Origin of the sequence: Chryseobacterium sp. S0630 (assembly GCF_024158915.1) — a bacterium.
Taxonomy (GTDB): Bacteria; Bacteroidota; Bacteroidia; order Flavobacteriales; family Weeksellaceae; genus Chryseobacterium.
In genome coordinates this window covers 1-42,146 of record NZ_JAMZGF010000050.1, presented here as the reverse complement: position 1 = coordinate 42,146, position 42,146 = coordinate 1, and the positions used below count along the sequence as shown (strand labels likewise).

Genomic DNA, 42,146 nt, shown 5'->3' with positions numbered 1-42,146 from the left:
AAAAAACAAATCAAAATATATAAAAATTATTTACTTTTTAACAAGAAAAACCGCCTCAGTTGTGAGACGGCTTCTTTGTCATCTTACAAAAAACACCTTAATCCTGAAGCCAGATTTCTGGTCGTATACGCACCATTTTTATTGACCGCAGTTTTTATCGGAGTGTCTTCCAGTATTACTTCAGCGGGTATACTGTCTTCATTTTCAAAAAAGAAAAAGTATAGTTAACATAAAGCACTCTGATTGTAAGACTATAGCGAAACTTTGCTTAATGGTCTACTTCAAATAAACCTAACAGGTTTTAAAAACCTGTTAGGTTTGTCATCTTACAAAAAAACACCTTAATCCTAAAGCCAGATTTCTGGTCGTATACGCACCATTTTTATTGACCGCAGTTTTTATCGGAGTGTCTTTCAGCATTACTTCAGCGGGTATACTGTCTCCATTTCAAAAAGGTTACTCCTCTTAATCGTTAAAAAACGGTTAAACTCCCCTTTTTAAAATAGCCGAAAGTATATTTTTAACTAGGTTTGCAAAACATTCTACAGGCATTGTCTTTCCGACAAATACCAACCTTTAATTATTACTGTAAAAAATTATGAAAAAAAGCATTCCGTTTTTTATTATTTCGATGTTGCTAAGCCCATTGGCAAATGCTCAAACCACTCAGGTAAGAGACTTTGTCATTGAACCACAGATTCAACCCAATTTTTATATTTATAAAACTTTCGGAGTATTCGGAGGTAAAGAATATTCCACCAATGCCGTTTATCTGGTGACCAAAAAAGGAGTTGTTTTGTTTGATGTTCCCTGGCAGAAAACACAGTATCAAAGTCTTTTGGATACCATTCAAAAACGTCATAACCTTCCTGTGATAGCTGTATTTGCAACGCATTCACATGAAGACAGAGCCGGAGATTTAAGCTTTTATAATAAGAAAAGTATCAAAACCTACGCTACAGCGAAAACCAATGAACTTTTGAAGAAAGATGGAAAAGCAACTTCTACAGAACTTATTAAAACAGGAAAACCTTACCGCATTGGTGGAGAAGAATTCATAGTAGACTTTCTTGGGGAAGGACATACTGCTGATAATGTAGTGGTTTGGTTTCCAAAATATAAAATACTTGATGGAGGATGTCTTGTAAAAAGCAAAGCAGCCGTTGATCTTGGCTATACTGGAGAAGCCAACGTTGCCCAATGGCCGCAAACCATGACAAAACTGAAAAACAAATATTCACAGGCAACCCTGATTATTCCTGGACACGATGAATGGAAAGGAGGCGGACACGTAGAACATACGCTTGATCTTCTGAACAAAAAATAAAATTTGAAGAGCCCTGGCGAATGCCAGGGCTCTTCAAATTTTAAACCATCATTTTAATGGTGTATATTTTCCAAAAGTTGTGATACTTTTTCAATTTCTTCCATCGTATTGAAGTAATGAGGGGATAAACGGATCGCATGATCTACATTTTTAGAGGTAAAATCTATTAAGGCATCCTGTCTGCGGTTTTCCTTAAAAAATACGTTATGATCACTCAAAGCTTTATGAATCTTTTCAACCTTTCCATCTGCCTGGCAAAAAGTCACAATACTGCTCAACCTGTTTCCTTTATCCAGAACTCTGAAACCATTATTCTGCAGATTAATTCTTAAAGTATCGGTCAATTTCCGGTTGTAATTCTCAATTTGATCCATTCCAATCGCATTGGCATAGCGTAAAGCCTCTGCAAATCCAGCTAAAGCAGCATAAGGTCTTTCAAAAAGTTCAAATCTTTTAGCAGTATCATTGAGCTGAAAATCATCAAATGATGTCCATTGAGCACCAAAACTATCTAAAAACAGAGGATACATTTTCTGGTTTAATACTTTATCTGAAACGTATAAAAATCCAGTTCCTCTAGGTCCACGCATAAATTTCCTTCCGGTTGCCGTCAGAAAATCACAATGGATTTTTTCTACATCCACCACGATCTGTCCTACAGACTGACAAGCATCCACAAGATACAAAACATCATATTGTTTGCATAACTTCCCTACTCCTTCTACATTCTGAATTAACCCGGAATTAGTTGGAATATGAGTAACAGCAATTAATTTGGGATTATGCTTTTTGATCAGATTTTCAAAATCTTCAAGATCCAATTCATGGTCAGGAAGGTTGGCAACCCGGATGATTTCGATCTGATATCTTTTCTGCAAAGAAATAAAAGCAATCTGATTGGATATATAATCATCATTGGTGGTAATGATACAATCTCCTTCTTTAAAATCAATACTGGATAAAGCTTTTGCATATCCATCTGTAGAACTGCTTACAAATGCAATATGGGAAGGTTTTGTATTAATCAATTTTGCAGTCTCTTCATAAAACTGATTGATGATACCTGGGTTTTGAACCGCCGCTGCATATCCTCCCAGTTCCTGTTCTTCATATAAAAACTTAATGGTAGTCTCCACAACAGATTTAGGCATTAATGAAGCCCCTGCACTGTTTAAAAATATCTTATCCGAACATCCCGGAGTATCCTGTCTTATAACCTCTAAATTCATTTTATCAATCCTTACAACAAATTTACTTTTAATTTTTTCTAAATAGGTCTATAAAAAATCCCGAATTTTCATCCGGGACTCTATTTTTAACAAGTGATTTTAATCTAAAACACTCCAACCTCTTTTTGGGTTTGTGTTCGTGGAAACTTCCTGCTCATTAACGATGATATTTTCTTTTCTCTGACCGATATAATCAAGCTCGCTCAGTTTAGAGAAGATAATTTCAAGGCTTCTCAGCATCTGTTGAATATAAAGCAGGGGTTCACCACAATTATGGTGATCGTAATTCGTTTCTGCTACAATAGACAACTGGTTGAGTAAAGTATGAGGGGCAATCTCACTCCATTCCAAACTGTAGTTCAGCATTTCCTCCAATTCTGCAGGAACAAGAAGCTGGGTTGAATTGTATAAATGAAGCGCCAGTCTCGCAAAAGACTCAATTAAAAATACAGGTGGCTGCCAAGGCGTAATATTTCTGAACTGGAAATACATATCTCCAAAAGTATTCACCATAGTAGTACACAAGAACTTAACGTTTTGTGCTAATGCTGTATTCTGATTTTTATGAGATGCTTTCTGAATGATTTTAAAAGCATACTGCTGAAGATTTCCGATAGATTTCGCATAACTGCTGTAATAATCTACCAAAGCCGGATGACTCTGTACGGAAGTACAAGGCGGAATAAAATTGGAATCCACCTGAGCAATATTTCCTTTTAAATCTACCTTACCGATGATAAGATAATTTCCACCTGAATAGCTGCTGTTTAAAGACGTTACAGGAAGAAGTTCAATATGGTGATTCGGCTGTGCACTTGGATGGCGTGGCGGAATTTCCTCAGGATCAATATCTCCAAAAGGTACTTTATCAAAAGGATTTACAGAGATCAAAATATAATATTCCCCATCAGCCTGCTCTTCGTTCATTGATTTTGCCAATGATTTCACGCTGATTCGTCTGTCTGTAAGTTCAATACGGTATCCTGCCATTGTCACAGCGCTGCAACGCTTGATTACAAGCTGTACATCATTGGTTGCTGTGTTGTGAACATCAAAAATGGTACGGTCTGTAAATTCGTTGGAAATAGGTAAAAGCCCGTAGTTATATGTAGTAATTCCAAGGGAATTGGAATCTCTGATGGTATCAATTAAGAAATTATCCTGATCATTAAGGTGCCTCTGGGAAACTTTCATCCCATCCACCCAATTGATTGCAAAATGTTTAATAGGCTGTATCATGTTTAATACTTTTTAATTTTTTGTGTTTATGATTTTCTTGTGACTCCCTCCTCTTCATGCTGAATAACTCTCTTACAAATCACCACTTCATTTTCAGAAATGTTATTTGTCGTAATGTCGTGGTCGAAATCTATATATTTTCTAAAGCTGAAAAACGATTTTTTAGTGTAAAAGATCCAGTAATAAGGTTCATTTCCTTCATCTGAAAGGTGAATAATGGAACCCGGATTTTTGTGGTTGTAATCATCCACTACCCTGTAGAACCAATCTCCGAAAGTAACTCCTGTAGGAAGCGTTTTTGCTTTAATTCTGAAACGGTTGGTATCTTCTAATTTTTTGCTCAGTTCAACATTCAGTACCATTAATCTGTCAAAATCTGCACCTTCAAAATCAGGCAGTTTCTGCTCCGGTGAATATCTCCATGTTTTATAAATATCAAAAGGAATACTGATAAACTGGATATAGCAGTAATAAAATACCATCGGAACCACAAAGATTACCATACTTGTCGCTGCCATCACAGCATATCCGGTACCCTTACTCATCCAGTTAAAGATTAAAGTAAAAAGATATCCGCCCAAAGCCATACATGTTAATGAAAGAATAGACTCAAACAGAATACTCATTGCCAGAGAATCAATATGCTTTTTGAAATATTTATGTAACAGGTTTACATGAATAATCCCAAAAATAAGATAAATAACCTGTGCAATAAGATACCAGTACGGATTAAAAAGGTTTCCCGCAAATCCAAAAACACCCGGGATAGCCAGACATAAGCTGCAAAGCAGTACGTATATAATAATTACTTTAATTTTGATCGCAGGTTTATTTCTCCTGATTACACCGAGTATAACCATCATAATAATTGCGATTAAAGGCATTAAGATATACCTTAAAAAAATACCTTTTACTGAAGAAATTTCCATTTGTTTCTTTTCGAATTTATACTTTGTTGGTAGCTGTAAATATAATAAAATAATTTAGAGGAATGTAGAGTATCCAAGGCGGCTGGCATTTCTTTCATCGTCTTCAAGACTGAATGAATATTCCTCTTTTTCTGTGACAAAATTCTCTTCCACATCTACTGTTACAGGAAGAAAATAATCATACAGTGCCTGAAGCACATTTCTGAAAGGACTTCCAGGAATATACTTCTTCATATCCCCATAAGGAATAGGTCCAATGTTCACCACCCAGTTTCGCTGTCCATCCATATGAGGTCCGCTTGGAATATAGGTGACTCCCAATCTCGAATTTCCCAATAACATGGAATTGTCATTTTTCTCAATTCCGTCAATAATATTAGGGGAAAAAGTAACTTGTACCGGTACCTGCAGAAAAGCAGTCATGCATCTTTCAAACCATCTTTTGTCTCCTCTGATCTGATGGAAAAATGGTAAAATATGCATAAAAATATAGGCACTCTGCTTGTCCAGCATTTTGATCATAGGCCAAAGCTCACTTACTGTGTCCAGTAAAGAATCTGTACTGCTGGTGATATCAAATTCTGATTCTTTAAGCAAAGCACTGATTTCCGTAAAGAATACTTCCAGCTCAAAAGGTCGGAAAAACTTGCGGGCATCATCTTCTACCCTTTTCTGTTTCCGGATTTCCCTTACCACAGTATCTACATTCTTTCTGGAAGCTCCGAGAGATGGCGGATGAAATAATCCTTCCGGAAGATAGTCGTAAATACCTTCTCTGTAGCTCTCTATGGTAAAGACTTCCTCATCAAATCCTAAATAACTGCTTGAAATACTTTTAATATCCTTCAGGTAAGCACGGTCGTTCACGCCGACACGCTCAATGAATATATTGCTTACCGCACGGTGGTATTTCAAGAGGTTTACAGCCACAGCTTCAGCCTTAAAGTCTGTCTGCAGCTTATTGTAATGCATATCTACAATATTATTCTCATACATAGTGTTTCCTCTGATTATGACTTGTAAAGATAATATATCTCATAAGTTTGAAAAAATATTTTTACAACAATTTTATTTTAAAAGTAGTAATTTATTGACATTAATAGGAATAATTTTCTACAAATTCCGTGAAAATACGGTAAATAGCCTATTTATTTGTTTTTTAGAATTTAAAATTAACTATTCAGAACCAATTGTTTAGAGTGTGAGGTTCAAGGTTCAAGGTTCAAGGCTTAAAGTTTAAAGTTCAGGGGTAAGGTTTAAATTTAGGTCTATATAGAATATGAAGAGTTTTATGCCTTTATCTTCAATGCTTTCTATTCTTTTCAAACCTAAGATTATTATGCATTTATTTACATTAAATTTTATTAACACCATCTTATGGAATAAATTCAGGATTATGTATGCTCATTCCGAAAGTGGGCCGTATCTTTGCAGACTGAAAATTGTTATTTAAAATGAAAAGTATTTATTCTAAAATTCTGATTTTAGCATTCATGGCCTCTTCACTTTATTCTTATGCGTGGGGATTAACGGGACACAGAGTGATTGCAGACATTGCACAAAACCACCTTTCCCGCAAAGCAAGAAGAGAGATTAAAAAAATCATGGGAAAAGAGCGTCTGGCTTATTGGGCGAACTGGCCGGATTTTATCAAATCTGACACTACAGGTGCATGGAAGCAGGCTTCAGCATGGCATTATGTAAACATTGATCCGATGACTGATTTTAAAGCTTTTGAACAAAACCTAAAAGCACAGGCAGGACCAAGCCTTTATACTCAGGTAAATATATTGTCCAGCCAGATCAAAGACAAAAACACTTCTGAAAAAGACAGAAAAATTGCTTTAATCTTCCTTATCCACATTATGGGAGACCTTGCACAGCCACTTCACGTAGGAAGAGCTGAAGATTTGGGTGGGAACAAAATAAATGTTACCTATTTCGGGGAAAAAACCAATTTACACTCTGTTTGGGATGGGAAATTAGTAGATTCTCAAAAATACAGCTACACTGAATATTCCAAGCTTTTAGATATCAAATCTAAAGAAGAAGTAGCACAGATCCAATCCGGAACACTGGAAGACTGGTTGTATGATTCTCATAAAATCGCCAACAAGATCTATGCACAGACTCCAAACGATTCTAAGCTATCTTACGACTATCAGTACAAGTTCAACGAAACAATGGAAAGACAGTTGTTGTACGGAGGATTGAGACTGGCAAAAGTATTGAATGAGCTTTTCTAAGTAGACTTTCGAGTTGCGAGTTGCGGGTTGTTAACCCAATACAATTTAAAATATAACTCTTAGAGATAAAAACGGGACTTCGGTTTCGTTTTTTTTTGTTCAAAGTTCAAGGTTTAAGGAATTTACAGGATTTTCGAATGAATGCCAGGGTTTTGATTATTAATTTAAATTTTATTTTTAAAACAAGAAAAAGCATAAAATACTCAATATCAGTAAATTAAACCCTATCCAATATACATTAATGCGTTTTACTTTATATATTGTACAAAAAATATTGAACCTTGTGTAACCTTTTTACCTTTTCATACGTATATATTATAGTAACTCTTTTTTGAGGATAAAATAAATGAGACAATTAAAAATCACTAAGCAGGTTACCAACAGGGAAACTGCTTCATTAGACAAGTATTTGCAGGAAATTGGTAAAGTGGAACTGATCACTGCGGACGAGGAAGTAGAATTGGCACAAAGAATACGTGCAGGTGACAGAGCCGCACTTGAGAAATTAATCAAAGCCAACCTTCGTTTCGTAGTATCTGTATCTAAGCAATACCAAAATCAAGGTCTTTCTTTACCCGATTTGATTAATGAAGGTAACTTAGGATTAATGAAAGCGGCAAAAAGGTACGATGAAACTAGAGGTTTCAAATTTATCTCTTATGCAGTATGGTGGATCCGTCAATCAATCTTACAGGCATTGGCTGAACAGTCAAGAATTGTAAGACTACCATTGAACAAGATTGGTTCTATCAACAAAATCAATAAAGCATACGCTCACCTTGAGCAGGAAAATGAAAGACCACCTTCTCCGGAAGAATTGGCTGAAGTTCTTGACATGAGCGAGGAAGATATCAAAGAATCTATGAAAAACTCCGGAAGACACCTGTCTATGGATGCGCCTTTAGTAGAAGGTGAAGATTCTAATCTTTATGATGTATTACGTTCAGGAGAATCTCCAAGTCCTGATAAAGATCTGATGCTTGAATCTCTACAAATCGAGATTGAAAGAGCATTGAATACTTTGACGCCAAGAGAGGCTGATTTAGTAAGATTGTACTTCGGACTGAACGGAAAACACCCAATGACTTTAGAAGAAATTGGTGAAACTTTTGATCTTACAAGAGAGAGAGTTCGTCAGATCAAAGAAAAAGCAATTAAGAGACTAAAACACAATACCAGAAGCAAGATTCTTAAATCTTACCTGGGTAAATAATTTTAGCGTAAAAATTTTATAGGCGGAGTCTGGTTTCAGGCTCCGTTTTTTTATGGATGTAACATTTTTCAAGGTTTGTTCAACTAATTAAAATCATATCCTTTAATCACTTGTGTTAGAATTGAAATGATTAATTTTAGTTGCTTCGGATATGATGCTGATTTTCAACCAAAACAAAACATACTATGAAAAAAATACTTTTCGCTTCTGCTGTGGTTCTTTCTTTACTTTCCTGCAGTGAAAACAAATCACAAAATGATATTGTAGAAAAAGCAGCTGAGAACACAGAATCCAGTATTCCTATAAAACGGCTAAGCAAAACTCAGGATATATTTAATGGCATCTATGATGAAAAAATCAAAAATGATAAAGAAATTAAGAAAGTAGATGAAAAAATATCTTTAATGCAAGAAGATGCTCATAAAATGCAAGGTATATATAGCAGCGTCATTTCTAATTCAGAAGATTATTATTTGATTGCAAAAAATGAAGCAAAATCTATTAATGATTCGGTTTTAAGAAAGGAAATGATTAAGCTCATCGAAGAAAGTTCAGATAAATATTATCAAAAGATTCAAAAAATAAAAGATCTTAAGCATAAAATTAATCGTAACAAGCAAAGTATTTACAGCTTATACGCTGCCTTCAAGATCAGAAAAACACTTCCTGAAATTGAAAAATATCAAAAGGCTCACCCTCTGAAAACAGATAGTTTCAATCAATTTATCAATAAGCAGAATCAACTTCTGGAAGAATTGAAAAAGTTAAAATAAACACCATTACACCTCATGAAATATACTACCCAATGGCTTACCGATAAAAGCCGAGTGAAAGAACTCGTAGACTTTTTCATTACCCATAAAACAGACGCTTACATTTCTCATGGCGAAATGATGTCAGGAAGGGCCATAGATTCACACCACTGGAATCCTGATCTTGAACTGATCCTGACAGAACAACTAATCACTGATTTTAATTCTGACGGAAACTCCAAACTGAATATTCTGATCGCTGAAAATGAAAATGGAGAAATTGTTGGTATGATGGTTTTCAACCTCATCAACAGTCCTTTTAAAAAATACGCAATTCTGGAGGATATGCTCCTGGACCAGTCTGTGAGAGGTCAATCCCTGGGAAGTACCCTTTTGGAGAAAGCCATTCATGAATCTAAAAACTGGAATATCAGCTTTATTTTGCTGGAAAGCGGAGTCAATAATCATGGTGCTCACAACTTTTTCAGCCGATATGGTTTTAAAAAGGTATCGGAGAGTTATATTTTAACGTTATAAGTTACCATTTGACTGTCATAAAAAGATATACTAACCACTTTACGTTTTAAATAAAACTAAGCCTTATGAACACCATTTCAATCATCGGAGCCGGAATCGGAGGGCTTACCTTGGGAAATGTACTGAAACAGCATCAGTATGATTTTACGATCTATGAATCTGCTCCCGAAATAAAACCTGTAGGAGCCGGAATTATGATGGCCGTCAATGCCATGCAGGTTTTTGACCGTTTAGGTTTAAAAGAAAAGATTGAAAATGCAGGTAATAAAGTTCATAGAATCGTTATCGCCAATGAATCTTTACAGACCATCTCCAAAACAGAGATTCTGGAACTGGAAACGCAGTACAATTCCTGCAATGTTGCGATTCACCGGGCTGAGCTTCAGAAAATCCTGGCAGAAAATTTAAACCCAAATTCTGTACAACTCAACCATTCCTTGCAAAAAATAAGAAAAGAGGAAAACTATATTTTAGATTTTGAAAATGGAAAACAGATTGAAAGTACAATCGTTTTTGGAGCAGACGGTATAAAATCTCCTATCCGTAATCAGATCCTGAAAACCGGTATCATACGGAACTCTGGTCAGAAATGCTGGCGTGGTGTTTTAGATTTCGATCTGCCAGAGAAATATCATCAGGAAGCCTTCGAGATGTGGGGAAAAGGAAAGCGTTTTGGATTTGTAAAAATTTCTGATAGAAAAGTATACTGGTATGCATGTATCAATGAAAAAAGCTTCGGGAGATATCTTGAAATTGCAGAGATTTTTAATGATTTTGATCCTTTGGTCTTACAACTTATTGAAGCTACAGCAAACGAAGATATTATTTGTAATACAATTTCCGACCTCGCTCCTATTCCTCAATGGTATTCTGATAATCTCTGTCTGATTGGTGATGCAGCCCACGCTACAACTCCCAATATGGGACAAGGTGCCTGCCAGGCCATTGAAGATGCTTATATCATTGGGAAATTGCTGGAAAGTCATCAGGATTTCAATGCTATTTTCAAAAAATTTCAAAGTACCAGAAGAAAAAAAGTTGATTATATCGTTAATACAAGCCGTACCATCGGAAAGGTTTCTCAATGGGAAAAAGGAAATTCAATCCGGAATTTTCTGATAGGTTTAATTCCGGAAAGTATGAATCAGAAAATGGCAAAAAAAATTATTGAACTGGAAATGTAGGTCATTATTGTTAGAATCGATAAAAATTTAAAAATCATAAACAATTTATTAATAACAACTAAAACTTAAAAACATGAAAAAAATCTTTTATGTATTGCTCCTGCTCATAGGAGTACATACAGCACGAGCACAGGAAGTCCCGGTACTGGACAGAGGTTTATTCTTTGGTAACCCGGAAATTGCCGGAGGACAATTAAGTCCGGATGGGAAATGGATTTCCTTTACAAAAGAATATGAGGGGATTATGAATATCTGGGTAAAAAAAATTGATGAGCCTTTTGAGAAAGCACGTCCTTTAACAAACAGCAAACGCCCGTTGAATGGATATTTCTGGACAGAAGACGGAAAATACATTCTGTATGTAAAAGATAATAACGGAGATGAAAACATGAATATTTTTGCAGTAGATCCCATGGCAAAAGTAACAAAAGGAGTTCCAGAATCAAGGAATATCACACCGCTTAAAGACGTTACTGCAAGTATTTATCTGGCAAGCAGAAAAGATCCTGACTTGCTGATGATTGGATTGAATAACCGTGATAAAGCATGGCATGATTTATATTCACTGAAAATTTCTACAGGAGAACTGAAAAAGATTTACGAAAATACAGACCGTATTACAAGCTATGAATTTGACTGGGATGAAAAATTGAGGGTTCTTTCCAAAACGGATGATAAAGGAACTACACAGTTTTTTTATAAAGAAGGTGATAAACTGACTCCTATTTACGAAACATTGGTAACGGAAAGTGCTTATATCTCCAACTGGAACGAAGACAATTCTAAGTTTTATCTGGTAACCAATAAAGGAGATCTGGATAAATCTGCACTATTCCTGATGGATCCGAAAACAAAACAGATTACAAAAATAGAAAGTGATCCTAAAGATAAAGTAGATTTTGGAGGACTGTTTTTAGACAGAAATACAAGAAAAATGATCTACACTTCTTACACCGGAGATAAAACAGAATATTACTGGAAAGATAAAGCGTGGGAAGCGAATTATAAATTCCTGCAAAGTAAATTCCCGGGAAGAGAAGTTGGTTTTGCAAGTTCTACCAATGATTACTCTAAGTTTCTGGTTTCTGTAGGAGGAGATAAATATGCTTCAGAAGCCTATTTCTTCGATGCAAAGACCAAACAGCTGATATTCCAGTATACCCCAAGAACAGAGTTGAAAAAAGTAGAAAAATATCTGGCTGCAATGACCCCTATCAGCTATAAAAGCAGTGACGGACTTGAAATTCCGGCTTACCTGACTTTACCTGTAGGTTCTTCCGGCAAGAATGTTCCTGTTGTTGTTTTGGTTCACGGAGGTCCGAAAGGCCCAAGAGATTATTGGGGATATAACTCAACCGTACAATTTTTAGCCAACAGAGGATATGCTGTGCTTCAGCCTAACTTCAGAGCAAGTGGCGGTTATGGTAAAAAGTTCCAGAATGGTGGAGATCTTCAATGGGGAAAACTGATGCAGGATGATATTACCTGGGGCGTAAAATATCTGATCGATCAGGGAATTGCAGATAAAAGCAAAGTGGTTATTATGGGAGGAAGCTATGGTGGCTATGCAACGCTGGCAGGTCTGGCTTTCACTCCGGATGTATATGCTGCGGGAGTAGATATCGTAGGGCCAAGTAACTTATTTACGTTACTGGATTCTGTTCCTGCTTACTGGGAAGCTGCACGTGCTTTCCTTTATGGTATGGTCGGTGATCCTAAAACTGAGGAAGGTAAAAAACGTATGCATGATGCAAGCCCATTATTCAGTGTAGATAAAATCAACAAACCTTTACTGATTGTTCAGGGAGCTAATGATCCAAGAGTAAAGCAGGCTGAAGCAGATCAGATTGTCATCGCTCTTCGTGATAAAGGTAAAAAGGTTAATTATATCCTTGCTGATGATGAAGGCCATGGATTCCGTAAACCTGTAAACAGCATGGCGATGTATGCTGAAACCGAGAAATTCCTTGCAGAAGTAATCGGAGGAAGATATCAGAAAGAAATGCCTGAAAATGTGGCAAAACGTCTGAAAGAAATGACAGTTGATATTTCGAAAGTTACTTATACACCAGCAAAGACTGAAAAAGCTGCAGGAGCTTCTAAATAAAAGCATTTGCATCAATTATATAAAGCCATCTCGTGAAAATGAGGTGGTTTTTTATTTTTAAAACAATAAGCTTACAGCTTAAAAGAATAACATTACTTTTTTCTTTATGTTTAATTGATTTTTTTTCAAAACAAACAATAAAAAAAGCAATAAAACTAGAATTCAACATTTAAGTCTATTATTATTTGATAATAAAATAAATAGTTTATAAAATTGTTTTCAGATTGCAATCAGAAAACTTAATTATTTATAAAAAAATTAAAAATTTAACGATGAAAAAAATTATCTTCATGGCTGCCTTCAGTGTAGCAAGTCTTATGAGTGCAAAAGGTATTACTGAAAAAAAAGTAATCAAAAAAGCAGTAACTATTGAGAAAAAAATAAGTAATAACAAGAAGTTAAAAAATACTAAGGCTTCTCTCTATAACTGGATTCGAGTAACATCTCCTTGTGGAGCTGTTTATTATTTAGAAACTAGTGATTATGATAATGTAGAGGCTTTTACTGATGATGTTATTTACTTTAATGCACAAAAGTGTGGAACATCTTATCCTTTAGCATAAACGAATTATCAATAAGACGGATAATTTATCCGTCTTATATTTTTAATTTTAATACGAATAGAATGAAATTTATAATTTTGCTTTCAATTACTCTTTTTAGCTTTATTAAAGGACAGGATACTAAATTTCCTGATAATTTCACCCTTCAAGCTCCTAAGTACCAGATAAAAATATATGGAAATAGTAATTTAAATATTTATTATCAGCTCAAATTTTCTGATAATATTAATACTCCTGAAAGCAAAAAGGAAACACTTTGTATCTTACAATTAGGGAATAGTTATTCTAAATTTAGTGATCATAAAGGTATTCAACAGGATTCTATAGCAGAGAAATTTAGCCATCAGGAAAGAATTGGAGGGAAAGAGATTAACCAACTACTTAAAGTTCGTGAAATATGGACAAATATTATCTTTAAAAACAAATTAACAGATAGTTTAATCATACAAGACAAAGCTAAAGAGAAGTATCAATACGAAGAAAAAGCTCCTATTTTTAAATGGGTTATGAGTAGAGAGAAGAAAAATATTCTTGGTTATGAGTGCAGAAAGGCAACAACAAACTATAGAGGCAGGAGCTATACAGCATGGTATGCAGATAAAATTCCTGTTAATAATGGTCCTTATGTTTTTGGTGGATTACCAGGTTTAATACTTGAAATTGAAGATGATAAAAAATATTTTCATTTTGAAGCAGTTGCAGTGAATCAGAAACCAAATGATATTTATCTACGTAATGATAAAAGCATATTCAAAGTAACCAGAGAAAAATTTAGAAAAATTCAGCAATCCTACTATGACAATCCTGGTTTTTTCCACGGCAAGGCCTATAATGGAGATGGTAGTCAAATGTCAATTAAATCTAACCCTATTCCTTATAATCCAATAGAATTGGAATAACCCTAAAGAATAAATCGTCTCCTACCATATTTTGAGACGATTTATCATTATTTTAATAGTTTAAAGGTTTTCATGATTGGTCCATTCTACAAATGTATCGGTCCCGTCTATTTTACCATTAAATACTCCCTTTGCCTTCACAGTAGGTTGATTAGCTTTCAAATAATGATCAAAAACAAGGTGATTTTGATAATTCTGCTCAGCTTTTAAACATTCCTCAGTGTCAACATCTGCTTTCATTAAAAAGTCAAAAGAGTGATTTTTTCTTTGCTTTGCATATTCTACCTGATGTGGCACTTTTGTCTGATTATAAGTTCTCAGCCAGTACAACCAATAATTCCAGATTTCAAGACCAAGAGTAAAAATATCTTCTGTCAATGGTGTTAAAAGGTATTCATTAGTCCAGTCATCTTCTGCCTCAGAAAAGATATTTGTATAATAACAAGGTTTGCCATCATAATCAGCTATTCCCGCAAGAACATTCATATCCCAATAATTATCTACACTATATACTTTTTCTTTCATAATATTTCCGAAGTAAAGCTAAAGATATAACTTTTATCCCATAAAAAAAACGCCTCACAAATGAGACGTTTTTTATTTTAATAAGTTAAAGTAACACCTGCACCCCAGCCTATTTCTTTATCATAGTTTCCGGAAAGGGATAACCATTTCTGAACAATGTATCGAAGTCCTGTAGAAAACTCGCCGTCCGAATTGATGCTAAAGTTTCCTCTCAGTCTTCTGGAAAGTGGTATATCTTCACGGCTAAGTTCCAAAAGTACTTTTCCGTTTTGATCAACACTTGCATCAGCAGTAATCAGCATTGGCAACACATACTGCATACCCACCATAAATGCAAATCTATTTTTCGAAGCCTTCTGCTGCCCAAACCAGGTCTTTTTCCCGTGAAATTCCATTCCGAGATCTTCTGCCATCTGTCTCTCCATGATCTCATGATTCTTTTGAACCCTGATTCCTGCATAAGGTAATGCCCATTGAAATTTGCCTAAGAAACGCCCTACTTTTGCACTTCCTTCAAAATGATCAAAATTCCAGTTGGTATGAAACTCATTCAGGTTAGCCCATCTCGGTCCAAACATCGTCATTGTTTCTGCGTGGATCTTATTGCTTGCTAAATCCAGCATTGCCATAGAACTGGTCATTTTATTATCCTGTATAAAGTTTTTCCAGGCCAGTTTTCTGTTCGGAAGCTGTGGATTGGGTTTTGAGTTTTCATAACTGAAAATTCGTCCCATTCCTGCCATCATATGGTAAAGAATATGACAGTGGAAGAACCAATCTCCGTCCTGGTTGGCTGCAAATTCTATCGTTACAGTTTCCATCGGCATGATATCCACTACATTTTTCAATGGAGAATACTCTCCTTTTGAATTGATTAATCTGAAATCATGACCATGAAGGTGCATCGGGTGGCGCATCATGGAATTATTATAGAGTTTAATTCTAAGAACTTCTCCTTTTTTGATCAGAATTTTATCCGTCTCTGTTACCGTTTTATTATCCAGCGTCCACAGATAATGGTTCATATTTCCTTCCAGTGTAAACTTCATCTCACGTATACTGTCTGTAGGAAGTATGGTTTTTTCGGGAGATTTTAAAATATTGTAAGAAAGTCTTTTGATTGTTTTCTCTTCTTTCATATCCATTTCTGAGTGTTGAGAATGATCTTCTTTCTTATCTTCTTTGGTTTTCACTCCCATCATCTCATTGATATGCTTCGCTGTAGTTTTTCTTTGGTTTTCAGACAATTCCGGATACATCACTTCATTCATATCCATCATTTGATTTCCCATTGTCATATTCATCGGCTTCATATTTCCACTCATTTCCATCATACCATTCATCATTTTCATTCCTTCAAAAAGCATCAGTCTAGGAAGATTGGGAGCTTCTATCTTTTCACCGGAGCCCAGCCAAAGGGAAGCATGTCCTATTCTGTCTTCTGAAGTCGCTCTGAACTCAAAGCTTTTATTTTCAGGAATCGTAACTTCAATATCATACGTTTCTGAAACTCCTACAATCAGTCGATCAACTTCTACTGGTACCACATCATTTCCGTCATTTCCCACTACTTTTATCTTTCCTCCACCATAATTCAGCCAGAAATAGGTAGATGAACCTCCATTCGCGACTCTCAATCTTACTTTGTCACCCGCTTTTAAGTTAGAATAATCTGAACTCGGTGTACCATTGATTAAGAATTTATCGTAATACACGTCACTTACATCCATGGCTTCCATTCTTTTCCATTCATTCAGAGCTTTTGTTCCAAAGTTTCCGGATTTAATGGCTTCCCAGTAACTCTGTACAGCATTTTTCTTTACTGCATACCAGTCTGTATTGGCCATATGAAGTCTTCTTGCAATCTGCATAGGATCATCATCACTCCAATCTCCCAATAATACAGGAATATCAGCATTGTATTCTGTTTTGGGTTCTCCTTCTCTTTTTTTGAAAACCAGAATACCGTTCATTCCTATCTGTTCCTGCAGTGCTTCATGAGAATGGTACCAGTACGTTCCGTTTTGAGAGATTCTGAATTTATATAAATGGGTTTCTCCAGGTTTTACAGGTTTGGTGGTAAGGTAAGGAACTCCGTCCTGTTCATTGGGAAGAATCACACCGTGCCAGTGCAGTCCTGTATTTTCCTTAAGCATATTATGCAGATAGATCTCGGCCGTGTCTCCTTCCGTAAAATACAGTGTTGGAGCCTGAAGTTTACCATTGATTGCAATTGCCCTTCTGTTTTTTCCTGTGAAATTAACTATAGTATCTTTTACGTAGAGGTCGTAACGAACCGTTTTCCCTCCAAAAGTAATTCTCCCGTTTTCAGAGTTTCTTTTTAAAACAGGACCTTCTTCTTTGGGTTTATCTGTAGAAGAATGATCTTCTTTTTCCTCAAGTTCCATCCCGCATTTAGGACATTTTCCAGGTTTGTCTGAAACAACTTCCGGATGCATTGGACATGCATAGGTGATTTGAGAATGGGTTGTATTTATTTTTGTTTCTGAGGATTTTACTTTTACCTCTGTTATAGATTTCGTTTCCGGTTTTGCCGCTGCTTTTGACTTTAGGGCAAGAGTTTTCTTCTCCAGAGTCATTCCGCATTTCGGACAGTCTCCAGGTTTAGAAGACACCACTTCAGGGTGCATCGGACAAGTATAAACGTTTTTTGTAGTTTGAGCGAAAGTCAATACAGAGAACAAAAGTACCAGAAACATTATCAGCTTTTTCATAATATTTCGAACTTTTTTAGAAGCAGCATAGCTTAAAGTTAATTATAATTCAAGCTATGCAACTCATTATTTTAAAGAATAGTACGGTAATTATTTAATTTCCGACTTTACACTTCCACATGTAAGCATAGACTTTCCGTAATATGGATTAACGATCTGTTTTTCATCGCTTAGCCAGCTTCCGTCTGCCATTGGGCAATATTGAACGTAGACTGGTTTTTCAGAAAGCTTGAACTGCTTGGTCAGAGCAATCATATTATCCGAAAGGTTTAAAAAAGTTTCTCTTTGTGTGGCAATAGTTCTTGCATCGGAAATGGCAGAAGCGTCTTTTCTTAGAACATTAAGGTTTCCTTCTGAAACTACTTTATAATCAATAACAGAAGCTGTTTTAATGAATTCTGTTGCTGCTTTTGAAGTTTTATCCGCATCATCTGAAGCTAACGCTGATTTGATAGCAATATAATTCTGGTATAGTTTAGAAACCTGAGCATCCTTTTTAGATTGTGCAGATAATGAAACGATTGAGAATAATGATAAAGCTGCTGTGATGATATATTTTTTCATTGTTTTAAATTTTAGAATTAATTTTTAATAAAGAATAATGGATTACGCATCAGTAAATGCGTCAGAACATGTCGCTCATAGCAGTATATGCTTATACCGGAAACGACTGACAAATTCTAGATTCTAAAATTACAATGATTGATATAGATAGGTATCAGACGGCCTTCAGGCGGTGCATTGATCTGAATTTGAGTAAATTTGGTTGCAGAAAAAGATTTATCAATGAAGGCAAACTGATGTTTCACCGGAATCTCTGAAACTGCACTTAAGAAATCAACGTTCAGGTAATCAGATTTCTGTGAATCGTCTACTTTTACGATTTTGATCTCCGTTTTACAGCATCCTTTTTTTTCCTTAACACCACATTTCGCACAGATGTCATCTGCTTTCTGACTTACAGAAACAAATTCTTTCATACAATAATGAATGCTAAAAGCTGCTCCGGAAGAAAATCCGAAGTAGAAAATAGAAAACAATATGGCAAGAATCTTTTTCATTAGTAAGACAAAGGTAAAAATATCTCTGAAACCGTTGTTATAGAATTTGGTAATGTTGTTATAAAATTCGGGTAAACAAAAAAGCTTCCGGATTTTCGGAAGCTTTTATTTTATTTTTTGATCTCAATTCTATAGTTTGAATTCCAGTTTCACATTAAAGAAACGCCCTGTAAGACGTACCGGAACAGGATACATATAATTGCTGTTATAGTCTGTGATCCATTGGTTAGCAACAGTGTTGTTGATGTTAAATGCATTGAAAACCTGAACCCCTAATGTAAGTTCCTCAAAATTACCCCAGAAGCCGGATCTCTTATTTTTTTCTTTCGGATCAATAAATACCTTTGTCAATCCTAAGTCTACTCTTTTATAAGAAGGCAGCGTCTGCTGATAATTATAAGCTGAACCAAAATCTGGTTGTCCGTTGCTGTTAAACATTACAGGAGCTCCCGTAGGCAATCCCATCGCATACACTAAGGTAAGGTTTACACGCATAGACGGAAAGCTTGGCATATAATCCTGATAGAACATCGCAAACCTCAACCTCTGATCTGTAGGTCTCGGAATATCTCCTCTTCCATCAATATTCTCATATACTCTTGCATAACTTGCAGATAGCCAAGAATCTACACCCGGAACAAATTCTCCGAATAATCTCGTATCAATACCATAAGCATATCCTTTAGAATTATTCTGCCCGGAATAACGAATCCTTACATTATCCATGTAATAAGGAATCAGGTTATCCATTTTCTTATAATAAAGTTCCGTAGTCAGCTTAAATGGTCTGTCGTACATCTGGAACTCGTAATCATTGGCAAGAATTACCTGGATAGAGCGCTGAGATTTTATATTGGAGTTAAAATTACCATCAAGATCTTTAATCTCTTTATAGAAAGGAGACTGATAGTAAATACCTCCGGAAATTTTAAACAACATATCGCTTTCCCAATCCGGTTTAATCGCAAACTGAGCTCTTGGAGAAAAAATAGTTTCTTTATTGAAACTCCAGTTGGCTACACGTACTCCGGCATTCACAAATACTTTACTGGCTCCCCAATAGAATTTCTGAGAATACTGTGCATAGGCAGAAAGTCTGGTCGGTTCAATATTATTTTGTCCGGCAATATAGTAAGCAAGCTTAAGATCTCCTGTAGTTCCGGTTCTCGGATCAATGATTTCCGGTCTTGGAATGCTGTATCCTGCAGAATCTACCAATTTCCATTCATTGGTAAGATCTTTCAGATTTTCTTTTTCATATTTAAATCCAACCTCAAAGTCTGTATTGACATTGGGTGAAAATTTTGCTCTGAACTGTGTTCCGTATGTTCTTACAAACAAGTCGTTTCTTGCATGTTCTATCTGCCCTCCAACATCGAAAGACGTTACAGGCTGCTGGGTCACAGGATCAAAAGTCTGTAGTTCGTAAGCTGATTGTATGGTATAATACTCTCTTTCTCTGTTCTGATAAGCAAAAGCATCCAAGGTAAGCTTCCATTTGTCTGCAGGCTTATAGTTCATGGAAAATGTACCCATCATATTTTTATACTGGTCATTTTCCTGCCCTCCATAGCCAATATTTACAGTGATAGGCTGCTGAAGACTTCCGAACGTAACACTTTTCGCTTTAGGAATCATCTGATAATCATTCTTGGAATAATATCCGATAAATGACATCGTGAATTTATCACTCACATGATAATTCAGATAAGACTGAAAATCCCAGTACGTCGGGTTAAAATCCGTATCTTCTTTTAAGGTATTAAGAACAAGATTGGTGTTTCTGTATCTACCGGAAAATAAGGCTGTAAATTTTTTATTTTTGGAAGCCAGACCTGTTGTCAGCCTTCCTCCAATTAAACTTGCCTCTCCTGAAACTTCAAATTTTTCAGGCTCACGGTAATAGATATTTAAAGCGGAAGACATTTTATCACCATATTTGGCTTCAAATCCTCCTGCAGAAAAATTCACTGCGGAAACCATATCCGGGTTAATGATACTCATCCCTTCCTGCTGAGAGTTTCTGATCAGGAAAGATCTGTAGATTTCAATATCATTAATGTAGATAAGGTTTTCATCATAGTTTCCACCACGAACCATATATTGTGAAGACAGCTCGGTGTTGGAGTTTACGGAAGGTAATGTTTTAAGCAATCCTTCAATTCCTCCATTAATAGAAGCTACTGATTTCGCTTCTTTCGCTGAAATTCTTACGTTGGTAAGGTCATTGGTTCTTCCTGTTGCTTTTTTCTGGAAGACAACTTCCTCTATATCGGTTACTTTAGTAGTCGCTGTATCTTTTTTCCTTTGTTGGGAGAAAAACAGTACAGGGACCATAAGGCTTAGCGGTAAAACTAGTTTTTTCAAAAGAAATGTTTTAGAATTTCTAAAATTAATGTTTTTTTAACAATTACAAAATCGATTCTCTAATTCTTGTCAATTTTTGTAACAAATCTTCTAATAAATCTAATCTTAACATGTTAGCACCATCAGATAATGCGGTTTCCGGTGTAGGATGCGTTTCGATGAAAATTCCGTCTGCTCCTACCGCAATTCCTGCTTTGGCAACGGTTTCAATAAGATCCGGTCTTCCTCCTGTAACTCCTGAACTTTGGTTAGGCTGTTGCAGAGAGTGAGTAACATCCAAAATAACAGGAGCATATTCTCTCATGGTAGGAATTCCTCTGTAATCTACGATCAGATCTGTATATCCGAAAGAATTTCCTCTTTCAATAATCGCTACTTTCTCGTTATTGGAATCTGTAATTTTCTGAACGGCAAACTTCATCGCTTCCGGAGAAAGGAACTGTCCTTTTTTCAAAGTCACACATTTTCCTGTTTGTGCTGCAGCCACCAATAGATCGGTCTGACGAACAAGAAATGCAGGAATCTGTAAAACATCTACATATTGTGCTGCCAATGCCGCATGTTCATTCTCATGAATATCTGTTGTGGTAGGAATATTGAAAGTCTCTCCTACTTTTCTAAGGATTTCAAGAGATTTCTCTTCACCTATTGTTGTGAAAGAATCTACACGGCTTCTGTTCGCTTTTTTGAAACTTCCTTTGAAAATATAAGGAATATTATATTTATCGGTGATACTGATTACTTTTTCAGCAATTCTTAATGCCATGTCTTCCCCTTCAATAATACAAGGTCCGGCAATAAGGAAAAAGTTTTTTGAATCTTTGTGCGAAATATTATCTAAATACTGAATCATTTTGTTGTAATTAAAAAGTTCAGTAAAAATACTGAGAAAGTTTCACAAATGGAAATTATTTGATTGCTTTAACAGGCTATGGCTGCAATAGTCTTTGAGTATTTTGTATTCTTGAATTTCCGGTTATTAAATTGATAGATGCTTCGACAGGCTCAGCATGACAGCTCTAATACTATGTGTTTTATTAATGTGAAAACTATGACTATGATAACCAATGTAGTAATCAAAAGACTCTTGAATCTATGATTATTAAAGTGGGAGATGCTTCGACAAGCTCAGCATGACAGCTCTAACTATGTGTTATATTAATGTGAAAAATATAATGGCTGATGATTTATCAAAAAAACATCGGGTTCATAATAAATTAAAAGTTAATGTATAACGGCGTCATGCTGAGCCTGTCGAAGCATCTGCAATAATATATTTAGAATTTCTTCAGAATCTTCTCAAATGTATTCACATTTCTGCTGGTAAATTGATCCTTAAGACTTTTTTGCCCAGTACTTTTCCAAAGGTAAAACCTGTGTAAATCTGAGGAATCCGTGGGAAACTCTACCATAGCTACAAAGATAAGTTTTGGCTGAAGCCAATGGCTTTTACTTTTATTAATAAACGGGCTAAAGCCCGTTTCTATTGAATTTCTAATAAATGTTATGATATAATTGGAGAAGCTATATCACAAGGTAATTCGTATATTTTAATTCAGCTTTTTCAGAATCTTTTCAAATGTATTCACATTCCTGCTGGTAAATTGATCCTTAAGACTTTTTTTGCCCAGCACTTTTCCAAAGGTAGAATCTAAGGTATTTCCTTTCGGAACCTGCCAGTAAAATATATCATTGATGATCTCCGCTTTTTCATTTTCTACCTGATCCGCTTTTTGAAACTCTTCCATTAAAACCTTTTCCACTCCGGGAATTCCGACAAAACCATAAATATGAAGTTCTTCTTTTTTTTCAAAAGGAATACTGTTCCAGAAAATCTCTGTTTCTTCCTGGGATTTTACAAATAAAAAGGCTTCATAAGAAAAATGTTCCGACATTGCTTTTTCGAGAATAGTTTTTAATTCTGTCGTATTTTTATCCGAAGAAAAAACAATATTTCCGGATGCCAGTATTGAACTTACCTCTTTCATTCCTGCATCTTTAAAAACCTGGCATACCTCAGCCATTTTCATATTGGTTCCTTTTACGTTGACGCCACGGAGAAAAGCACAGTATTTCATTTTTCTTAGGTTTTAGGATTAAGATGATAGGTTGCAGTGATTGTTGGGTATGAGGGTTTGAGAGTATTAGAGTAAAAGAGCTATGGTAAAACTCTTTTACTCAATTCTTTCAATCTTTTAATATTTCAATCTTTTAATCAACCCTAATGTACAAATTATAGTCTGTACCGGAAGGTTTCAGATTGTATATTTTTTCTAAAATCTTATTGTCACTTTTCAGATGATCTTTCACACGGAATTCTTTCAGAAGCTTATAATGAGTTTTATAGTACTCTGAATTGGTATTGTTTCCTTCGTATAAATTCTGATAAGAAAGAAGATATTTCGGTTTTCTGGTCTTTACTGTGTTGATCCAGTAATTCACCTTATCTTTTTTAATTTCTTCCTGAATCTGTTTATCAACCAATCCAACCTCATCAATCGTTTTTAACCCTGAGAAATAAGGTACATAACCCGCTGGTTCCAATAAAATCCACTGGTTTTTATCTTTTTCATATTGATTTAAAAAGGTACCAATCGTTCTGCGGTAGTTCCATTCTCCGTTTCCGGTGGCAATACAGTGAACCGTCTGGAAGACAAGCATTGGGAAGATATAGAATATCACAAGCAATGACAACCATAAGTTTCTCTTCTCTTTCTGTTCCAGTACAAAAATAAGAACAGGAACGAAAAGTAAAAGTTGCGGCACCCAGTAATACCAGTCGAACAAGCTTTTCTGAGAAATAAAAATGATTTGTTTTGACCATCCGAAAAGAAAAATCATCCATAAAAAATAGTTTCTCTTTTCTCTTTGTCTGATCAGATAAATAAAACAAAGCAATTCAAAAATCAATACTACAATCGTCATAGGATTGAAATCTCCCGGAACTTTCAACATTCCCCAGAAGTTTCCAAAACTTTTAAAGAAATATCCGATATGCTGCTGAATGGTAAAGTTTTCACTGTACAACAGTTTTTTTGCAGTAATGGTATTATTCACCAATTCGCCAAAGTAGAACCAGTTGAAAGCAACCGTAGATAGAACTCCCAAAGCTCCGCCAAAAATATAATTCCATCTGATTTTTTTGTTCCAGAATAGATCTACAAGAAATACAATTCCCAGGAAGATTACTGTATCAATCCTTGTAAACATAATTAAAACAGGAAGAAGTGTCACTACCCATTTTTTCCCTTTATGGAAACCGTAATACAATAATGCCATCTCCAGAAAAAACAGAATTCCGTATTCCATTCCAAGAATTGAAATTTTAATGGATGGCGGCAAAATCCCGATCAGAAATATAAAAATTGCTTTATGCCATGGATTTTTTAAAACTAAATGAGACAGCAATAAAGTTCCTATGGTAAACAGCAGAGAATTAAAGATCAAAAGAGGTTCAATAAAGTTTTCTTTTCCAAAAACAAGATTGAAAATATAGGATACAAATACATACAGATGTGTGGTAGATGCAGAAATTTTAGTATCTCCATTGAAGCCAATCACTCCATAATCCAACAGATTCTGGGCAACCCTCCAGGTGATAAATGCATCTTCCTGAATGTAGTGCGTTAATAAAAAAAGAAGCTTAAAAAGGACCGTAGCAATGACGGCATAGATGGGGAATTTGCTATTTTGTGTTTCGGACATTATGTATTTTTACTTTCACAAATATAACCTTAATATTCAGGATTCCCAATAATAAAAAAACGGAACCGAAGTTCCGTTTTAAAGTATTTTTATTTTGTCGCTTTGATAATTGCGTTGGTAATCTGACTTTCCTTTTCTTTTGAATACGTAGAATCATAGGGTTCCATGACATCAAATAAGTACTGATAGAATGGCGTGATCTGCTGAACATTTTCAGACTCTTTCATCGCCTTATCTCTGCCCATTTCCTGAAGATCTTTGATAAATACATTGAACTTCTTATCAATCGGCTCTATGGATTTTACCAGATAAGCATATGCTTTTTCCTTCTGTCCGATCTTGGTGTAAGCGTCTGTTACTGCAGAAACAACAAGAGAATATTCCATTGGTTTTGTTCTCATTTGTCTTCTCAGATAGCTTTGATCTGCTTTAGAAAGGCTTAAATAATAATCATATTCTTCAAAGATTCCTTTCTTAAGTACCTCAGCAAGCTGAAGACCTTTCTGCTCCTGACCTGCAATGATGTATCCTGAAACAATTGAACTTAAAGAACGAGGATCATTATATTTCTCTGCTGGAATTTCTTTCGCTGCAAGATCAAGAATCTCTAATGCTTTAGCTTTCTGTCCGCTTAATGCAAGGGCTGCTGCCGCTCTGCTTGCTGACATTCTGTAGCTGATGATATTGGAAGTAGCCGTTTCATCAAAGTGAGCATTTAAATTCTTGAAGTTCCCCCATCTGAAGTTTTTCACTACATTATAAAGAGAATTAGTATCTACTCTTCCCATATCTCCATCAGCTTTTGGAGGTGTTTGAATAGGAATTAATCTGTAGCTGAATCCATCAAACTGAAGGTAATCGTTCAGATAGAAAATATTCTCGCTGTCATAAATCCCTCCTGATGAGAAGTTTATCGGACGCTTCCAGTCGAAGTTCGCTAAAAGATCCATCAAAATAAGGTTGTTCTTATAGAGCGTATTTCCTTTGTAAGTAATCATAATCTGATTGGCTACGTTCGGAAGATCTTCTTTGTTGATGATTCCTGCTTTTAAAGCATTTTCTTTATTAACAGGAAGGATGAATTTGTTTACCGGAAGGATATTATATTTTTCAAATTTCTCTTCTCCAAAATACATTTTCAACAATTCGTCTTTTTCAGGAGATTTGAATTTAATGAATTCAATCGCTTGTTTCAAGGTTAAAGAATCCTGAGTAAGATATTTTCTGAATGATTGGAATTCTGTTTCCGGAGCTCCCTGTTCTTTCAGCATAGAGAAAACACCTTCCCAATCTTCCTTCTTCATCATATAGATCTGGTCATTTACCCCATCTCTGTAATCTTCGTGTGTCAATTGGCTAGGGATTCCCATAGCATTGTACGTTCTTCTTTTTACCTGATCCAGATTCCATGGAGTTGAGGCAAGAGTAAAGTTCACTACCTTCACATCATCTCTGAACTGTTCAGTCTCCTGAATTGCCCAAACCGGATAAGTATCGTTATCACCGTAAACGAAAAGGATATCATTTTTCGGTAAGGATTTTAATACTGAATACGCATAATCGTACGCTGTATATCTGTCGCTTCTGTCATGAACATTATAGTTCTGGAAGCCCATCATGAAAGGAACTCCTAATAAAACCACTCCTAAAGCAATGTTAGCTCCGTTTGATTTTATTTTAGACTGTAAGAACCATAAGATAGCTCCGGCTCCTAATCCAATCCAGATGGCAAATGCATAGAATGAACCTACCATTGCATAATCTCTTTCTCTCGGTTCAAAAGGTTTTACTCCTGTATAGAAAACAATCCCTACACTTGTTAAAATAAATAAAGATAACAACGCATAGAATCTTCCGAAGTCTCTGTTCAATTGGAAAAAGAATCCGATCAAACCTAAAATTAACGGAAGGAAGAAGAATTTTACTGTACTTTCATTCTTGAATTTAGCAGGCATTTTATCCTGATTTCCTACAGTAGCATTATCAATGAAAGGAATACCGGAAATCCAGTTTCCTTTTGTGCTTTCCATGTTTCCTTCAAGGTCATTTTGTCTTCCTACGAAGTTCCACATCAGGTATCTTACAAAGTAGTATCCGTTCTGGAAAGTAATAAAGTAATCCATATTCTGAAGTAATGAAGGCTTCTGAACATTGATCAGGTTATAAGGTTTTACTTTCAGATAATCTGAAGCGGTAATGGATTTGTCTTCATATTTAGCTCTCAGCTCATCAAAGATCTGCTTAGCCTGTGGATTATCTGCCACATCTTCATTCGCATAGTTGAATGTAAAATCAGGAGCACCATACATAGAAATATAGTTCGCCATTACATCCTTATCCTCATTAAACATTCTTGGCATTAAGCTCACCTGAGACTTGTTGAATACATAATTGAAACGGTCTCCGGTTTTTCTGTATGTTCCGGTTTTTTCGTCTTTTTCGTAGATTTCTCCGGTTTTTTGTGTTTTGAAACTTCCGTCTTCGTTCTTTTCAATTCCGTTAGCATCAAGAAATGCTGTATAGTTTTGTCCGTAAATCGTAGGCCAGTCACCATACTGCTCTCTGTTATAATAATCCAGCATACCAATTGCTGTATCCGGATCATTAAGGTTCATCGGTGGATTAGCATTTGCTCTGATAGGAATAACCATCCAGCAAGAGAACCCGATCATCATAAAAACTACAGATAATGCAGCCGTCTGGTAGATTTTTCTTTTTGCTTTTCTTGCATACTTAATTAAGAAATAGCAGATCGCTACCATTAAAATAAACGCTGCAATTGTTCCGGAGTGGAAAGGAAGTCCAAGACCATTCACAAAGAAAATCTCAAGTCTTCCGAACATTGTCATAATTAAAGGGAAGATAATTTTGAAAACGATAATCAAAATCCCTAAAGTAATAAGGTTTGCCCAGATAAAGTTTTTCCAGGTAAACTTATAATTTCTAGCATAGTATACCAGACATACTGCAGGAATTGCAAGCATACACATCATGTGTACTCCCACAGAAAGTCCTAAAACAAAGAAAATAAGAATAATCCATCTTTCACTGTCTCCTGCTTTATACTCATTCTCCCATTTGGTGATTAACCAGACCAAAAGCGCAATAAACATAGAAGCCATAGAGTAAACCTCTCCTTCTACTGCAGAAAACCAGAATGTATCTGAGAACGTAAAGCAAAGTGCTCCTACTGCTCCTGCAAATAAAATAGAGATTTCCTGATGTTTTGTAATTTCTTCAAAATCTTTGTTGAGAAGGCGTCTCACAAAATGTGTGATCGTCCAAAACAAAAATAAAATAGTCAGCGCACTGAACAATGCAGACATCGCGTTGATCACGATAGAATAGTTTTCGCCTTTCCCTAATGCAAAAATGGCTGCCACGGCACCCACTATCTGGAATAATGCAGCTCCGGGAGCGTGCGTTACTTCAAGTTTTACTGCAGAAGAAATGTACTCGCCACAATCCCAGAAACTGAAATTGGGTTCTATGGTGGACAAGTACGTGAAAAAAGCAATGACGAAAATCACCCATCCTGAAACGGTGTTCCATTGCCTAAAAGTCCAATTTTTCATAGTATTAAATCAATTATGCGAAAATAAGGCTTTTATCTTATTTTATGCGGGTTTTAACAAAATTTAAAAATTTTGGCGTAGTATTTGCGATTATACTCGTGTCAAAACTGAAAATACTAAAATATTTTTTTACAAACTATGCCCTAGAAATCAAACAAAAGTTTAGTAATTATTTATTTTTTTGTATTTTTGCAGTCAGATTTTTATTGAAAATAACAAATAATGAGTAATGTTTACGATAATATTCTTGGCCTAATAGGACACACTCCTATGGTGAAGCTAAATACTGTTACAAAAGATATTCCAGCAACCGTATACGCCAAGTTAGAATCATATAATCCTGGACATTCCACCAAAGACCGAATCGCACTTCATATTATAGAGAACGCAGAGAAAAAAGGCCTTTTAAAAGAAGATTCTGTAGTTGTAGAAACTACTTCCGGTAATACTGGGTTTTCTATTGCGATGGTATGTATCATTAAGGGATATAAATGTATTCTTGCAGTAAGTGATAAAACAAAACCTGAAAAAATTGCTTATCTGAAAGCATTGGGTGCCACGGTGTATATATGCCCGGCCAATGTACCGGCGGATGATCCCAGATCATATTATGAAGTAGCTAAAAGAATCGCTCAGGAAACCCCTAATTCTATTTACATCAATCAATATTTTAACGAACTTAATATTGATGCACACTATCAGACGACAGGTCCGGAGATCTGGGAACAGACAGAAGGTAAGATCACTCACCTTTTCGCTTGTACAGGAACTGGTGGTACACTGTCTGGTTCTGCCAAGTTTTTGAAGGAAAAAAATCCTGATATCAAAATCATTGGTGTAGATGCTGATGGTTCTATCCTTAAAAGCTATCACGAGACAGGAGAAATTCATAAAGAAGATGTACATCCTTATCAGATCGAAGGAATGGGTAAAAACCTGATCCCTTCTGCCCTGCTTTTCGACAAGGTGGATGAGTTTGTAAGGGTAAATGATGAAATGTCTGCGTACAGAACCCGTGAAATTGCTTTGAAAGAAGCTATCATGGGAGGTTATACTACCGGAGCTGTAACGCAGGGATTGATGCAGTATGCCCAGTCTCATGAGCTTACAGAAAATGATATAGTTGTTTTAATATATCCTGACCACGGTTCCCGATACATCACTAAAGTATACAGTGATAAATGGATGGCTGAACAGGGATTTGTCAACAACTGTGTTCACAATTACGATGAAGTTTTCAAAACGGAGTTTATCAAATAAGAACGAATAAAATCACGATACAAATAAAGCCTTTTGCGTGTTCAGACAAAAAAGGCTTTTTTACTTAAAAATTACGATACAATGTTGGATATTTTTGAAAGAATAAAAGAAAATCCAGGACCACTTGGACAATTTGCAGATTATGGTGAAGGCTATTTTATTTTCCCAAGATTAGAGGGACCTATCGGCCCTAGAATGCAATTTCAGGGGAGAGAAGTAATTTTCTGGAGTGCCAATGATTATTTAGGATTGTGTAATCATCCTGAAGTAATAGAAGCGGATGCAAAAGCGGCTGCAGAATATGGAATGTTCTACCCAATGGGAGCAAGAGCGATGTCTGGAGAAACAGATCAGCACCTTCAGTTGGAAAGAGAGTTGGCAGACTTCGTAAAAAAAGAATCAGCATATCTATTGAATTTCGGTTACCAGGGAATGGTTTCTACCATTGATGCTTTGGTAAGCAGAAATGATGTTATTGTTTATGATATGGATTCTCATGCCTGCATCGTGGATGGAGTAAGACTTCATTCCGGTAAAAGATTTACCTACAAACACAATGATATGGCAAGTCTTGAGAAAAACCTTCAAAGAGCAACCAAGGTGGCTGAAGAAACAGGAGGAGGTATTCTTGTGATTACAGAAGGTGTTTTCGGGATGAGAGGACAACAGGGAAAAATCAAAGAGATCTGCGATCTTAAATCTAAATATCAGTTCAGACTTTTAGTAGATGATGCTCACGGTTTCGGAACACTTGGAACAACAGGTGCTGGTGTAGGTGAAGAGCAGGACTGTAACGATCAGATTGATGTTTATTTCTCAACTTTTGCTAAATCTATGGCTGGTTTCGGAGCATTCCTTGCGGGTGACAAAGAAATCATCAGATACCTGAAGTTCAACTTAAGATCACAAATCTTTGCAAAATCTCTTACGATGCCAATGGTAATCGGAGGATTAAAAAGACTAGAGCTATTGAGATCAAGACCTGAGATCAAAGCTAAACTTTGGGAAAATGTTTACAAGTTACAAAACGGACTTATAGAAAGAGGATTCAATATTGGAGACACTAATACTTGTGTAACTCCGGTAATGATGCAGGGAACTCCTGTAGAAGCTACTCTATTGGTAAAAGATTTAAGAGAGAATTATGGAATATTCACCTCCGTGGTGGTGTATCCGGTCATTCCGAAGGGAATGATTCTTTTAAGGCTTATTCCAACCGCTTCTCATACCGATGCAGAGATCAATGAAACTCTGGCAGCGTTTGAAGCAATTCATGATAAATTAGTAGGTGGCTACTACAAAGAGCAGGAACAAAAATTACTGCAGGAACAAGGATTAAGTTTTAAACCGATTTAATCTTAAAAATATAAAAAAGCCACTGATTGATTCAGTGGCTTTTTTGTTTAATAACTATAAAAGCAAATGAAACTTAGAGGTTACACACTGGGAATTTTATCAGCCGTTTCATATGGCCTGATTCCTATTTTTATCCTGCCTGTTAAGCAGGCACACTTTTCAATGGATATTACGCTGTTTTACAGATTTTTCTTTTCAGCTTTAATGGTGGGAGGATATTTGCTGTATTCCAGAGAAAGTTTTAAAATCAATAAAAAAGAAGCCTTAATTCTGGCCATCCTTGGAATCTGCTATGCCCTTTCTTCAGAGTTTCTGTTTTTAGGATACGATTTCCTCACGCCAGGAATTGCCTCTACCGTTTTATTTATTTATCCGATTATTGTAGCACTCATCATGCTTTTCTTTTACAAAGAAAGATTGACCAGGCTATCGGGAGCATCTTTACTTCTTGCTTTCGCTGGAGTCATTGTTTTATGTTTAAAAGGAAACGGACTGGAAATTAATTTTGCAGGATTGGGAATTGTCATGCTTAGTTCATTGTTCTATGCATTATATATGGTCATTGTCAACAAATCGAATATCAAGGTTTCCGGATTTAAGCTTACGTTTTATTCTATGCTGTTTACCTCGCTGTTCTTTATGACCAAAGTTTTGATGGCAAATGAATCGTTTGCTATTCCTTCAACAGAAATTTTTACTAACTTCCTTATTTTCGCATTCCTTACTACGGTTATTTCCAGCTTATGTCTGGTATTTGCAATCAAATATATCGGATCTACTCCTGTTGCCATTTTAGGAGCTTTGGAACCTGTGGTTGCTGTACTGATCAGTGTCTTGATGTTTCATGAAAAATTTACGCCTAATTTGCTCATCGGGATTACTTTAATTCTTTTTGGAGTTACCCTGAATGTAATTGGGGATCAAAAGAAAATAGGTCACGTCTAGAAATCTTTTCTTTGAATTATATATAAAATAATACAAAAGCCGGACATCTTTATGAAGCCCGGCTTTTGTATAACTTGAGTAAGTGTTTTCTATAATTTTGATTGAGCTTCTGCAAGGCTTACCGTTTTTCCCAGTGCTCCAAATTCATGCAGATCTCCAAAAACTTCAATACGGATCGACTGATCAATCCCTCCTACTTTTAAAGCATCAAATCCTGCATTTCTAATAACATCTTCTATATCTTTGTCAACTGAGGTATCATCTGAAGCATAAAACAATACTGCTTTTTCAGGATTACTGTTGGAAGCTTCCGCAAGACTTCCTGCACCCAATGTTCCAAATGCTTTTACCAGCTTAGCTCCCTGAGGAAGAGCAGCTCTGTTGAGTTCTCCTGCAGATTCTTTCTCTCCGATGATCTTTTTAAATCCGCCATTTCCATCCGGAGTAATAGGATTGGATACATCAATAATGATCTTCCCTTTCAGAATATTGCCATGATCATTGAAAAATTCTTTGAAAGCGCCAAACCCTATTGCCGGAATAATAATATCTGCAGTATTGATTGCCTGATCAATATCCATACTTTGGGCAAAACCATGGGACTGTTGGGCAAAACCAGCAGACTCTTCATCATTTCTTGATGCTACAATCACATTACGGCTATTGTTAACCAAATCACCTGCAATTGCTTTTCCAATGTTACCAAGACCAATAACGGCCACTTTTTTTAATGTTTCCATTTCTTTTGATTTTTAATAAATTATCTATGTCAAAATTAGTGGGAAAGCCATTCAAAAAAAGACAAACTAGTTTAAGAACTCTTCTTGACATTTGGTAAGGCGAATGATGAAACTAGTTTCATATAAAAATTAGTTTTTTATTCTTCTCTGCCGGATTTTACTTAAAAACTGTGGTGTGATTCCAAGATAGGAAGCAATCTGTGTATTAGGAAGCCGATTCGCCAAGTGGGGATAATGTTTGAGGAAAAACTCATATTTTTCTTCTCCCGTAGCACTTATATTTTGAAGCACCCGATTTTGCAGTTCAATAAATTTTTTCTCAATAATTACTCTGAAATTCTTGTCAAATTTAGGATAGTAGGTGTAAAGAAACCAAAGGTCATTTTTTTCAATCTGTAGTACAGTAGAAGTTTCCAATGCAGCAATGTATAGTTTACTGGGCTTTTTATTATGAAAACTATCTATATCTACAATCCAGTCGTTTTCTGCAGCAAACTGAAGATTATGTTCTTCTCCGTTACCATCTATATTGTACATTTTTAAGCAGCCTGAAACTACAAATGTATAATACTGACAGATCTCGTTTTCTTTAAGAATAAACTGTTTTCGCTTGATTCTTCTTTCAACAAACCTTTCATTCAATACCTCAATTTCATTCTTTGAAAGCGGAATATAGCTTTTAAAATATTCTATAAGCGGAGTGGTTTCTTTTGACATTGTAAATAAAATGTACTTGTTGTATAAATTTTTAGTAAATCATTATTACAATATATCAAAAAAACTGAACATTATAGGAATGAAAGACTCCCAAAAAACAAGTATCAAAAAATATTTTTACATTGTTCTGTTTTGTATCATAAATAATAAAATACCACACAGAAGTTCGTAGAAGTGAGTTTATTGATAAAATAATATCATATTAAGCTAAAAAAATATTATGCTGGAAAACATTTAAGAAAATAAATTCTTTACTTTCTGGCATAACAAAATTTATCTGATTATATTGCATTGGTCTATTAATAGGTGTTTCCCCCACTGAACAGACCCATGTATATACTTTTAAAAGCAGATGAAAGAATTGCAAAAACTTACCAAAGATCAATTATACAAACAGCTCAAAGATAAATCGGAAAATCTATATAGCATCGCTCATGAAGCTTTGGAAAATAATTTTTTCAATGAAAGCTATTTAGATGAAGAAAGTCTTGCCGAATTTCTCGAAATGCTGGATGATGAAACAGCAGAAAAGATCAAAGATGCTTCTCTGTATATCAACAATGAGGATAATGCACCTGAAATTGTTCTCATAGAAAATGAAGACAGCACTTCTCTTGAATTAATTACCTCTGAAGATGAAGGATACAAAATAATTCTTATTGAAGGTGACCTTCAGTTATCCAAAAAACTGTTTGTGGAAGACTATATTGTTCTTATTGTTACCGGTAATATACAGGCTGAAAATATTATCATCAACGGTTCATTATATTGCTCTGGAAATGTTACCTCAAAAGTATTGTTTGGTGCTTCGGGGAATGATAATGAAACATACATCGGAGGAAGCATTATGACTTCTCTCATTGCAGAAAACGGACATTACACGGTGGCTGAAGGAAATATTTATTCCAGATACTTAATCAGTTTTCATAATGAAATAACAGGGAAAACCGGAAAGTTTATTGAAAATATCAGTCTTGAAAGACCTGGTGAAATCGGATTACTTAAAGCTGAAATTCTTTATGAAGACGGATATTTTGACGAAGATGCTTTCTTAATATTTATTGACAGCTATTCTCCGGATGCTTTGTTTAATAAACCTTCAAATTTATTCTAAAATACTTTGCTGCTTCCATGGATTGGAAATAAGAAGAATTAAGAAAATCGAATCGTAATAAAATGCAATATCTCTAAAGACTTTTCTTCACTGTTTATAATCAGGAGAAAAAATTTTTTTCTAAAAAAACTTTGGAATAACTTTGCAAAAAATTTCTGTTGAAAGACCTGCTTCTTATTACTCCGCCTTTTACCCAACTTAACACTCCTTATCCTGCAACAGCTTATATAAAAGGGTTTTTAAATACCAAGAATATTTCAAGCTATCAGGTAGATTTGGGGATCGATGTTATTTTGGAATTATTTTCAAAAGATGGAATTCAGAAGGTTTTCAGTAAAGAAATTGATCTTCATAACACCTCTGAAAACTCTCAGAGAATTTATGCCTTAAGAGAGGAATATTTAAAAACAATAGATCAGGTTATTACTTTTTTACAGGATAAAACTCCTACACTGGCAAGACAGATCTGCAGCATGAACTTTCTTCCTGAAGCTTCCCGTTTCAACCAGCTGGATGATATGGAATTTGCTTTTGGAAATATGGGACTTCAGGATAAGGCCAAGCATCTGGCAACTTTGTACCTGGAAGATATTTCCGATTATATTGTAGAAAATATTGATGCTGATTTTGGCTTCAGCAGATATGCAGAACGCCTTGGAAAAAGTGCTAATTCTTTTGATGAATTATATTTTAAACTATCTGGTGAACCTACATTTATAGATGAGTTCACTTTAAAAATTCTTCAGGAAAAAATTGAAACTGTTCAGCCAAAGCTTGTTTGTTTTTCCATTCCGTTTCCTGGTAATTTGTATTCAGGATTCAAATGTGCTCAATGGATCAAAAAGCATTATCCTCACATTAAAATTGCTATGGGAGGAGGATTTCCCAATACGGAATTAAGAGAAATTAAAGATCAGAGAGTATTCGAATTTTTTGATTTTATTACTTTAGATGATGGTGAACTTCCTCTGGAACTTCTTTACCAGAATTTAGAAATTGCATCTGAAGATGGAGAGTTTAAAAGAACTTTTCTTCTAGAAAATAATGAAGTTGTCTACAAGAACAATTCTAAAAGGCACGACTTCAAACAGTCTGAAATAGGAACTCCTGATTATACAGATTTAAAACTTGATCAGTATATTTCCGTTATCGAAATCGCTAATCCCATGCACAGTTTATGGAGCGACGGAAGATGGAATAAACTAACCATGGCGCACGGATGCTACTGGGGAAAATGTACATTCTGTGATATTTCTTTAGACTATATTAAAATCTATGAACCTATCTCTGCTAAGATTCTGGTAGATCGAATTGAAGAATTAATCAAAACAACCGGCGAGACAGGATTCCACTTTGTAGATGAAGCAGCACCACCAGCCTTAATGAGAGAGGTTGCTCTGGAAATTCTCAGAAGAAATCTTGTGGTTACGTGGTGGACTAATATCCGTTTTGAAAAAAGCTTCACCCGTGATTTATGTTATCTCCTGAAACTTTCGGGATGTGTTGCGGTTTCCGGGGGTCTTGAAGTAGCCAGTGACCGATTGCTGAAGTTAATTGATAAAGGAGTTTCTGTAGATCAGGTAGCGAATGTAACAAGAAATTTTACAGAAGCAGGAATTATGGTTCATGCTTATCTGATGTATGGCTACCCTACCCAAACCGTTCAGGAAACGGTAGATTCTCTGGAAATGATTAGACAGATGTTTGAGATGGGAATTCTTCAAAGTGGCTTCTGGCATCAGTTTGCAATGACTGCTCACTCACCCGTTGGAATGAGCCCGGAAGATTTTGGGGTAGTTCCCGTAAAACAGGAAATTTTGTTTGCCAATAATGATATTGATTTTAAAGATAAAACCGGAATCGATCACAACAAGTTCAGCTTCGGATTAAAAAAATCTCTGTTCAATTATATGCATGGAGTGAATTTCGAACTTCCGCTTCAGGAGTGGTTCGATTTTAAAATTCCAAGAACAACCATTCATCCGGATTATATTCATGACTGTCTTTTGGAAGATGGACAGTTTAGTTTGAAAGCAAATTCAAAAGTCGTCTTTTTGACCAAAAATGTAATCGCTGAGAATCGCGTAAAAAATAAAAAGAAATATTCTGGTACGTATACGCTTCTTACATTCCACTTAAAAACCAATATTGTGAAGGTAGAACTGGAACAGGAAAAGGCAGAATGGCTAATGAATGTATTGGAAGAAAATGCTATTGAAAATTCTAAAAAACCTACAATTCAGCAACTTAAGAATCAATTTGAAGAAAATTTCGATGATTTTGAGTTATTCTGGTTCTCAAAACCGATACAACAATTAAAGGAAAATGGAGTGATTTTAAGTTTATAAAAATTTCCACTTTTTTCTCAGGGATTTTCAAAATTGATGAATTTTCTATGAATTGTTAATTTTCTGTATGAATAAAACCTGTTTCGATTGAATGATAACCTCTCGTTAATTTTGCAGATTACGCAGATTTTGATTTGAGAGGATAAAACATTCTATTTTTACATTCAGAAGAGATCACATCCAAATTTCTAACTGCCATATATAAACTGGCTAAATATTCCCTTCCTCTGGAGGGGTGGCGAAAATTCTTTGAATTTTTGACGGGGTGGTTTGTAAAGAGTAACGAATTTTCTATAGGTTTGGGCTAAAGCCAGAGGAAAATTAATCTTTAATAAAAAACGGGCTAAAGCCCGTTCCTATTGATAATAAGCTATTCCTTTTTATCAGATAAACTAATTAGGAGTCTCTTTTGTTACAGTACCCACCGACACTTTCTCCTGTATTTTAATAAAATTGGGATCCATAATAGCCATGCGCTCAGCAAGTGCTTTATAGGTTGGGAACTTTAAGATAGAAGCTCTTCCGGACATTTCCTTGTATATGGTAAAAGATTTTCCACCTGCTGTTTTTAATTGCTTTGTGGTCGTAATATATCTTCCGATAAGTTTACTCTTAGCATCATAGATTTCAATGTCTATTGGGGTCTTATCCATGATAGTATCTTCTGAGCCGAAACTTACTGGCAAGTTGGTAAAATATCCTACAGGAACACCATTACTAAGAATCTCTCCTACTTTATTCACCTCAATATTCATTTTATCAATTTTCTTTCGGATGGCATACGCATCTTTCGTTTTAGTATCCAGTTTTCTTTTGGGTACATTTGAAAAAAGTTCATCGAGATTTTTTACATTGATTCCCTTGTTATCAATGATTTTAAGATCTTTAACTGAAGTAAAGACGGCAGATTTTTCTTCTCCGGAAAATGCAGAAGGTGATGAATAATCAATTTCGATTGTTTTATCCCTGTTATATACCCTATTAACACTGATATAGCTGTCCCGGACAGAATCAACGATGCTTTTATCAATGAATTTTATCGTATAGAGCGGAGTCTCTTTTAAATCCATAAAAGTATATTCGCTGGATTTGTTGGAGAGCTTAGCTACCGGAATGCCGTCAAGATTAATAATTCCTCTCTTGGTTTTAATATTCTGAGCATGGAGGAAAACACCCAGAACTGTAAAGAATATGATTATGCCTTTCTTCATACCATCAGACTTTTACATAAATAAAAAAAGTGTAACACAAAGTTACACTTTCTTGAAAATATATTTAGCTTTTCATTTAATTATTCACAAAGGATAATACCTTTATTATGATTAAATTCTACAACACCGCTTTTGATAGCATAAGCAAAAACAGAGTCTTTTCCAGTTTCTTTAGTGAAGTTTTTAGCATAAGCCTCATCAATAGAATTAGCAAAAAGCTTTACATCACCTCCGATTAAAGAAGAAACAATTCCTGCGTGGTTTTTCATGATGTGAAATTCACCATTTTTTCCAGGCAATAATACTGAGTCTACTTCTCCTTCAAAAACTACGTATTCTGGTGTTAAAATTTTTATATTCATTTTAATTTAGATTTGAAGATTTCAGATTTCAGATTTCAGACAACCTTAAAGTCTCATGTCTTATATCTGTTATCTTTATGTCTAATTATTAAGCGTTTTCAGCTAACATTTTTTGTCCTGCTTCGATAGCTTCTTCGATTGTTCCTTTCAAGTTGAAGGCTGCTTCTGGTAAGTGATCTAATTCACCATCCATAATCATGTTGAATCCTTTGATAGTATCTTTGATGTCTACCAATGATCCTGGAATACCTGTAAACTGCTCTGCTACGTGGAAAGGCTGAGATAAGAATCTCTGAACTTTTCTTGCACGGTATACAACAGCTTTATCTTCTTCAGAAAGTTCTTCCATACCAAGGATTGCGATGATATCCTGAAGAGCTTTATATCTTTGAAGGATTTCTTTTACTCTTTGAGCACAGTTGTAGTGATCATTACCTAAAATTTCAGGGTTTAGGATTCTAGAAGTAGAAGAAAGTGGATCTACCGCTGGATAGATACCTAATGAAGCAATCTTTCTGTCAAGTACTGTAGTTGCATCCAAGTGAGCAAACGTAGTTGCAGGAGCCGGGTCAGTTAAGTCATCCGCAGGTACGTATACCGCCTGTACTGAAGTAATTGAACCATTTTTAGTTGAAGTAATTCTTTCCTGCATCGCACCCATTTCAGAAGCTAGCGTTGGTTGGTAACCTACCGCTGATGGCATACGACCAAGAAGTGCAGATACCTCAGAACCAGCCTGTGTAAAACGGAAGATGTTGTCTACGAAGAAAAGTACGTCTCTACCTTGTCCGCTTTCTCCACCATCTCTGTAGTACTCAGCTAATGTAAGACCAGAAAGTGCTACTCTAGCTCTTGCACCTGGCGGCTCGTTCATCTGTCCGAAAACGAATGCAGCTTTTGAATCTTTCATAGCTTCTAAGTCTACTTTAGAAAGATCCCAACCTCCGTTTTCCATAGAGTGCATGAAATCATCACCATACTTGATAATACCTGATTCCAACATCTCTCTCAAAAGGTCATTTCCTTCTCTCGTTCTTTCACCTACTCCGGCGAAAACAGAAAGACCTCCGTGTCCTTTTGCAATATTGTTAATCAACTCCTGGATCAATACTGTTTTACCTACACCAGCACCACCGAACAATCCAATTTTACCTCCTTTTGCGTAAGGCTCAACTAGGTCGATTACTTTAATACCTGTAAATAAAACTTCTGCTGAAGTTGATAATTGATCAAATTTTGGAGCTGGTCTGTGAATTGGAAGACCACCATCCTTAGAAATATCTTGAAGTCCATCGATAGCATCACCAACAACGTTGAATAGTCTTCCGTTTACTGCCTCTCCGATAGGCATCATAATAGGATTTCCGTATCCAATTACGTCTTGCCCTCTTTTAAGACCGTCAGTAGCGTCCATTGCGATACATCTTACTGTATCTTCGCCAATATGTTGTTCTACCTCTAAAACTACTTTTTCACCGTTTTCTTTTGTAATTTCTAACGCGTCATAGATTGCTGGAACAGCTTCCACATCTGTGAAGACAACGTCGATTACCGGACCAATAATTTGAGAAATTTTACCTTTAATTTGGTTTGCCATTGCTAAATTTTTTCTTGGTGCAAATATAGTGATTCTTCATAAACCCGCAATTGGTAAAAAAAAGATTTTTATCATGCTTTTGAAGAGATGGATGAATTGGTGTTTTAATGTGTAATATTCAATATTTATCATTATATTTAACAGCAAATTTGCAATTCACTAATTTGTTATTATTATCGTATCATATAATATAGTATTTTTTTCAAAATTTTTCATTTTCAAATTTTCAGATTCCCTCCGTTACATTAAAAATAAAGGTTTTATATTTGCAATCAAAATTTTTCCGTTTTGAAAGTTTTCAAGAATTTTACAGATTACTCCTCACAGAAGCCTCTAGCATTGTCTTTAGGAATGTTTGACGGGGTACATCTCGGGCACAAGAGTATTATCGATGAACTGACTAAAATAGGTACAGAAAATAATCTGGAAACAGCAATCCTTACGTTCTGGCCTCATCCAAGATTTGTTTTTAATCCTAATGAAGATTTAAAACTTCTGAATACACTGGAAGAAAAGAAACAACTGGTTGAGAAATATGGCATTGATAATTTGTTCCTGAAAGAATTTGATGAAGAATTCAGAAATCTGACCGGAGAAGAATTCGTACGTCAGATTTTAGTTGATAAACTTAATGTAAAGTACCTTATTATAGGATACGATCATTCTTTCGGAAAAAATAAAAGTGGAAATTTTGAGCTTCTTCAGAAATTATCAAAAGAACTTGATTTTGAAGTAGAACAGATGGAAGCCATTAATATTCATGAAAATAATATCAGTTCCACAAAAGTACGTAATGCACTGTTAGCAGGAAATGTGAAAGAGGCCAATGAAATGCTGGGATATTCCTACTCTGTTTCAGGAACTGTAGTTCATGGGAAAAAGATTGGGAGAACTATCGGATACCCAACGGCCAATATTGACACTGAATCTATCAAGCTATTACCTAAAAAAGGAGCTTATATTGTAGAAGTATTCGTAAAAGGCAACCAATATAAAGGAATGCTGAGTGTGGGAACCAATCCGACAGTAAACGGAGAAAAACTAACTGTGGAGGTTTATATCCTTGATTTTGATGATGATATTTATGAAGAAAAGATTACGGTAAGTTTCAGGGATTTCCTTCATGATGAAATCAAATTTGAAGGTCTTGACAAGTTGATTGAAAGACTGGATGAGGATAAAAGATTAACACAAATATATGAATTCAAGGAGTAATAATTTTGACTTTCTAAGGCTTATTTTTGCAAGCTTTGTTGTCATTTCCCATTCCTATGCTCTTTCAGGAGCGCCTCATGGTGACCTACTGTCACAACTTACCAACGGTCAGATGGAATTTTCTTATCTGGGAGTTCATGGTTTTTTTATTATCTCCGGATATCTGATTTTTAAAAGTCTGCTTCGCTGCAAAGGTCTTCCCGATTTTTACTGGAAAAGGCTTTTAAGACTTTTTCCGGCACTATTAGTAGTACTTTTTCTTACTGTTTTACTGGCACCTGCAGTGTATGAAAGTACTGTTCCTTACTTACAGAACAAATCTGTTTACACTTATATTCCTCAAAATATCACTTTATTTTTCCGTCAAAAAGGTATTGATGGAGTTTTTGAAAACAATCCTTACAAACACAGTATCAATGGGAGTTTGTGGACTATATGCTATGAATTCAGCATGTATGTCATGGTTTCACTACTCTTCTTTATCCGGGAAAAAACATTTGTGAAAACGGTTGTCATTCTGCTATTCATATCAAGCTTTCTCTTAAGTCTTTTTCATCCCTATTTCCTTCACGGATTATTCATGAAAATGGAGCTGGGAAGTAATCACTTTTACAATCTGATGTGCTTTTTCGTCGGAGGAATGATCATGACTTACCTGAATACCAATAAAAGAACAGAAAATATCCTTATTATACTTTCTTTCGCTGTTCTTATTGCCAGTGTATATTTAAATATTAATCAGTATACCTGCTATATTACCCTGCCTCTGCTGGTAATTCTTCTTGGGAAAAGCTCTACCCGATATCTTAATAAAGTTGGAGATACTATCGGAGATACTTCTTATGGTATTTATATTTATTCTTTCCCTATACAGCAGACGCTGATGTATTTCTTTAAACTGGATACAGCTATGCTATTTATAATTTCATTACCGCTATCTATTCTGTTAGGATATGTTTCCTGGCATCTGATTGAAAAGAAAGCATTAGAATATAAAGATTTATTAACAAGAAAGAAGCCGTCTCACAACTGAGGCGGTTTTTCTTGTTAAAAAGTAAATAATTTTTATATATTTTGATTTGTTTTTT

At 35.4% G+C, this 42,146-nt stretch carries 35 protein-coding genes; 17 read left to right on the top strand and 18 right to left on the bottom strand.

Going from position 1 to position 42,146, the window contains the following annotated elements:
- Positions 1-228: hypothetical protein (locus NK356_RS18430; protein WP_253317683.1), on the top strand; the 228-nt coding region annotated here is incomplete at its 5' end.
- Between the two features lie 370 nt (positions 229-598).
- Entirely contained in the window at positions 599-1,327 is a 729-nt protein-coding gene (gene blaIND, locus NK356_RS18425; RefSeq protein WP_253317682.1) for an IND family subclass B1 metallo-beta-lactamase, read from the top strand.
- A gap of 53 nt (positions 1,328-1,380) precedes the next feature.
- On the opposite strand, the gene NK356_RS18420 is transcribed toward blaIND, so the two are convergent.
- From NK356_RS18420 to NK356_RS18405, 4 genes are all read right to left on the bottom strand, one after another.
- Positions 1,381-2,556 carry an aminotransferase class V-fold PLP-dependent enzyme gene (locus NK356_RS18420; RefSeq protein WP_253317681.1) on the bottom strand — a complete coding sequence of 392 codons (1,176 nt, stop codon included), beginning with the start codon at positions 2,554-2,556 and terminating at the stop codon, positions 1,381-1,383.
- A 99-nt stretch (positions 2,557-2,655) separates the two neighbouring features.
- A complete protein-coding gene (locus NK356_RS18415; RefSeq protein ID WP_034697821.1) occupies positions 2,656-3,795 on the bottom strand; it encodes a hypothetical protein in 1,140 nt (379 codons plus the stop codon).
- A gap of 26 nt (positions 3,796-3,821) precedes the next feature.
- Positions 3,822-4,724 (bottom strand): TssN family type VI secretion system protein, encoded by a 903-nt coding sequence (locus NK356_RS18410; RefSeq protein ID WP_034697817.1) that lies wholly within the window; start codon positions 4,722-4,724, stop codon positions 3,822-3,824.
- 54 nt (positions 4,725-4,778) lie between these two features.
- Entirely contained in the window at positions 4,779-5,720 is a 942-nt protein-coding gene (locus NK356_RS18405; protein WP_253317680.1) for a type VI secretion system baseplate subunit TssG, read from the bottom strand.
- 458 nt (positions 5,721-6,178) lie between these two features.
- Between NK356_RS18405 and NK356_RS18400 the strand changes: the two genes are divergently transcribed.
- The 8 genes from NK356_RS18400 (at position 6,179) to NK356_RS18365 (ending at position 14,225) form a co-directional block, all read left to right on the top strand.
- The gene (locus NK356_RS18400; protein WP_253317679.1) at positions 6,179-6,970 is read left to right on the top strand and encodes a S1/P1 nuclease; all 792 of its coding nucleotides are present in this window, start codon (positions 6,179-6,181) and stop codon (positions 6,968-6,970) included.
- A 346-nt stretch (positions 6,971-7,316) separates the two neighbouring features.
- Positions 7,317-8,183, top strand: coding sequence for an RNA polymerase sigma factor RpoD/SigA (locus NK356_RS18395; RefSeq protein ID WP_002979276.1), 867 nt, complete (start codon positions 7,317-7,319; stop codon positions 8,181-8,183).
- Between the two features lie 185 nt (positions 8,184-8,368).
- On the top strand, positions 8,369-8,956 hold the full coding sequence (locus NK356_RS18390; protein ID WP_253317678.1) for a hypothetical protein: 588 nt from the start codon (positions 8,369-8,371) through the stop codon (positions 8,954-8,956).
- Between the two features lie 15 nt (positions 8,957-8,971).
- The gene (locus NK356_RS18385; RefSeq protein ID WP_034697807.1) at positions 8,972-9,472 is read left to right on the top strand and encodes a GNAT family N-acetyltransferase; all 501 of its coding nucleotides are present in this window, start codon (positions 8,972-8,974) and stop codon (positions 9,470-9,472) included.
- A 65-nt stretch (positions 9,473-9,537) separates the two neighbouring features.
- A complete protein-coding gene (locus NK356_RS18380; protein ID WP_253317677.1) occupies positions 9,538-10,656 on the top strand; it encodes an FAD-dependent monooxygenase in 1,119 nt (372 codons plus the stop codon).
- A 73-nt stretch (positions 10,657-10,729) separates the two neighbouring features.
- Positions 10,730-12,763, top strand: coding sequence for an alpha/beta fold hydrolase (locus NK356_RS18375; RefSeq protein WP_253317676.1), 2,034 nt, complete (start codon positions 10,730-10,732; stop codon positions 12,761-12,763).
- Positions 12,764-13,035: 272 nt separating this feature from the next.
- Positions 13,036-13,326 carry a hypothetical protein gene (locus NK356_RS18370; RefSeq protein WP_034697798.1) on the top strand — a complete coding sequence of 97 codons (291 nt, stop codon included), beginning with the start codon at positions 13,036-13,038 and terminating at the stop codon, positions 13,324-13,326.
- Positions 13,327-13,388: 62 nt separating this feature from the next.
- Positions 13,389-14,225: a GLPGLI family protein gene (locus NK356_RS18365; RefSeq protein ID WP_034697796.1), complete on the top strand. Its 837-nt coding sequence runs from the start codon at positions 13,389-13,391 to the stop codon at positions 14,223-14,225.
- A 60-nt stretch (positions 14,226-14,285) separates the two neighbouring features.
- On the opposite strand, the gene NK356_RS18360 is transcribed toward NK356_RS18365, so the two are convergent.
- From NK356_RS18360 to NK356_RS18320, 9 genes are all read right to left on the bottom strand, one after another.
- The gene (locus tag NK356_RS18360) at positions 14,286-14,750 is read right to left on the bottom strand and encodes a hypothetical protein (protein WP_034697794.1); all 465 of its coding nucleotides are present in this window, start codon (positions 14,748-14,750) and stop codon (positions 14,286-14,288) included.
- A 77-nt stretch (positions 14,751-14,827) separates the two neighbouring features.
- A complete protein-coding gene (locus NK356_RS18355) occupies positions 14,828-17,485 on the bottom strand; it encodes a multicopper oxidase domain-containing protein (RefSeq protein ID WP_253317675.1) in 2,658 nt (885 codons plus the stop codon).
- Positions 17,486-17,575: 90 nt separating this feature from the next.
- Positions 17,576-18,049: a DUF3347 domain-containing protein gene (locus tag NK356_RS18350; protein ID WP_034697788.1), complete on the bottom strand. Its 474-nt coding sequence runs from the start codon at positions 18,047-18,049 to the stop codon at positions 17,576-17,578.
- A 116-nt stretch (positions 18,050-18,165) separates the two neighbouring features.
- Positions 18,166-18,546, bottom strand: a complete 381-nt coding sequence (locus NK356_RS18345) for a hypothetical protein (RefSeq protein WP_253317674.1) — start codon at positions 18,544-18,546, stop codon at positions 18,166-18,168.
- Positions 18,547-18,675: 129 nt separating this feature from the next.
- Positions 18,676-20,913 carry a TonB-dependent siderophore receptor gene (locus NK356_RS18340; RefSeq protein ID WP_253317673.1) on the bottom strand — a complete coding sequence of 746 codons (2,238 nt, stop codon included), beginning with the start codon at positions 20,911-20,913 and terminating at the stop codon, positions 18,676-18,678.
- 43 nt (positions 20,914-20,956) lie between these two features.
- A complete protein-coding gene (gene kdsA / locus NK356_RS18335; RefSeq protein WP_034697782.1) occupies positions 20,957-21,766 on the bottom strand; it encodes a 3-deoxy-8-phosphooctulonate synthase in 810 nt (269 codons plus the stop codon).
- Between the two features lie 697 nt (positions 21,767-22,463).
- Positions 22,464-22,991 carry a DUF1697 domain-containing protein gene (locus tag NK356_RS18330; protein ID WP_034697779.1) on the bottom strand — a complete coding sequence of 176 codons (528 nt, stop codon included), beginning with the start codon at positions 22,989-22,991 and terminating at the stop codon, positions 22,464-22,466.
- A 133-nt stretch (positions 22,992-23,124) separates the two neighbouring features.
- Positions 23,125-24,618: a hypothetical protein gene (locus NK356_RS18325; protein WP_034697774.1), complete on the bottom strand. Its 1,494-nt coding sequence runs from the start codon at positions 24,616-24,618 to the stop codon at positions 23,125-23,127.
- Positions 24,619-24,707: 89 nt separating this feature from the next.
- Positions 24,708-28,193: a DUF2723 domain-containing protein gene (locus tag NK356_RS18320; RefSeq protein ID WP_253317672.1), complete on the bottom strand. Its 3,486-nt coding sequence runs from the start codon at positions 28,191-28,193 to the stop codon at positions 24,708-24,710.
- Between the two features lie 222 nt (positions 28,194-28,415).
- Here NK356_RS18320 and NK356_RS18315 point away from each other — a divergent pair, with 222 nt between their 5' ends.
- The 3 genes from NK356_RS18315 (at position 28,416) to NK356_RS18305 (ending at position 31,754) form a co-directional block, all read left to right on the top strand.
- Positions 28,416-29,453, top strand: a complete 1,038-nt coding sequence (locus NK356_RS18315) for a PLP-dependent cysteine synthase family protein (protein ID WP_034697765.1) — start codon at positions 28,416-28,418, stop codon at positions 29,451-29,453.
- Positions 29,454-29,537: 84 nt separating this feature from the next.
- Positions 29,538-30,809, top strand: coding sequence for a pyridoxal phosphate-dependent aminotransferase family protein (locus NK356_RS18310; protein WP_185103739.1), 1,272 nt, complete (start codon positions 29,538-29,540; stop codon positions 30,807-30,809).
- A gap of 66 nt (positions 30,810-30,875) precedes the next feature.
- The gene (locus NK356_RS18305) at positions 30,876-31,754 is read left to right on the top strand and encodes a DMT family transporter (protein ID WP_253317671.1); all 879 of its coding nucleotides are present in this window, start codon (positions 30,876-30,878) and stop codon (positions 31,752-31,754) included.
- An 89-nt stretch (positions 31,755-31,843) separates the two neighbouring features.
- Here the strand turns inward: NK356_RS18305 and NK356_RS18300 are convergent, their stop codons facing one another.
- Entirely contained in the window at positions 31,844-32,494 is a 651-nt protein-coding gene (locus tag NK356_RS18300) for an NADPH-dependent F420 reductase (protein ID WP_253317670.1), read from the bottom strand.
- A gap of 129 nt (positions 32,495-32,623) precedes the next feature.
- Positions 32,624-33,211: a Crp/Fnr family transcriptional regulator gene (locus NK356_RS18295; protein WP_253317669.1), complete on the bottom strand. Its 588-nt coding sequence runs from the start codon at positions 33,209-33,211 to the stop codon at positions 32,624-32,626.
- Between the two features lie 352 nt (positions 33,212-33,563).
- Between NK356_RS18295 and NK356_RS18290 the strand changes: the two genes are divergently transcribed.
- Both NK356_RS18290 and NK356_RS18285 read left to right on the top strand, forming a co-directional pair.
- Positions 33,564-34,325: a hypothetical protein gene (locus NK356_RS18290; protein ID WP_253317668.1), complete on the top strand. Its 762-nt coding sequence runs from the start codon at positions 33,564-33,566 to the stop codon at positions 34,323-34,325.
- A 158-nt stretch (positions 34,326-34,483) separates the two neighbouring features.
- A complete protein-coding gene (locus NK356_RS18285) occupies positions 34,484-36,673 on the top strand; it encodes a radical SAM protein (protein ID WP_034697753.1) in 2,190 nt (729 codons plus the stop codon).
- 392 nt (positions 36,674-37,065) lie between these two features.
- On the opposite strand, the gene NK356_RS18280 is transcribed toward NK356_RS18285, so the two are convergent.
- From NK356_RS18280 to atpD, 3 genes are all read right to left on the bottom strand, one after another.
- A complete protein-coding gene (locus NK356_RS18280) occupies positions 37,066-37,884 on the bottom strand; it encodes a hypothetical protein (RefSeq protein WP_034697750.1) in 819 nt (272 codons plus the stop codon).
- Positions 37,885-37,964: 80 nt separating this feature from the next.
- Complete coding sequence (locus NK356_RS18275; protein ID WP_034697749.1) at positions 37,965-38,246, bottom strand: F0F1 ATP synthase subunit epsilon; 282 nt, start codon at positions 38,244-38,246, stop codon at positions 37,965-37,967.
- 88 nt (positions 38,247-38,334) lie between these two features.
- On the bottom strand, positions 38,335-39,843 hold the full coding sequence (gene atpD, locus NK356_RS18270; RefSeq protein ID WP_034697748.1) for a F0F1 ATP synthase subunit beta: 1,509 nt from the start codon (positions 39,841-39,843) through the stop codon (positions 38,335-38,337).
- Positions 39,844-40,131: 288 nt separating this feature from the next.
- Between atpD and NK356_RS18265 the strand changes: the two genes are divergently transcribed.
- Together NK356_RS18265 and NK356_RS18260 are read left to right on the top strand one after the other, a co-directional pair.
- Entirely contained in the window at positions 40,132-41,058 is a 927-nt protein-coding gene (locus tag NK356_RS18265; RefSeq protein ID WP_034697746.1) for a bifunctional riboflavin kinase/FAD synthetase, read from the top strand.
- Positions 41,042-42,091 (top strand): acyltransferase, encoded by a 1,050-nt coding sequence (locus NK356_RS18260; protein WP_253317667.1) that lies wholly within the window; start codon positions 41,042-41,044, stop codon positions 42,089-42,091. The genes NK356_RS18265 and NK356_RS18260 overlap by 17 nt, the downstream gene beginning before the upstream one ends.
- The last annotated feature ends 55 nt before the right edge of the window (positions 42,092-42,146 follow it).

Bases quoted from the DNA above. Each gene is read 5' to 3' on its own strand.
- blaIND (WP_253317682.1), top strand. From the start codon at position 599: ATGAAAAAAAGCATTCCGTTTTTTATTATTTCGATGTTGCTAAGCCCA.
- NK356_RS18420 (WP_253317681.1), bottom strand. From the start codon at position 2,556: ATGAATTTAGAGGTTATAAGACAGGATACTCCGGGATGTTCGGATAAG.
- NK356_RS18415 (WP_034697821.1), bottom strand. From the start codon at position 3,795: ATGATACAGCCTATTAAACATTTTGCAATCAATTGGGTGGATGGGATG.
- NK356_RS18410 (WP_034697817.1), bottom strand. From the start codon at position 4,724: ATGGAAATTTCTTCAGTAAAAGGTATTTTTTTAAGGTATATCTTAATG.
- NK356_RS18405 (WP_253317680.1), bottom strand. From the start codon at position 5,720: ATGTATGAGAATAATATTGTAGATATGCATTACAATAAGCTGCAGACA.
- NK356_RS18400 (WP_253317679.1), top strand. From the start codon at position 6,179: ATGAAAAGTATTTATTCTAAAATTCTGATTTTAGCATTCATGGCCTCT.
- NK356_RS18395 (WP_002979276.1), top strand. From the start codon at position 7,317: ATGAGACAATTAAAAATCACTAAGCAGGTTACCAACAGGGAAACTGCT.
- NK356_RS18390 (WP_253317678.1), top strand. From the start codon at position 8,369: ATGAAAAAAATACTTTTCGCTTCTGCTGTGGTTCTTTCTTTACTTTCC.
- NK356_RS18385 (WP_034697807.1), top strand. From the start codon at position 8,972: ATGAAATATACTACCCAATGGCTTACCGATAAAAGCCGAGTGAAAGAA.
- NK356_RS18380 (WP_253317677.1), top strand. From the start codon at position 9,538: ATGAACACCATTTCAATCATCGGAGCCGGAATCGGAGGGCTTACCTTG.
- NK356_RS18375 (WP_253317676.1), top strand. From the start codon at position 10,730: ATGAAAAAAATCTTTTATGTATTGCTCCTGCTCATAGGAGTACATACA.
- NK356_RS18370 (WP_034697798.1), top strand. From the start codon at position 13,036: ATGAAAAAAATTATCTTCATGGCTGCCTTCAGTGTAGCAAGTCTTATG.
- NK356_RS18365 (WP_034697796.1), top strand. From the start codon at position 13,389: ATGAAATTTATAATTTTGCTTTCAATTACTCTTTTTAGCTTTATTAAA.
- NK356_RS18360 (WP_034697794.1), bottom strand. From the start codon at position 14,750: ATGAAAGAAAAAGTATATAGTGTAGATAATTATTGGGATATGAATGTT.
- NK356_RS18355 (WP_253317675.1), bottom strand. From the start codon at position 17,485: ATGAAAAAGCTGATAATGTTTCTGGTACTTTTGTTCTCTGTATTGACT.
- NK356_RS18350 (WP_034697788.1), bottom strand. From the start codon at position 18,049: ATGAAAAAATATATCATCACAGCAGCTTTATCATTATTCTCAATCGTT.
- NK356_RS18345 (WP_253317674.1), bottom strand. From the start codon at position 18,546: ATGAAAAAGATTCTTGCCATATTGTTTTCTATTTTCTACTTCGGATTT.
- kdsA (WP_034697782.1), bottom strand. From the start codon at position 21,766: ATGATTCAGTATTTAGATAATATTTCGCACAAAGATTCAAAAAACTTT.
- NK356_RS18330 (WP_034697779.1), bottom strand. From the start codon at position 22,991: ATGAAATACTGTGCTTTTCTCCGTGGCGTCAACGTAAAAGGAACCAAT.
- NK356_RS18325 (WP_034697774.1), bottom strand. From the start codon at position 24,618: ATGTCCGAAACACAAAATAGCAAATTCCCCATCTATGCCGTCATTGCT.
- NK356_RS18320 (WP_253317672.1), bottom strand. From the start codon at position 28,193: ATGAAAAATTGGACTTTTAGGCAATGGAACACCGTTTCAGGATGGGTG.
- NK356_RS18315 (WP_034697765.1), top strand. From the start codon at position 28,416: ATGAGTAATGTTTACGATAATATTCTTGGCCTAATAGGACACACTCCT.
- NK356_RS18305 (WP_253317671.1), top strand. From the start codon at position 30,876: ATGAAACTTAGAGGTTACACACTGGGAATTTTATCAGCCGTTTCATAT.
- NK356_RS18300 (WP_253317670.1), bottom strand. From the start codon at position 32,494: ATGGAAACATTAAAAAAAGTGGCCGTTATTGGTCTTGGTAACATTGGA.
- NK356_RS18295 (WP_253317669.1), bottom strand. From the start codon at position 33,211: ATGTCAAAAGAAACCACTCCGCTTATAGAATATTTTAAAAGCTATATT.
- NK356_RS18290 (WP_253317668.1), top strand. From the start codon at position 33,564: ATGAAAGAATTGCAAAAACTTACCAAAGATCAATTATACAAACAGCTC.
- NK356_RS18280 (WP_034697750.1), bottom strand. From the start codon at position 37,884: ATGAAGAAAGGCATAATCATATTCTTTACAGTTCTGGGTGTTTTCCTC.
- NK356_RS18275 (WP_034697749.1), bottom strand. From the start codon at position 38,246: ATGAATATAAAAATTTTAACACCAGAATACGTAGTTTTTGAAGGAGAA.
- atpD (WP_034697748.1), bottom strand. From the start codon at position 39,843: ATGGCAAACCAAATTAAAGGTAAAATTTCTCAAATTATTGGTCCGGTA.
- NK356_RS18260 (WP_253317667.1), top strand. From the start codon at position 41,042: ATGAATTCAAGGAGTAATAATTTTGACTTTCTAAGGCTTATTTTTGCA.